This window comes from Candidatus Planktophila lacus, assembly GCF_002288325.1.
GTDB lineage: Bacteria > Actinomycetota > Actinomycetes > Nanopelagicales > Nanopelagicaceae > Planktophila > Planktophila lacus.
In genome coordinates, this window is sequence record NZ_CP016780.1 from 285,230 (window position 1) to 342,423 (window position 57,194).

Below are 57,194 nucleotides of genomic sequence, written 5' to 3' on the forward strand. Positions count from 1 at the left end.
CTTGGGTTCCTAGATTTCCTGAAGTTAAAGCCAATCTTGGGCTAAGTAATGGGCAATTCGGAACGCTGATTAGTACAGGCACTTTAGGCGCACTTGCCAGCCTTTTCTTAACCGGCCATATCGTGCACAAGTTTGGTACCAAGATTGTGATTCTGGCCAACACTTTCTTGATGTCTGCGGCGCTAATTTCAATTGTGCAGACTAAATCTCCAACGCTATTTTTGATCTTTAATGTGATTTTAGGCTGGGGTATTTCGGGATATCACATCGCCGTAAATGCTCAAGCCTTCAATTCCATTGAGCGCGTTAAGGGACTCACGATCGCTCGACTGCATGGCATGTGGGCCCTTGGAGCACTCACCACCGCTGTTCTATCTGGACTTATCGTTAGCTATGTTGGTTTAGCGCTTCATATTGGTGGAGTCGCTGTGATCATGGCGGTGTTGATTTTTATTTCGGTTAATAAGTTAAATCCCGTGTTAGTGAAACCAAATGAGGATAGTGAAGAACATTTACCTATTCGCACCTTGTTCACATCATTTAGAGTCGACTGGCTCGTTAGCGGTGGCCTGCTATGCGCAGTCTTCTTAGAGTTTGCCACTGGTGACTGGTCTGCAATTTTCACAAAAGAACGTATCGGCGTGAGCGCAGGGCTTGCAGCGCTGCCTTATATCTTCTTTATGATTGCGATGATCGCCGGACGACTCGGTGCAAATCGCCTAAGCCAGATATTTCATATCCATCACACCGTGAGATTTTTATCTTTCGCCGGTGGAACTGGTTTTATCGTCTTCTTAGCGCTTGCTGTAAATATTCCAAGTGAACATAAATACTGGGCGCTGCTGGCAACTTGTCTGGCTTTCACATTTGCTGGCGCCGGATCTTCGCTGCTTGCTCCAACTTTTTATACCGCTGGCAATCGACGCTCAGCGCTACCGAGCGCAGTAGTTGTTGGACAGATGGGCGTTGTAAACAATACGGCGGTTTTTATCCTCAAAGCCTGCGTGGCTTGGACAGCAGAGTTTTCAGGATCTCTGGCAATTGCTTTGGTAATCCCTGCGCTGATGTTGATTGCAACTGCCTTTTTCGCAAAAGTACTTAAAGTAGATTAAACGCGCTCGAGCCAGACTGTAGAAAGTGGCGGGACTCGGAAAGTCCGCTTTAAATCTGTATCTACATCAACGGCAAATGAGTCATTCGCGATTCCACTACCTCCAAAGGCAATGGCATCGGTATTTAGAATTTCACGCCACACACCGGCAGTTGGTAGCGGCAGTTGGTAGCTCTCATGCGGTACTGGTGAGAAGTTAGTTATACAAACAAGTGGCTTTCCATCATCAGACCAGCGGGTAAAGGCCAAGACATTGCTTGCACCATCATCGCCAACCAGCCAGGAGAAACCTTCCGGGCTTGTATCTTTCTGCCAAAGCGCAGGTTGTGATTTATAGATGGCATTTAACTCGGCAACAACTTTCTGCACCCCGTTATGTTCGGCAAATTCAGTTAAATACCACTGCAGACCAGCGCTCTCACTCCACTCGTCATTTTGTGCAAATTCAGATCCCATAAAGAGCAACTTCTTACCTGGGTGGGCCCACATAAATCCATAGAGAGCACGAAGCGTTGCTAGCTTCTGCCAGCGATCACCCGGAAACTTATTTACTAATTGGCCCTTACCGTGAACAACTTCATCGTGGGAAAGCGGAAGCATAAAGTTTTCAGACCACGCATAAAGAATTGAGAAAGTAATCTCGTTATGGTGATAGACGCGGTGAATTGGATCGTGCTGCAAATATTCCAAGGTGTCGTGCATCCAACCCATATTCCATTTAAAACCAAAGCCCAGACCGTTTGAAGAAGTCTCCTTGGTGACACCCGGCCACGCCGTTGATTCTTCAGCGATCATCATGATGCCGGGATGAGTTTTATATGCAGTCGATGTTGCTTCCTGCAAAAGCTGAACTGCTTCGAGGTTTTCGCGACCCCCAAATTTATTCGGCAGCCATTCGCCCTCTTTACGCGAGTAATCAAGGTAGAGCATTGAAGCAACGGCATCCACACGAAGGCCATCGATGTGGAACTCGGTAAGCCAATAAAGAGCGCTAGCAACTAAGAAATTACGCACTTCATTGCGACCGAAGTTGAAGATCAAGGTGCCCCAGTCAGGGTGTTCACCTAGACGCGGATCGGCATGCTCATAAAGTGCTGTGCCATCGAATTTCGCAAGCGCCCATTCATCTTTGGGGAAGTGCGCAGGAACCCAATCCAGGATTAGGCCAATACCCGCAGCATGAAGCGCATCTACTAAGAATTTAAATTCATCAGGGGATCCAAAGCGCGAAGTCGGTGCAAAGAAGGAAGTTACTTGGTAACCCCAAGAAGGTCCATATGGATGCTCGGTAACTGGCAAGAATTCCACGTGGGTAAAGCCTTGTTCTGTTACATAGCTAACGAGTTCGGTCGCTAGTTCGCGATAGGAAAGCCCTAACTTCCAAGAGCCTAAGTGGACTTCGTAGACTGCTACTGGGCTGCGCCAAGGTTCAAATTTAGAACGCTCAGCAATCCATTTTGAATCTTGCCATTGATAATTTGATTCGTTAACAATCGATGCGGTGTGTGGGGGAGTCTCAGTTTGGCGGGCAAGTGGATCAGCATGATCTACCCAGCGACCGTCGATGCCGCAGATGGCAAACTTGTATTTAACTCCTGCACCGATATCTGCAATAAAGATCTCCCAGATACCAGATGAACCTAAGCGAATCATGGGATGGGTGTTCTTATCCCAGTAATTTAAATCGCTAATCAAACTAACTGCGTGGGCATTTGGCGCCCAAACGGTAAAGGCGGTTCCAAGTAGTTCACCATTTTGATCGCGCCTTACATGCGCGCCAAGGACTTCCCATAACTTCTCATGGCGACCTTCTGCAAGTAGATGAAAATCTAGCTCGCCGAGTGTGGAGTTAGGATTTAAAAATGTGGCGGGCGCTATGTAGATCTCTTCCTTTGCGTCTTTACTCTTACCGAAGAGCTTCTGGAAGAAAGACATGATCTGAGGTTAGAGCCTTACCTGGCAAATGTGTGCAACTTTGCCAGTTGGTCTTGCTGGATCAAGGCGGATAAAGGTATCTGGGCTCCATGTAAAGCTCCGGTTATCCAGTAAATCTTTGACCTCGAATGAATGTGCCGCAATTCCGAGCGCCTTCATATCCCAATGAACTGTGGTCTCTTGGGCATATGTTGGATCAAGATTTACGACCACCAAAATCAAATCATCACCGGTGCGCTTGGAATAAGCGATGATCGAATCAGAATCGGTGTGATGAAAGCGCAGATTGCGAAGTTGCAGCAACGTCGGGTGCGCGCGACGGATCTGGTTTAACTGAGTAATAAAGGGTGCCAGGGTTATGCCTTTTTTAGCCGCTCCATCCCAGTCACGTACCTTAATCTCGTACTTCTCGGAATCTAAATACTCTTCGCCACCTTCTTTAAAGCGGCGGTGCTCATAGAGTTCATAGCCGGCATACATTCCCCAAGATGGCGTAAGCGTTGCCGCCAGCACTGCACGAAGTGCAAACATTGCAGGGTTTCCAGATTGCAAATGGAAAGGCAAGATATCTGGAGTGTTCACCCAGAAGTTTGGTCTAAAGAATGCGCTGGTCTCTTGCGAAACTTCACGTCCATATTCCATAAGTTCAGCCTTGCTAGTGCGCCATGTGAAATATGTATATGACTGATGGAAACCAGCTTTGCCAAGTGCGTGCATCATCGCTGGTTTGGTAAATGCTTCCGCGAGAAATACAACGTCTGGGCTTTCCTTGTAAATAACCGACATAACTTCTTGCCAGAAGTGAACCGGTTTGGTGTGGGGATTATCAACGCGGAAGATAGTTACACCTTTAGAAACCCATAAACGGATAATGCGCAGAACTTCAGCAAGAATTCCTGAGTAATCATTATCAAAGTTAATTGGATAGATATCTTGGTATTTCTTTGGGGGATTCTCGGCATAAGCGATCGTGCCGTCAGGGCGAGTTGTAAACCATTCAGGGTTTGATTTAACCCAAGGATGATCAGGTGATGCTTGTAGTGCTAGATCTAAAGCAATTTCCACGTTGTTCTTCTTGGCTATCGATACAAAGGTTTCAAAATCGGCCATAGTGCCAAGTGCTGGATTAATGGCATCGTGGCCACCTTCCACGTTTCCAATCGCCCAAGGCACACCTGGGTCGGTATCGCTGGGAGTTAAAGTGTTATTGCGCCCCTTGCGATGAGCGGTACCGATTGGATGAATCGGTGGCAGATAGAGAACATCAAAGCCCATTGCAGCAACGGCTGGAATTCGCTTGGCAGCAGTGGCAAAGTTTCCACTCGTTATTCGCCCGTGCGCATCAACAATCGCGCCTTCGCTGCGAGGAAAGAATTCATACCAAGCACCGACAAGTGCGCGATCACGATCTGCGCGAACTGGGATTAGCTCAGAACGGCTTACTAAACGGCGCAGTGGGTTTGCGGCAAAGTAGGCGCGAATTTCAGTGGTTGTTGCCTGAGAGAAACGATTGGCTGGTGCAAGTGAGGTATCGGTTAGCGCTTTGATTGCGGGAGAGAGCAACTTCTTTGCAGATGGATCTTCGTTTAGCTTCTCTTCGAATATTAACTTGCCGATGGTGCAGCAAAGTTCGGCATCGATATCGGCTGCGATCTTGATTTCAGAGTCATGTTCCCAAGTTGCGAAGGGATCATCAAAAGCTTCGATCGCATAATTGAATTCACCGCGCGCCGGAATTGTGATCGTTCCTTCAAAGCGATCGCCACCACGCCAGATTTCACGCATCGCATTGCGGGCAATCTCTTTACCTTTGTCATCAAATAACAGAGCATGCGCACCAAGTGCATCATGGCCTTCGCGAAAGATCGTTGCAGTAACTGCAATTACCTCACCCGCAACCGCCTTTACAGGAACTAACTCGCCTCCGAAATTAACCGCAGGAGAGATATCTGTAATGGGGATGCGAGTAATCAAGAGTTACCTCAGCCAGAGCCTTCGGTATTTCCCGGATCTGCAGCGTTGATGTCGTTGATCTGATACTTATTGATCGCTTCCTGAACCATGCTTGCCTTTACATCTCCGCTCTTAGCAAGAGCGGCAAGCGTTGCGATAACGATTGATTCGGCATCGACCTTGAAGTGGCGACGAAGTGCGCCGCGTGTATCGGATAGACCAAAGCCATCTGTGCCAAGTGAAGTGAAATCTTGGCTAACCCATGGTGCGATCTGATCTTGAACTGCGCGCATGTAATCACTAACTGCGATGACCGGACCTTCTGCGTTGGCAAGTTTCTTGGCAACGTATGCGGTGCGTTGATCAGATGGATTTAAGAAGTTGTGGCGATCTACCGCTAAACCATCGCGGCGTAGTTCGTTCCATGAAGTAACTGACCAAACTGAAGCAGATACGCCCCAATCAGATTCCAGAAGTTTCGCTGCCTTTAGCGCCCAGTTCATTCCAACGCCAGATGCCAAGATCTGCGCAACTTTCTTACGCTGCTTTGGACCTTGCTGGAAGAGATAAATTCCCTTGAGCAAACCTTCAGTATCAAGATTTTCAGGTTCGGCCGGTTGAACATATGGCTCGTTGTAAACAGTTAGGTAGTAGTAAACGTTCTCACTGTTTTCGCCGTACATACGACGAAGACCATCTTTAACAATATGTCCTAGTTCGTAAGCAAATGCTGGGTCGTATGCAACAACTGCTGGGTTGGTTGAAACAAGAAGTGGTGAGTGACCATCTTCGTGTTGCAGACCTTCACCGTTAAGAGTTGTGCGCCCCGCCGTTGCACCAACTACGAATCCACGTACCAACTGATCGGCAGCAGCCCAGAAAGCATCTCCGGTGCGTTGGAATCCGAACATTGAGTAGAAGATGTAGATCGGAATCATTGGCTCATCGTGCGTTGAGTAAGAAGATCCAACTGCAGTAAATGAAGCAACCGAACCAGCTTCGTTAATACCTTCGTGAAGGATTACACCAGCGGTTGATTCTTTATAGGAAAGCATTAGCTCGCGGTCGACCGCGGTGTACTGCTGACCATGTGGTGAGTAAATCTTTAGCGTTGGGAACAATGAATCCATACCGAAGGTACGAGCTTCATCAGGAATGATCGGTACTAAACGTGCACCAAGTCCTGGATCCTTAACGAGATCTTTCAACATACGAACAAATGCCATTGTGGTTGCAACTTCTTGCTGACCAGAACCGCGCTTAACAGATTCGTAAGCTTCATCGGCAGGTTGTGCCAATGGGCGTGAAACGCTGCGGCGGCGTGGAATTGATCCACCAAGTGCGGCGCGACGTTCTTCCAGGTACTTAGCTTCTGCAGAATCTGCAGCTGGCTTGTAATAAGGAGGTGTGTACTTATCCAACTTCTCATCAGCGATTGGAATACCCAAGCGATCGCGGAATTCGACGATATCTTCAAGTGACATCTTCTTCATCTGGTGCGTTGAGTTACGCGCTTCGAAGTGCGAGCCAAGTGTCCAACCCTTAACGGTCTTCGCCAAGATGACTGTTGGGCGACCATTTGGTTGCGATGCAGCTGCGTAAGCGGCATAAAGCTTGCGGTAATCATGTCCACCGCGCTTTAGGTTCCAGATCTGATCATCCGACCAGTTTGCAACCATGGCTGCAGTTCGTGGATCGCGACCAAAGAACTTCTCGCGAACATAAGCGCCGCTTTCGCCCTTAAATGTTTGGTAATCACCATCGAGAGTGGTGTTCATAATGTTTACAAGTGCGCCTTCGCGATCTTGGGCAAGCAGTGGATCCCACTCGCGGCCCCAGACAACCTTGATTACATTCCAGCCGGCTCCACCGAAGATTGATTCAAGCTCTTGAATAATCTTGCCGTTACCGCGCACAGGTCCATCAAGGCGCTGCAAGTTACAGTTAACAACGAAAGTTAAGTTATCGAGATTTTCACGTGATGCGAGTCCGATCGCGCCCAAGGTATCGACTTCATCGACTTCACCATCGCCAAGGAATGCCCAAACGCTTTGCTGGCTCGTATCTTTAATCCCGCGGTTATGTAGGTAACGGTTAAAGCGCGCTTGGTAAATTGCATTGATCGGACCGATACCCATAGACACAGTCGGGAACTGCCAGAACTCAGGCATCAAACGTGGGTGCGGATAAGAAGATAGCCCGCCGCCTTGATGTGAAAGTTCCTGACGGAAACCATCTAATTGGTGTTCGCTTAAGCGACCTTCCATAAATGCGCGTGCATACATTCCGGGTGATGCGTGGCCCTGGAAGAAGATCTGATCTCCGCCGCCTGGGTGATCTTGTCCGCGGAAGAAGTGGTTAAAACCAACTTCGTAAAGTGCGGCAGATGATGCGTAAGTAGAAATGTGTCCACCGACTCCGATGCCGGGGCGTTGTGCGCGGTGAACCAACATCGCAGCGTTCCAGCGGATATATGCGCGGATGCGACGTTCAATTGCTTCATCGCCCGGAAATGCTGGTTCGTTTTCTGGAGTAATAGTGTTGATGTAATCGGTATTGCGAAGAGCGGCAACGCCAATATTTTTTTCATGTGCGCGCTGCAGCAACTTCAAGATTAGGTAACGCGCGCGGACCGGTCCTGCGCCATTGAGTGCGGCATCGAAGGAGGCTTGCCATTCGGCGGTCTCACTTGGATCGATATCTACTAGCTGGTCGATGATCTGGTCTGGGACGCCGAAGTTCTCGCTCATGGGCTTATTCTCGCGCTTACGCGGTAGTAGAGCAAAATCCGACCACTTTCTGTCTCAGAAAGGCGCGCAGAAATGGGCCACCCGAAACTCTTGTCAAAGCGCTCGCAATTCGGTGGACTTATCCCGTGGCAAAGGGGATGGGATTTGCTCAAGGAGAGATAGTCCTTGAAGTCGGCTATGACTCTGATTGCGATGACGCACTTCGCAAAGAGATCGCGGCCACAGTTGGAACCAAGTTTCTAGAAGGATCTGCAACTGAAGTTGTCGATGCAGTACTTCTCTGGTGGCGCGATGGCGATGGCGATCTCGTTGATGAATTAATGGATGCCCTCACATATTTAAGTGAGACCGGACCGATCTGGGTATTAACTCCAAAAGTTGGTCGCGATGGACATGTTGAACCAAGTGACATTCAGGATGCGGCACCAATTGCGGGGATGAGCCAAACATCAACCCTTGTCGTAGCAAATGATTGGACGGCAACACGTCTAGTGGCGCGTAAGGCTGGCAAACGATAAGTTTGGCGCATGAGCCAAACACTTACTGGAATTTCTGTTGGATCGGTTGCACCTGACTTTGAATTAAAAGATCAGCACGGCGCCAAAGTTTCTCTCTCATCATTTAAGGGAAATAAGAACGTTGTTCTTCTCTTTATACCGTTCTCATTTACCGGCACATGCACCGGCGAGCTCTGCGCGATCCGCGATGACTTAGCCGCATTCCAAAACGACAACGTTCAGGTAATTGCTGTCTCATGCGATTCGCCTTACACACAAAAAGTTTTTGCAGAACAAGAGGGTTACAAGTTCCCAGTGCTTGCGGATTTCTGGCCACATGGCGCAGCAGCAAAAGCTTTCGGGGTATTTAACGAAGATATTGGTTGCGCAATGCGCGGCACATTTATCATCGATAAAGCAGGCGTTGTTCGCTGGTCAGTCGTAAATGGCCTCGGCGATGCGCGTAATAACGGGGATTACAAGGCCGCAATCGCTGCCCTGTAGTTGAGGTAGTATTTGCCTCGCAACAATCGGGTGCTTAGCTCAGTGGTAGAGCGTCTCGTTTACACCGAGAATGTCGGGGGTTCGAAACCCTCAGCGCCCACGCAGGTAATCAAACCTTCTTAATTAGCGTTGGAATAATTCTCTCGTAAGACTTAATCGGATTGGCCTGCAAAAGAACAAAAATTGCAAAACCGATAAGCGCAACCCAAGAATTAATGAGCGCTAGTGGTACTAAGACGATGCCCCATAGAGCTCCTATACCCCACAGAATTGGTAGGACCTTTCGGAGTTTCTTCGCTGGATAGGGACAATCTTCGGTGAAATTAATTTTGAATTTAAATCCTATAAATGGAAAAGCGATTACATTCGTCCAGAATTGACCAAATAGGCAAACGCCAAAGTAAAACACTCCCCATTTTTGATTTGGAGTATTTAAATTTTCAGCAAGCAGCGCTACGCCAAATGGAATTAAGGCCACCCATGCCATTGTGATTCCATGGTTCCAAACAATGTGAGCATTTGTTCCTTCTACGTATTGGCCCAATGCGTGATAGCCGTACCACATGGAGAAAAGAACCAGGAATCCAAGGGCGTAGGACAGAAATGTTGGCCAATGATCTAAGAGCGCGGCGTTGAGGTCATCGCTATGGCTAACCTCTGAAACAACTCCAACCACGTCTAAACCTAGAAGTGTAAGAGCAATTGAAAAAACACCATCGCTAAGGGAATCAATTAATTTGTGGCTTATATGCTTAATTTGCGCGGCCATCCGAATCTCCATTCGCCTTTAAATTTGAGTTTAAGGTAATGGAAAGTCCAAAAGGAACCGGAAAACACGCCCAATGAACGAATGAACTTTATTTAAACGCACATTACGAAGAGATTAGTTTCCTAGATACGCGCTCTTCATGGCAGCTAAATCAATCTTCTTCATCTCCAGCATCGCTTTAGTGGCGCGCTGAGAACCTTCAGCATCTGGCCCACCCAAGTAGTTCATCATCTCAGGTGAAGTTACCTGCCAAGAGATTCCAAATTTATCTTTAAGCCAACCACATTGGCTTTCTTGCCCGCCATCTGCCGTAAGTAGATCCCAGAACTTATCTATCTCTGCTTGATCGGCGCATGGAATCTGAAATGAAATTGCCTCTGAATGTGGGAACTGCGGACCCCCATTTAGTCCGATGAAGTTCTGCCCAAAAATCTTAAAGTTAACGACTATCTCTTCGCCTTGTTGATTGCCAGGAGTATCAGTTGGAGCGATCCAGTTATCGGAAACTGAGCTATTTGGGAAAATTGATGAGTAAAAGTTTGCGGCTTCGCGCGCGCGGCCGTTAAACCAGAGGCAGGTAGTCATTTCCATTTGGAAAAGGTAAGGCAACTACTTGGCTTGAGTCAATTTCGCTTTGATTAACTTCTTCAATAGAGTTTTAGTAAGTGGCTTATCAACCGGAACATGAATTGCGCTAATTGTCTTTGAAAAGCCAGCTAATTCGACCGGGAACAACTTCAAAATTGAACCGCTAAAAGGGTAGTAACCAACATGCTTCTTATTGGCCAGCAATCCGGCAACAATCGTTTCATCCACTTTGAATGCCGGCATTCCATAGCTCACTACTTCTTGCGCATCTGGAACTATTTCCAAAATTCGCTTGCGCATCTCAAGCATTGTTTCTTTATGTGGCGACGGGGCCGATTGATAATGTGCGCGAACTGCGACAGGTAACTGTTTTTCCACGGAGAAATAGTACAACTGGCCCTAATCAAGTAAGGTTCTCCATAGAATTCAATATCCGGTGCGCGACGAAGAAGTGCAGTTATAAGGAGTGAGTTGTGAAGGCTAGCGTTAGCGATCAGCGCTCCATTCTCGACATTCAGAACTTCGATTTCACTACAACTTCCCTAAACGCCAAAGCCGCTGGCCTTCCAGAGATACCGGCGATTAATTCACTCACAATCAAGCAGAACAATGCTCGCGATCTACGTATCGCCGCTGAAACAGAGTTAAACGATGTAAAGCGCGAGTTAAACCGGGCCGAAACAGATGTTGAACAAGTTGTCTCACGAATCAATCGCGATGAAGCCCGCCTTGCTTCTGGCACAGGGGCTGCCAAGGAGTTAGAACAACTCCAACACGAACTTGTTTCCCTCGCTGCGCGCCGTGCTGAACTCGAAGAAGTTGAGCTTGAGATCATGATGCGCGTTGATGGAATTAAAGAGCGCATCGCAGAACTTGGCGCCGAAGAAAGTGCTCATGCAGCAGAGATTGCCAACCTAGAAATTTCGAAAGAAAACGCGCTAACAATTATCTTTGCAGATCTCAAAGCAGCGGCTGGTGATCGCGCGAAGACTGCAGCTAGCGTAAACCCCGAACTAATGGCGCTATACGAGAAAATTCGTACCAGCAATAATGGAACAGGGGCAGCAGCGTTGGTTGGAAACCAATGCAAGGGTTGTCACTTAACTTTAAACACCATCGAACTACAGCGCATTGCCGGTTTGCCGGAAGACGAACTCGTGCGTTGCGAAGAATGTCGGTGCATTTTGGTGCGTGGTCTATAAATGGCGCGCAAATTCAAATTAACTGCTGATGGCGGTTCTCGCGGAAATCCAGGCCCAGCTGGTTACGGCGCAGTGGTTACTGAAAACGGAAAGATCGTTGCCGAACTCTTTGATGTAATCGGAATTGCAACGAATAACGTCGCTGAATACAGCGGACTTCTCGCCGGTTTAAGCCACATCAATAAACTCGATCCCGCAGCAACTGTAGAAGTTGCCATGGATTCAAAGTTAGTTGTTGAGCAAATGTCGGGTCGTTGGCAGATCAAACATGCGGATATGCGCGATTTGGCAAAGCAGTGCCGTGCAGCCCATGATCCTTCGCTCGTTAAATACTCTTGGATTCCACGCGATGAAAATTCACATGCCGATCGCTTAGCCAATAAGGCCTTAGATGGTGGCTCAGCACATAAGACTGAACCACAAGTGCAACAGAACTACTTATCTGAGCGACTTCGCAGTAGCGAAGTTCCAACCATGCTCTACATGGTTCGCCACGGTGAAACGATTCTGACACCACTGCGAAAGTTTTCGGGAACTGGGCCAATCAATCCAGAGTTAACGGAGAAAGGTTTATCTCAGGCTGCCGCTGTCGCCAAAGAGATCGCCAAATTAAAGCCAGAAGTTTTAATTGCTTCTCCTCTAATGCGCACCACCCAAACAGCGCAAGCAATTGCAGATGCCACAGGACTTGAAATCAACTTTGACGAAATTTGGTTTGAACTTTCATTCGGCGATTGGGATGGCCTCTCCTTCGAAGAGGTAAAAGAGAAGTTCCCTGATGAATATCAAGCCTGGTTAAATTCATCTTCCTACGCACCTGCGGGTGGCGAGTCTTACGATCAGGCAGGTATTCGCGTTGAAGAAGCGCTCGAAAAGGTTGCAGCTGTTTATCCTGGTCAGCGAGTCGTCGTAGTAACTCACAATGGAGTCATTAAATTAGCGGCACAGATCGCAACCGGGGCACCCACCGAAGCGGTCTTCCATATAGATGCAGCACCTTGTTCAATATCGTCAATATCTATTTGGCCATCAGATGGACTGCGCGCCCTGCGTAGCCTTAACGAGACAGGACACTTCCGCCCATGATTAGTTCAACCGAGTGGCTATTAACTATCGGTGGTCTTGCCGCAGTAATCATCTTTGATTTAGCCCTGGCTGTTGCTCATCGCAACAAAGAGACCAGTACAAAAGAGGCGCTCGGTTGGACGCTCTTTTATGTGGCGGCGGCTATAACTTTTGGTTTGCTAATGCCACGTTGGACATCAGATCAGCTGCGGACTGAATTCTTTGCAGGTTGGCTGACTGAATACGCACTCTCTGTCGACAACATCTTTGTATTTATTATTTTGATTTCAACGCTCAAGGTAAAGAAAGAATCCCAGCAACTTGTTCTTCTATTCGGAATCCTTATCGCCATCGTTCTACGCGTGATTTTGATCTTTGCTGGAGTCGCACTTGTAACTCGCTTTACCTCAGCCTTCTATGTCTTTGGTGCATTCTTGATTTTCACAGCTTGGAAGCTAATCAATGAAAAAGAAGAGGTAGAAAAAGATGAAGGTAAGTTAATTACCTTCCTTCGTAACCGTGGCCTAAGCACCTTCGCCATTGCGCTAATCGCTCTGGGCGTTACCGATCTCGTATTTGCCCTTGATTCAATCCCGGCAATCCTTGGGCTAACAACTAGTACCTACGTTGTAATTACTGCAAATATCTTTGCGCTAATGGGTCTTCGTCAGCTCTACTTCTTGCTTCAAGGTGCAATGGATCGACTGGTTCACCTTGGCCGCGGACTCTCATTTATCTTGGCATTTATCGGCGTAAAGATGATCTTGCACGCATTACACGAAAATGGCGTGCATGTTGTTGATATTTCGCTAGAGGTTAGTTTGACGGTAATTGTTTCCACTTTGGCGATTACTGCCCTAACAAGCCTTTATGCCACGCGTGATTCGACTAAAGAAGATAAAGGCATTTCGTAACACCCACTAGTTCGCGTATCCTTATTTACGAAGAGTCGCCCGGATCACCGCGTTGCGCAAGCACCGAGGAAAGTCCGGACTTCGCAGAGCAAGGTGGTGGGTAACGCCCACCCGGAGAAATCCGCGGGATTAGTGCCACAGAAAATAGACCGCACATGTAAATGTGTAAGGGTGAAACGGTGGTGTAAGAGACCACCAGTATTTGTAGTGATGCAGATAGCTTGGTAAACCCCACCTGAAGCAAGACCACGCAGATGGCGTTTGAGAACTGCTCGTTCGAGCCATCGGGTAGGTTGCTTGAATCTGTAAGTAATTACAGATCTAGATGGATGGTGATCCGTTCGCAAGAACGACAGGATCCGGCTTATAGGGCGACTCTTCTTTTCATCATAGTTACTGCGAGTAACTAAATACTTGTGTCATAATCTTCTTGCACTACGGGTTTGGTAGTAATCGGGGCTTGGTTAATTTCCAAGTCCCTTTTGCTTTTCAAGTTAGTTTTTATCCACATTTAGCCCGATTTAGAAATTTCGTGAGCCAGTAATTGCATAACTTCGCTTCCGTGTTGGGGGCGTGTTGTAATTGGCAGCAATCGTGTTTACCAAACCCGAAGTGCGGGTTCAAATCCCGTCGCCTCCACCACAGTCTTAGCTGTCTCAGCTCGATCTATTGGTAATGATCAAAAGAGTTGCAGCAGATATGCATGGGAGGGCCTCGAGAGATCGAGGCCCTTTCCAATTGTTCCGGCTTATAAGGCGGATCTACATTAAGTCTCGATAAAATCACTTAGAATCAAGTTATGAGTGATCAACTACCCCCGTGTCCTGAATGTAAATCTGAATTCTCATACGAAATGGGCGAGCTACTCATCTGCCCCGAATGTGCTCACGAGTGGAACCCAACTGAAGTTGAAATTGAGACTGTTCGCGTAATTAAAGACGCTTCGGGAAACGTCCTTGTCGATGGTGATGATGTAACCATCGTGAAGGATATGAAGGTCAAGGGAAGCTCGAATACTCTGAAAGTTGGAACGAAAGTACGAGGGATTCGACTCGTCGATGGGCCTGGTGATCACGACATAGAGGCGAAGGTAGATGGTTTCGGACCAATGAATTTGAAATCTAGCATTGTGAGAAAGGCTTAAATTTTGGCTGAAGATAATCGAGGCATTCCGGCTTATAGGTCGACTCTTCATTTTAAATTAGGATTTTATAATGTCTAAGCAGCTAATGATTCTGATCTCTGGGCCATACATGTCAGGAACTAATGGCGATGAAGCGGCAATCGCTAAGAATCTCAAGGCGATGGAAGATTACGCGCTCCCAATTTTTGCCAAGGGACATCTTGCCGTCGTGGGTGAATGGCTTGCCTGGCCGGTGATTAGACAAGCGGGCGGTGATTCTCATTCATCAGATCAATTCTCCGAATACCAATACCCGGTTGCTCATAGGCTTTTAGAAAAGTGTGATGCAGTGCTGCGCATCCCCGGTGAATCTCGGGGCGCTGATCTTGAGATGGCAAAGGCAAAAGAATTAGGAAAACTCATATTTATGAGCCTTGAAGAAATCCCTGATCTGGCTTCCTGATTTAAAATAGATTTTTCAATACAATTACGATATGAAATCAATGACATGCAATCAGCTTGGTGGCGCCTGCGAGCAGGTTTTTTCTGGTGAGACTTTTGATGAACTAGCAGCTCAAAGCCAACAGCATGGCAAGGAAATGTTCGGTGCAAACGATGGGCCACATATGGCTGCAATGGGCAAGATGATGGAGCTCATGAAGACAGGTGGAATGGATTCATGGATGGCCGAACGTAAAGCTGAGTTCGAAGCACTTTAACCGTGGCCGTATTTCGACAAAAGAACGGCCTGTAATTAATTGACTCACAAGATCTACGAGATGCCAGTGGCGTCGGTTTATGTTCACTATGTAAACAAGGTAGTCCGAAAAGATCGGACTGAGGATGAGCTAATTGAGGTTATCAAGTGGCTGACGGGGTTCGACAAAAGAACTCTGAGAAAGCATCTTAAGGATGAAATCACATTTAGAGAGTTCTTCAAAGCGGCCAAGATTAATCCGAAAGCCAAACTGATCACAGGAAGTATTTGTGGCGTAAAGATTGCTGAAATTGAAGACCCACTGATGAAGAAGATTCGCTACATGGATAAGTTGGTCGATGAACTAGCCAAGGGCCGACCAATGGAGAAGGTTCTTCGCCAAGATTTATAGCCGAGTGTTTAATTTGCGCAGCGTAAAATCTCAACATAGACTTTCGCAAAGTTAAGGGGAGTACCTCGCTAACGCACCTTCGTCAATACGGATAGAAATTATCCCGGGGTTGCGACCACTTTGTGGTGAGGGAGACCTTGGCAACACTGGCCCCTTTAACGAATAGGTTTGATAATCATGAATGTAACCCTTTTAACTTGGACTGTAGTTATTGGCGTGATCACCGCGCTGATCGTTATTGATCTACTCACCGTAAGCCGTAAACCCCACGATGTAATGTTTAAAGAAGCGGCCATTTGGTCAATCTTCTACATCGGCGTCGCCATTGCTTTTGGAGTCTGGGTCTGGCAAAGCGCGGGTTCGCAATTTGGAACCGAATACTTCGCCGCTTATCTCGTGGAGAAATCTTTATCTGTTGACAACTTATTTGTATTCATAATCATCTTGGCTCAATTCAAGGTGCCATCAATATTCCACCAAAGAGTGTTGATGTTTGGCGTCATTCTTGCGCTCGTTCTCCGCGCAATCTTTATCGCAGTTGGTGCAGCAGCGCTAGCCGCCTTTAGCTTCACATTCGTGATCTTCGGTGCAATTCTTATCTGGACCGGCGTTGGCTTATTCAAGCACTGGGATGAAGACCCTTCACCTGAAGATAACGCGATGGTGCGCACCATCAGAAAACGTATTGCTATGACTGATGAATACGATGGTTCGAAGATCTTTACACGGCAAAATGGCAAGCGCATCGCCACACCTATGTTCTTGGTGATGATCGCTATCGCATCAACCGATCTACTTTTTGCGCTGGATTCAATCCCAGCGACTTTCGGTGTTACACAAGAGCCATTCTTGGTCTTTGCAGCCAATGCATTCGCGCTTTTGGGCTTACGCGCCTTGTACTTCTTGCTCAAGGGGCTGCTAGATAAGTTGGTTTACCTATCTCTTGGTCTGTCAGTAATTCTGATGTTTATCGGAATTAAGTTGATCCTGACTTACTTGCACGAAACCTGGACTGAGATTCCTAAGATCCCAACAGTTGGCAGTTTGGCTGTGATCGGATTGATTCTGCTGGTTTCAACGGTGGCGAGCTTTATAAAGGTAAAGCGAGATCCAAAGGCGCAGGCTCATGCTGGTCGCGTTACCTCTGGAAAGCATCCTGAGGCTAATAGCCAAGACTAATTTCGAATGAGTGAATTTATTGAGCCATTATGGCGTCGTGAACGTATTGCGCTAACCCGCGCACGCGGCCGTCGTAATACTCTTTGAATCGCCTATCCTCGATATACATAACAGCCAGATTCTTTTGCATTTCAGGAGAGCAGTCGTAGAACCACTTAGAAATCGCATCCCTATGGGCGATAACTGCAGCTTGTGTTTTTTCGGAATGAATATCTAGCCCATTGCCAAAGGCATATACAAAGAGTTCGGTGGCAGCCTCTTGGTCTACCTTGGCTTTTCTAAAATCTTCTTTGGAGTATTTCGAAGTCTTTGCTTGTGACTGCTCATATGCGGCGGTATTTCCCCAGCGCGCTTGAACCTCATCGTCGTATTTGGACATGCTTAATTCTAACCTCAACTCGTTTTTCGTAGCCATTCACTTGGGGTGTATGTAAACTCGCGCCATGAAATTTATCATTTTTGTAATTGATGATTTAACTAATTCTGGAACTCCGGCTGAGATGGTCGAAATCAATGCGTTCAACGACAGTCTGCGCGCCAATGGTCAATGGATTTTTGCTGGGGGATTAAGCGCACCTTCAAATGCGAGCGTGATTGATAATCGAGGAGATGCAGGAATCGAAACTGGCAAGCCGTTATTTGATGCAAAGGAAAACTTCAGCGGATTCTGGTTGATTGAGGCAGCAAGTGCTGAAGTTGCAAAAGAGCTAGCACTTGCGGGTTCTAAAGCATGTAATCGCAAAGTCGAACTTCGCCCACTTCTTTAATGCAACGAACACTCATGAACTTGATTAGAAAAATTCTTCCAATACTTGGATTGGTAATTGGAGCGCTAGCGCTAGTTTCTGGCGAAGCCGATGATTCACCTGGACTACAGGGTCTGGGTTTGGCGCTGATACTTTGGATTAACTATCGATTTTGGAAGAAACGCCAGCAATCAAAGGGGTGAAAACACCCATTCTCGTATCAGTTGCTGAGACTCAAGGATCTGGCCTGGTAGAAGTTTTGATAGAGTCCAAATCATTAAGCGTTAGTTAGAGGAGTGCAAAATGTCTGAAAATTCAGGTAAGTGTCCAGTTGTTCACGGTTCGAATACTGAAGTTGGCGCATCTAATGTCAACTGGTGGCCAAAGAATTTAAATCTAGATATTTTGCATCAGCACGATACAAAATCTAATCCGCTCGGTGAAGATTTTGATTATCACGAAGAGCTAAAGACGCTCGACTTTGCAGCGCTCAAAAAAGATCTTCACGCGTTAATGACAGATAGCCAACCTTGGTGGCCTGCGGACTGGGGACATTACGGCGGCTTAATGATTCGTATGTCATGGCATGCCGCCGGTACTTACCGCACGACCGATGGTCGTGGTGGTGGCGGAACTGGAAACCTTCGCTTTGCACCACTTAACTCTTTTCCAGATAACGTAAACCTCGACAAAGCTCGTCGTATTCTCTGGCCGATTAAGCAGAAGTACGGAAACAAAGTTAGCTGGGCAGATCTATTGGTTCTCGCCGGAACAATTGCTTACGAGTCAATGGGTCTAAAGACATTTGGTTTCGGTTTTGGACGTACTGATATTTGGCACCCTGAGAAAGATATTTACTGGGGTCCTGAGACCGAATTCTTGGCGCCAAGTGATGCGCGCTATAAGGATGTTAAAGATGCCAGCACAATGGAAAATCCATTAGCAGCAGTTCAAATGGGTTTGATCTACGTAAACCCTGAAGGCGTAAACGGAAAGTCTGATCCATTGCTGACTGCTCAACATGTTCGCGAAACATTTGCGCGTATGGCGATGAATGATGAAGAAACAGTTGCGCTAACAGCAGGAGGTCACACCGTAGGAAAAGCACATGGAAACGGTGATGCTTCACGACTCGGACCAAGCCCAGAAGGTGCAGACATCTCTGAAGCAGGTCTTGGCTGGATGAACCACACAACTCGCAGCATTGGCCGCGACACTGTTTCAAGTGGAATTGAAGGAGCTTGGACTACGCACCCAACTAAATGGGATGGCGGATACTTCGAACTTCTCTTTAAGTACGACTGGGAGTTAAAGAAATCTCCAGCGGGAGCAACGCAATGGGAGCCAATCAATATTGCCGAGGAAGATAAGCCGGTAGATGTTGAAGATCCATCAATTCGCTATAACCCAATGATGACTGATGCCGATATGGCGATGATCAAGGATCCGATTTATCTTGAGATCTCAAAGCGTTTCCACGCAGATCCTGCCTACTTCAGCGAAGTCTTTGCGCGCGCTTGGTTTAAGTTAACCCACCGCGATCTTGGCCCAAAGGTGAATTACTTTGGACCAGATGTTCCAAAGGAAGATTTAATTTGGCAGGATCCAATTGCTCCTGGCTCAACTTCTTACGATGTTGCAGCAGTTAAAGCAAAGATTGCAGCGACAGGAATTTCCGTTTCTGATCTTGTTGCAACCGCCTGGGATAGCGCTCGCACATTCCGAGGTTCAGATAAGCGCGGAGGCGCAAATGGATCTCGTATCCGCCTTGCACCGCAGAAAGATTGGCAAGGCAACGAGCCAGCGCGCTTAGCGAAGGTACTCGCAGCACTTGAGCCAATTGCAAAGGATTCTGGTGCGAGCATCGCCGATGTAATTGTCTTGGCCGGAAACGTCGGAATCGAAACCGCAGCAAAGGCTGCTGGCTTTGATATCACCGTTCCATTTGCAGCAGGTCGTGGAGATGCAACAGCAGAACAGACAGATGGTCATTCATTTGCACCACTTGAACCAATTCATGATGGATTCCGTAACTGGTTGAAGCAGGAATACTCAGCTAAGCCTGAAGAACTACTTCTTGATCGCGCTCAACTGATGGGGCTAACTGCGCCAGAGATGACTGTATTAATGGGTGGCATGCGTGCGCTTGGAACAAACTACGGCGGCACAAAGCATGGTGTGTTCACAGAAAAAGTTGGAACACTTAACACCGACTTCTTCAGCGTGCTAACCAGCATGACCTACATCTGGGAGCCAGCAGGCGAAAACGTTTATAACTTACGCAACAGAACAACTGGCGAAGTTAAATTCACTGCTACTCGCGCTGATTTGGTCTTCGGATCTAACTCAATCTTGCGTGCATATGCTGAGGTTTACGCCCAGAGCGATGGCCAGGCAAAGTTCGTTAAGGACTTTGTAAACGCCTGGACAAAGGTGATGAACGCCGACCGCTTCGACCTAAAGAGATAATTTACTTATCTGGATTAGGAACAGTTACATCTCGAACAAATGCTTCGAGATCGTTAACTGATTGTAAGAAGCCGCGCAAAGTGCGAAGAGTTGCACCGAAGTTGGTGAACTCATCGACCTTAAGTCCGCCGACGTCATACATTTTGTTGAACTCTGGCAGCATCTGAAGCGTCTTTAGAATCGTTGGGTCAACTGGCTCTTCGATGCTATTTAGATTCGGAACAAGCCCTGCCTTGTTGATCTTTACCTGCCAAGCATATGGAGGTGAGATAACAGAGTCTCCACCAAGAATTTGGCTCCAATGCATGTGATTGCGAAATGCTGCAGATAACAAACGAGTGCGATAGCCACGCTCTTTGTAAACCTGGTGTGCATGCTTAAATACGGCAACGCCAGCCCATTCCATAACGCCTGGATCGATCATCGCGCCAGATTTTTCTGCTGAAACCTTTACCCAGTCATCAACGCGACCAACCATGATCGTGCAGACCGGACCCATCTGTGAGATATCTAAACCTTCTGCTTCACGGCGCTTAAGACCGCGCTCAATCGCTTCGGCTACTGCAATAGTTTGTGCAACCGAGAATGAAACAGTCGCATTCAAACTCACGCCTTGGTAGGTAGCTTCTTCAAATGCGCTAATCGCCTCTGAAGTAACAGGAATCTTCACAATAATATTCTTGGCTAACTTTGAAAACACAACTGCTTGTTCAGTTAGAGCCTTGGCATCACGGAAGTTACGTGGATCTGTTTGAATAGATAGACGACCATTGCGACCATTCTGCTTCTCAAACTCTGGCTCAAATATCTTTGCTGCATTAATTGAAAGCTCTTCAACCATCGCCCAGCCGATTTGATCATCAGTTGCAGTTGGGTGGTTCTTTGCATACTCCTTAATGCGCCCAACCCAATATTCCTTATCGGCCTTAATCGCACTTAGCGCGATTACCGGGTTACATGTCGCCCCAACAATTCCCCAAGTCAGCGCATCCATTAACTCTTTTGGATCGGCTGAGTCGTTCCAAAGAACTGTTTTGGAGTTCTCTTTCATATAAAGGAAAGGTGATTGAGTCATATTTCTATCTTAGTAGATTCCGCCTTTATGCCATAAAGTTTCAACTATGAACTTTGAAATGCGCCCTTACAAGCCAGAAGAATTTGAGCGCGCCTGCCAAGTTCGCGGCCTTGAAACCAGCGAAGCGCAACAGAGATTTAAAGCGCGCTTTGATTCCTCAGGTAGCTGGCTTGATCACTATCTGCATTTTGCCCTAGTGCGAGATGGGAAGTTGATTGGCGATATTCAGCTACGCCATTGCGATAAAACTATGCCAGATGGATCTGGGCATATTGGGCTTGATATTGCAGAAGATGAACGCGGCAAAGGTGCAGGCACTGCAGCGCTTGATTTGGCGTGGGAATGGGCGATTGCCCATGGTTTTCATCGCTTAGAAGGCTCAACTTCTGAAGGAAATGTAGCGATGCAGAAAGCCTTTGAAAAAGCCGGCTGGGAATATGAAGGTCGACTTAAGAAACTTTTTATTCACGATGGCATTACAGAGGATTACTTGTCTTTTGCAAAAACTATTTAGTTAGTAACCATTTTCTGCGTTCACTTTCTGAAAATTTCTCAATCGAATAACGCAGCGCGGTTCTGGGCATTTCGGTGCAATGTTCTTGCAAGAAAGCCCTGAGCAAACCAGGATCTCGTTTACCCATCTCACGTAAAAGCCAACCGACCGCCTTGTGCATTAAATCGTGTTTATCTCCAAGGTGGCGCTCTGCCATCTCGTAAGTTGGTTCAAGATCGCCAGCGCGCAGAAAGGCGAAGGTGAAAACGACGGATACGCGACGCTCCCAGAGAGATTTACTCTTGGATAACTTGTTTAGGACCACCATCGGATCTTCTATCTGGAGTAAATACTCGCCAAAAGTCGGCGCAGTCACATCAACTAAGTCCCAGTTATTGACGTTGCCAGATTTCAACTCTTTTAGATAGAAGTTGAAGAGCTTTTTCCTCTCATTTACTTCCTTGCTCTTCTTAAATTGATTTGTAAGGACAATTAGTCCACAGAGACGAACCTCGTGTATATCTGAATTGGTAAGTTTTGCGATCTCAGTAAGAGGCAACTCTTTGAATCGTGCAGCGACTTTGCGGGTCTGCGGTACAACAACGCCAATAAAGATATCGCCTTCGGCGTAGTCTCCTGGACCGGTTTTAAAGAATCGTTGCAGCTCGGCGGCTTTTCCAACAGATGACAGGGCTTTGAGATCTGCAATGACCTGTTTTGCGCTCATATCTAGATTCTATTCGCTATTCTTTTAGTTAAGAACTTTTGGCTTTACTAATTCGGTTATGGGGTAGCGATGTTTGAGGCGATTTTTCTCGGCGCGCTCCAAGGTCTAACCGAATTTCTCCCGATTTCATCCAGTGCGCATATTCGTATCGCCGGAGAGTTATTTGGAACGAACTCCGATCCTGGCGCAACATTTACCGCGATAACTCAAATCGGCACCGAACTTGCCGTACTAATCTATTTCCGTCGAGATATTGTTCGGATAATCAGCGCATGGTTTGGCCAAGTTTCTCGCAAACAGCTACAAGCTGCTGAAAAAGCTGATGCGCGATTAGGTTGGTTGATCATTCTCGGCACTTTGCCGATAGTTGCATTGGGCTATTTCGGTCAAGAGATCATCCGAAATGATTTCCGCTCACTCTGGCTAATCGCTACGACCTTGATTGTTTTCGGAATAATTCTGGGGATCGCAGATAAATATGGAAAGACAGAGCGCCAACTCCATCAGTTAACTCCTGTGCATGGCGTTCTATATGGATTTGCGCAATCACTTGCACTTATCCCAGGTGTATCCCGCTCCGGTGCAACTATCGCAATGGGTCGATTTATGGGCTACAGCCGTGAAGCAGCGCTGCGTTATTCATTCTTGCTTGCACTACCAGCAGTCTTTGGCAGTGGCCTTTACGAGTTAAACGGTGCGCTTGGTGAGAGTGCATCTGAGCGAGTCTTTTCACTTCCAGAAACTTTTGTGGCGACTGCAATTGCATTTGTAACTGGCTACGCAGTGATCGCTTGGTTGTTAAAATATGTGACAACTAAGAGTTTTGCCCCTTTCATTCTCTACCGAATCGCTCTGGGTTCATTATTAATTCTCCTTCTCTCACTAGGGGTTATCTCATGAGCGCTAATTGGTCGGGCACTGTAAATTTTCGAGATGCGCAGCGGGTAGCACCAACGTCAGTTGAGGAGCTACAGGAGTTTGTCTCCAATTCTGCACGAGTTCGTGCACGTGGCAGCGCGCATTGCTTCAATGACATTGCAGATACTTCTGCAACGGCGATCACCTTTGAGAACATGCCTTCAGATATTGATATCAATAAAGAGAAGAAAACTGTCCGAGTTCCAGCAGGAATGAAATACGGAGAGCTAGCAGTTGCTCTACACGATCGAGGCTGGGCGATACATAACATGGCTTCGCTTCCTCATATATCTGTTGCTGGTGCTGTTGCGACAGCAACCCACGGATCTGGCGTTGGAAACGGTAATCTTGCGACAGCGGTTGAAAGCCTAGAACTAGTTTTACCTGATGGATCGCTCAAGCGAATTTCTAAAGGCGATGCAAGTTTTGAAGGTTCTGTAGTCGGCCTAGGTTTAACTGGCGTTGTAGTTAATTTAGATCTGGCAATTGAGCCGACATTTAATATTGCACAAACTGTTTATCGCGGAATGTCTCGCGAAAGTTATGCCGCAAACTTAGATGAAATCATGAGCCTTGCCTACAGCGTTAGTTACTTCACCACCTGGGCTGCTGCAGGCGGGGGAGAAGTCTGGGCAAAGTTTAAAGCTGGAACTACTGCACCAACAGACTTGTTTGAGGCGTATCCAGCAACATCAAACCGACATCCACTGCCAGGGCTTGATCCAGAACCGTGCACCGAACAGATGGCTGTAAGTGGACCATGGCATTTGCGTTTGCCGCATTTCAAGATGGAGTTCACCCCAAGTGCTGGTGATGAAATTCAGAGCGAGTTCTTCGTTGCACGTAAAGATGCACCTGCGGCGATCGCTGCACTTGAGAAAATTGCGCCACAGATAAATGAGATTCTCTGGGTAACCGAGATCCGCGCCATTGCCGCAGATGATCTCTGGATGAGCCCGCACTACCAGCGCGACTCAATTGGAATTCATTTTACGTGGAAGAAAGTTGATGCGGTCTATGAAATGGTTAAAGTTGTCGAAGCAACGCTTGCGCCATTTGGCTATCGCCCACACCTAGGTAAGGTCTTTTCGGCTAGCCCTGATTACTTTAAATCGGTTATGCCGAAGTTCGATGATTTCAAGAAGCTCGTAACGGAAATAGATCCAACTAATAAATTTGGTAACGAGTTCACTAATCGGCTGATCGGCCGTTAAATCTCGAGTTTGTAACCTAAGCCTCGGATTGTATGAATAATCTTGGGATTTGCTGGATCTTCCTCGATTTTCGCGCGCAAGCGCTTGATGTGTACATCCAAAGTTTTGGTATCGCCGAAGTAATCATTACCCCAGACGCGATCAATCAACTGGCTACGAGTCAGAACTCGGCCGCTATTGCGCATTAGAAACTCAAGAAGCTCAAACTCTTTGAGTGGGAATGTGACCGCGACTGAATTAACTGTTACTTGGTGCTTATCCAAATCCATGCGCACTGAACCAGCAGTTAAGAGTGCACCTTCTTCGATTCCAGCGCTCTCTCCAGAGTTACGGCGCATTACCGCTTTCATTCGCGCCAGCAATTCTCGCGAAGAGTATGGCTTTGTTACGTAATCATCGGCGCCTAGTTCCAGCCCGACGACCTTATCGATCTCAGAATCTTTGGCGGTCAACATAATTATCGGTACTTGTGAAGTTGAGCGAATTACGCGACAGACTTCAGTACCAGAAACCTCAGGAATCATCAGATCTAAAAGAATCAGATCTGGATTAAAGGTTTGGAAGCGCTCAATTGCTTCGGCGCCATTTACCGCTACTTCGACTTCATAGCTCTCTTTTTTAAGAAGATACGCCAGAGCATCGGAGAAGGAGATTTCATCTTCAACAATCAGAACTTTTGTCATGCTTCATCCTCTTTAATTGATTGAATTGGAAGCCGGATTGAGAATGTGCTTCCCACATTCTCTGAACTCCAGACTGAAATTTCTCCGCCGTGCTTTGAAATGATGTGTTTAACAATTGATAACCCCAAACCGGTTCCACCGGTCTCGCGTGATCGAGCAGGATCTACACGATAGAAACGTTCAAAAATTCTTTCAATTTCAGCATCGGCGATACCGATTCCTTGATCTGCCACTGAAACGGTCACAATATTCTGATCAATACTTGTACTTACAGAAACTTGAGTATCTGGTGGTGAGTAATTAACCGCATTCTCAATCAGATTATGAACCGCCATAGTTAGCTGCTCGCGGTCTCCCAAAACACGACAATCAGCACCTTCAGCAAACGTTAGAGCGATTTTTCTAGAATCCGCGGTAGTTCGGCATTGGTCTAGCGCTTCTTTCAATAAGTCATTAACCGAAAGCGACTGTGCTTCTTGCAGTGGATCAGAATCTTGAACGCGGGAGAGTTGAATAATCTCTTGCACCAAATCAGTTAAACGTTTTGCTTCAATTTGCATTCGGCTAGCAAACTTTGTTACCGCTTCTGAGTCATCCTTGGCGCCGAGCACCGCCTCACTAAGTAAAGAGAGTGCGCCAATTGGCGTCTTTAGTTCATGTGAAATGTTTGCTACAAAATCTCTACGAACTTCATGTACACGTTGTGCTTCACTCTCATCGCGAAGCAGGACGAGAACTAAGTTGTCTTCGGAAAGTGGAATCACGTTTACTGTGATCTCGCGCTTTCCTTCACCAATTGGCCCGCGTGCAATTTCAACGGTGCCGGTTTGCTTTAAATTTGTGCGACGAACAACTCGAACCGAAGCAAGTAGCTCTTCGCTCTGAATCCGACCATCTTTTAAAACGCCTAAATTCTCAGCTTCGGAATTGGCGTAGATAGCGATCTCACCCGGGGCGAGAATCAGGCTCGCGCCATCGAGTTGGCCTAGGGTTCTAAGCAATAACTCAGGCAGTTCACGCTCATCACGTTCGGCCAAACTCTTCTCGCGGCGCCACATGTCTAAACTCTATAGCCCCAGCGCATCTGATTCTAAGCAGTTCACCTTGCGTTAACCATCTCTTGGGCAGCCGTTAATCCGCTCCACCTAGCGTGCGCCTATGCCTTTAATTAGATCAGTATTCCAAGACGAACTAGATGGCGTCTCCCAAACTCTCTTCGAACTAAGCGTCATGGTTTCGGACTCAATGGCTAAAGCAACTCGCGCCATCATGGAGAAGAATTTGCAGCTTGCCGAAGAAGTTATTTCTTACGATGAGAATATTGACACCGTCCAACACGATTTAGATGCACGCATTATCGACATCATTGCGCGCCAACAACCAGTGGCATCAGATCTTCGTGCACTTGTTACCGCACTTCGCATGTCAGCAGACCTTGAACGTATGGGAGATCTTGCACACCACGTTGCCAAGGTAGTCCGTCTGCGCCACCCAGCCCCTGCCGTGCCTGATGCAGTTGTTAATTTGATTGAAGCTATGGGCGTTGCCGCCGAGAAGATTGCAACAAAGACCGGAGTTGTTATTTCAACTCGCGACACTGTGATGGCTGCCCAGGTTGAAAAAGATGATGACGAAATGGATTTGCTCCATCGTCAATTGATTTCAGCGCTAATCGCTCCAACTTGGGAACACGGAGTTGAAACTGCGATTGATTTAACTTTGCTTGGCCGTTACTACGAAAGATATGCAGACCATGCAGTATCTGTATCACGCCGCGTAATCTTTTTGGTAACCGGAAAGTTTGCATAAAGTGTCTCAAACGGTCACTATTCCAAGTCCGCGACAACTTTCAACCGAACCACGGCGTTCGGATAAAGTCTTTCGCGGAGTTGTTACCAGCGGAGGACTTTCTTCGCTAGTAATTTTGGGCTTGATCGCGCTCTTCTTGTTCTATCGCGGCTATGAAGTCTTGCGCGAAGAAGGCTTGAGTTTTATAACAAGTGCAGATTGGTCCATCACACTCGATGAGTCGGCCAACGTTTTAGAAAGTAATTTTGGTCTTTCGGCAATGCTCGTTGGAACCATTCTCTGTGCGTTGGTTGCCGTTGTAATCGCAGTACCAATTTCCGTTTTTTCAGCCCTATTCTTGAATTTCTACGCGCCACAGTGGATGAAGAAAATTTTAGTTGCGGTCATCGACATGATGGCTGCCTTTCCTTCAATTCTCTTCGGTATCTGGGGCTTTTTGGTTTTGATGCCTAGCGTTGAATACTGGGGCAAGTTGATCAATAAGTACTTAGGTTGGATTCCAATCTTTCAGGTCGAACCTTACTTTTTTACGCGCTCACCTTTCGTTGCGGGCGTCGTTCTTGCAATCATGATCATCCCGATCATCACATCTGTTTCACGCGAAATTTTTGCCCAAGCACCACTTGATCGAATCCAAGCAGCCTTTGCCCTTGGTGCAACTCGTTGGACCATGATTAAGGCAGTTGTAATTCCGCATGGTCGAAGCGGTGTAGTTGGTGGAGCGATGCTCGGTCTTGGGCGCGCCATGGGTGAGACCGTCGCCGTGTACACAGTGCTAAATATTGTCTTCCAGATTAACTGGCACGTATTGCTCGGTGCAGGTGGAAACGTTGCATCGTTAATTATTCTAAAGTTTGGCGAAGCTAGCGAGTATGAAATTAAGGCTCTGATGGCTGCAGGTCTAGTGCTCTTCTTCCTTACTCTCTCAGTTAACGCGATAGCGAATGTAATTGTTAAGCGAACAGGAAAGTCTGGACGATGAGCGCCGTAGCTACTCCGCAGAAGCCTTGGGCAAAGAAGCCGGCCGATCGTATTCGCGAGATCTCATTTCTTCTCGGATCGCTAGCTTTCTCATATGGATTTGTTGCTGCAACAGAGATGAAAGGCAAGTTAGCCTATGGATTTATCTTCTTCGTGGCCTATGCAGTGCTTTCATCAACTTACTCATTTATAACAAGAGGCGCACCAGCTGCCAAAGATGCTTTCGTTAAATCACTTGTTGCATTGGGCGCTGTCTTAACAATTATTCCAATAGGTAGCATTCTCTTTACAGTGCTTCAAAAGGGTTTGCCAGGCCTTCACCTTGGGATTCTTAGCAATGACATGTCGATGGCAACTTCGACTGATCCAATCCCAACAGGTGGCGTCTTGCACGCAATCACCGGAACTTTAACTTTGGTCGTACTTGCCTTGATCATGAGCGTTCCACTTGGAATTTTGACAGCGCTTTATCTAACTGAAATCAAAGGTAAATTTGCTGGGCCAATTAGATTCTTGGTTCAAGCAATGTCGGGTGTCCCTTCAATTGTCGCCGGTCTCTTTATTCTCTCGGCCGTTCTCTATCCAATAACAAAAGGCTTTTCTGCTTTGATGGGTGCCCTAGCGCTGACCATCTTGATGATTCCAACGATTGCTCGAACATCAGAAGAAGTTTTATTGCTTATTCCAAATGATCTCCGTGAAGCCGGGACAGCTTTAGGCGGAACTCAATGGCGCACAGTTGCAATGATCGTTCTTCCCGCAGCGCGAAGTGGCTTGATGACTGCAGTGATTTTGGGCGTCGCTCGCATCGCTGGCGAAACCGCGCCGCTCTTGTTGTTAACAGGCGGCGGAGACAAGGTAAATCCAAATCCATTTAACGGCTCAGTTGGATCTCTTCCTTATTACATCTGGAAAGCCTTCAACGCAGGTTCACCTGAGGCGATCACACGCGCTTGGGCGGGTCTCTTAGTTTTGATGGTCCTAGTTCTACTTCTCTTCACTTTGGCTCGTGCACTAACTTCACGAAAGGTTTCCTAATGATCCAGACTCCGGAAAGCGAGAAAGAAATGTCAACTCCTGCGCAACCTAGTTCGCTAGCAAGTGTGGCCAATGCAAAGGCGCCACGAACTCAAGCCAGCACTGCACAAGGAACTGGTCTAGAAACTCGCGGCATTCACGCCTGGTTTGGAAAGAACCATGTTCTCTCAGATATTAATTTAGATTTCACAGCAGGATCAGTAACAGCGCTGATCGGACCATCTGGTTGCGGTAAATCAACATTTATCCGCACGATCAACCGTATGCATGAGTTTATTCCTGGTGCAGCAATGGCCGGTGAAGTACGACTCGATGGCAAAGATATTTATGCACCAGGAGTTGATGTTACGAAGATTCGTCTTCAGATCGGCATGGTTTTCCAGAAGCCAAACCCATTCCCATCAATGACTATCGGTGAGAACGTTCTTTCTGGACTAAAGCTGGCGCAACTTAAGGTAGATAACAAAGATGAACTTCTTGAATCTTGCCTAGTTCGTGCTGGACTTTGGAATGAAGTTAAAGATCGCCTTGATGCACATGGTGGATCGCTCTCTGGTGGTCAGCAGCAGCGCCTCTGCATCGCCCGTGCACTCGCTGTAAGCCCACAGGTACTTCTGATGGATGAGCCTTGTTCAGCGCTTGATCCAGGATCAACCTTGCGTATTGAAGAAACTATCCGCGAACTCTCAGATTCAATGACAATCGTGATCGTGACTCACAATATGCAGCAAGCAGCCCGCGTATCTGACTACACCGCATTCTTCTTATCTGATGGCGGTCCTGGCGAAATGATCGAAGTTGCCCGCACCAGCGAGATCTTCTCTCAGCCAAAGGACCAGCGCACCGAAAATTACGTCACCGGCCGCTTCGGATAGTCGTAACCTGCTGTTCACCTAAAGGTTGACCAACGTTTGCCTCAAAGAACCAAGTAGTTAACCCGGGATACATAGTTTTCTCCTTGTTCGTCACCTATTTCAAACAAGGGGAAAATTAATGAAAGTTTCAATGCTCGCAAAATCTGCAGCAGTAGCACTTGCCTTTGGGTTGGTAACTTCAACTCCAGCTCACGCAGTTGATCTATCAGGTTCAGGCGCATCATTTCCTGCGCTCCTAATCGAAGCTTGCAAGGCTCCATTTGCAACATCTTCAGGACATTCATTTACATATGCATCATCTGGTTCAGGTACTGGCCGCTCAAATTCAGATAAGTCAATTGGAGATTTCTGGTTCTCAGATGCAGCACATACAGCAGCAACAAAGCGTGCGAGCATTATTCACGCACCAGTCGTTGCGGCACCTATTGGAATTCTTCACAACCTTCCATCACGTAATACTCTTTCACTTTCTGCTTCAACTATCGCGGGAATTTTTGCCGGCACAATCACACGTTGGAACGATCCAGCGATTGTTAGAGATAACAACCGCGCATACGACAAGATTATTTACAAGACTAAGAATGGCGCAGTAGTTAAGGATGCAAAGGGTGACCCAATCGTTGCCAAGAAGATCGCAACTACAACTCGCTACACACTTCCAGATAAGCCAATCAAGGTTGTTTTTCGCTCAGACTCATCAGGTACAACAGAGAACTTCACTAACTACCTAAATAAGTCAGCCCCAGCAGTTTGGACTAAGGCAAAGGCTTCAGTATTCACAACTTCATTCCCAGGCAATATCAACTCACCTGAGAACTTGGGACGCATCGTTGGAGCTTCATCCTCAACTGGTGTTTCACAGCTTGCTGGTAAGACACCTTACTCAATCACTTTTGCTGAGGTTAACTACGCTGTTGCAAATAGACTCAAGGTTGCACACGTAATTAACAATGCAGGAAACGCTGTTGAGCCAACATCGGTAACAACATCTGCATTCTTGTCACAAGCATCAATTGATGGAAACGGAATCATGTCATTTGATTACGCAACAAAAGAAGCTGGTGCTTACACACTAGGTATCGTCTCTTACATGTTGGTTGACACTGCTTACACAGATAAGACAAAGGCGGCTGCTGTTAAGTCACTTGCATCATTTATCTTGAGTCCAGCATGCGCAAAGGACAAGGGCGAAGCTCTTGGCTTCAGCGTTCTAGATGGAGCTTTCCTTAAGAAGGCTCAAGAGCTAGTAGCTAAGATCGGTTAATTTTTAACCTATCCACGAGGGGAGAACGGCCAGGGAAACCTGGCCGTTTTTCTTTTCCCCTAAACTCAACTCATGCTTATCCGCCTAGCAACTCCCGAAGATACTTCTGATATTCATCGCTTGATATACGAATTAGCGGTCTATGAAGAAGCACCGGATGAAATGGTTGCAACCATCGAACAGATTGAGAGCTCGTTATTTAACAGCCACCCAGTTGCCTTCTGTCATGTTGCTGAAGTTGATGGAAAAATTGTTGGCATTGCGCTCTGGTTTTTAAATTACTCAACCTGGCTTGGCAAACCTGGCATCTATCTTGAGGACCTTTTTGTGCAGCCGGAATATCGCGGCCACGGAATCGGTAAAGGATTTATGAAGACCTTGGCTCAGCTCTGCGTTGAACGCGGATACGAGCGTTTCCAGTGGTGGGTTTTGGATTGGAATATGCCATCAATTGATTTCTATAAATCACTTGGGGCCGTGGCGATGGATGACTGGACTGTCTTTAGACTTTATGGAGATGCCTTAAAGAAATTTGCTAGCCAGTCGTAATTACTTCTTTACGACTCTGTAACTCTTGAGCGTTGGATCAGTGGCGTAGGCAATGCGAACACCCGCTTTTTGAGAGGCGCTTAACCCGTTAACAATCTGCTCTGTTAGAACTTCACCTGGAGCAACGACTGCAACCCCAGGTGGATATGGAGCGATGAGATCTGCTGAGATGCGTCCAATCGCATCGCTTGAGTCAACCATTTCGGTCCTTGCAAAGTAGGCATCACGCATCGAAGTTGCAATCTGCGGAACCACTGACCAACTAAGCGCGGTTGCGCTCTGGCGTGGTGCGCTCTGTAACTTCTTAAGAATTGGGACCAGCGTCATGGCAAGTGCCTGGAAATCTTCTTTGGTATCGGCCAAGGTGGCTAAGAAAACTATGGTGTCGTTATCTGCCATCTCAACGCGAATACCTTGTGCAATTAAGGCGCGCTCAATTTCAACGCCTGCCGCGCCAAGTTGCTGAACGCGCAGCACGATCTTTACCGGATCAAATCGTCCAGCAGGAAAGTCGCTTGGATTTAAGAAGATTGGTAGGTCAAAGTTTGCCTGCACTGCCAATTTAAATTGCGCCACATTTTCAATTAGCGCACCCAGTAATTCAGGACCACGGGTTTGAAGCAGCGCCCGCACCGCATCAATTGAAGCCAGGGGAGCGCCAGCTGGAGACGTCGTGTGCGTAGTTTCAAAGCTCTGCTCAAGTCTTTCGGCGCTAATGAATTTAGTTTTGGCAAGCAGTAGCGCAGAAGCGCTATATCCAGGAAGCGCCTTATGAACGCTGGTAATCAGCGCATCTGCGCCTTGCGCGATTACATGTTGTGGCAGGTCGGGATGAAATCCAAAATGTCCGCCCCAAGCAGCATCAACGATTACCGGAATAGATTTTTCATGCGCCGCAGCAATCAAAGGTTTTAAGTCAGAGAGCGTTCCGAGATAACCGGGTTCCGTTAATAAAATTGCGATTGGGTTTTCTTTTAAAGCGCGTTGTAATTCGGTTACGGCAATTCCAATCGGCACACCTGTTGCACCATCAAGTTCGGGGTTCATCCAAATTGGTTCTAACCCTGCAAGTACTAGCGCGCTTAGAACTGAGCGATGTGCGGTACGCGATACCGCAACTTTATCTCCAGGTTTTCCAAGCGCCAGGATGACTGCTTGATTGGCATGGGTTGAACCACCTGTTGAAAAACGTGCAAAATCTGCGCCCCAGAATTGCGCTGCAATCTTTTCCGACTTTGCCAAAATCTGATTAGTTAATTTGATTTCATCTAAGCCACCGTAGAGAGGGATATCAGAATCAACTACGGCGCCTAATCCAGCATCGATCTGTGAAGCTCTTTGTTTATGTCCAGGGATTGTGAAGGGAGTGTGATCTGCCTCAAAGTAAGTCAGGTATGCATCAAGCAGCGGGGCGCTGCGACGTAGTTCATTTCTCTTCTCCACTCTCTGAGCCTAACTCGTTGCGCCGCAGAAGTTAAAAAGAGGCTCTACAATTTATCCATGACCGCAAAGGACCCTCTCCCGCAATCACGACACTTGGCCACCGCTATTCCAGGGCCAAAGTCGCAGGAGTTAATTGCTCGTCGTAAAGAGGCAGTTTCAGCAGGTTTAGGTATGGCAATTCCCGCTTTTATCGAACGTGGTGAAGGTGCAATCCTGCAAGATGTAGATGGCAATCGCATTATCGATCTCGGTGCAGGAATAGGCGTAGTAAATGTTGGAAATGCCGCACCTCGCGTTGTAGAACGTGTTGTTGACGCTGTGCAGGCGTTCACACATACAAACTTCACTACCGCTCCATATATGGGATACGTAGAAGTCTGCGAAGCGCTTAATCTTTTAACGCCAGGCACCCATAAAAAGAAATCTATTTTGCAAAACTCTGGCGCCGAAGCAGTTGAGAATGCGATCAAGATTGCGCGCCATTCAACAAAGCGCCCAGCGATTATCGTCTTTGAGCATGCTTATCACGGTCGCACCAACTTGACTATGGCCCTTACCGCCAAGAATGTTCCTTACAAAGAAGGTTTTGGGCCATTTGCTAACGAGATTTATCGCATGCCGATGCCTTACTCATTCCACTATGAAGGCAATCTCGCAACGATGGCGCAAGATTACTTAGACATTGTTACTTCAAAGATTGAAAAAGAAGTTGGCGCACATAATGTTGCAGCGATAATTATCGAACCAATCATGGGTGAAGGCGGATTCATCGTTCCACCTAAGGGTTTCTTGCCAGGTCTTTCAAAATTCGCAACCGAACATGGCATCGTCTTTATCGCTGATGAAGTGCAGACAGGTTTTGCGCGCACCGGCAATATGTTTGCCTGCGAAGATGAAGGCGTTGTACCTGACATGATCGTTACCGCAAAGGGAATCGCAGGTGGTTTGCCACTTGCCGCTGTTACTGCGCGCGCGGAAATTATGGATTCATCACATGTTGGTGGACTTGGCGGAACCTACGGTGGAAACCCAATCGCATGCGCTGCCGCCATTGGTGCTATCGAAACTATTGAAGAAGAAAAACTCGTCGAACGCGCCCGCCACATCGGAAAGATTCTTAACGAATCACTAACTGCGCTAGCCAAGAAATATCCAATCATCGGCGAAGTTCGCGGTCGTGGTGCAATGCAGGCGATCGAACTCGTTGAGGCCGGAACAAAGAACCCAAACCCTGCTGCCATGGCTGCGGTAATCAAGTATTGCCAGAGCAAAGGCGTTCTAATTCTTACTGCCGGAACTTATGCCAACGTCATTCGCTTCTTGCCACCGATCGTCATCAGCGATGAATTGCTTAAGGATGCGCTCGACGTTCTGGAAGAAGCTTTCGCCACCCTCTAAATTCACCCGCTTGCCTCACCCTATTAGGGTGATTTCTACTAGCCATTTCGCCCCTTCATGCCTCACCCTTAGGCGTGGCTCCACATCGCGTTAACTTGGGTCAACCCGCTGGGGTGATCCCTGGGGTGGGGCTCTCTCGCACCTTGCCTCCAGTATTGCCCCCAAACTTTCTATCTAGAAAAGAAATACTTGCTGAAGTTGCAATAGATCGTGCTGGCCTGACTTTGATTTCGGCGCCATCCGGATTCGGAAAATCATCGCTCGTAGCCGAGTATTTAACCAGCGTTAGCCACCCAGTTATTTGGTACACCGCAAGCGAACGTGATGGAAGTGCAGATTTTTACGCGCACCTACTGCAAGCAATAAGAAATGTTTTACCTGATTTCGCTCCTTGGTTCACGGGCCCTGAAGATATTTCTTCTCCTGATTTGCTTGGGAGAATCTTCGGCGAACTTGGAATTACAGGAAAACACTTTGTAATCGTTTTTGATAGCAACAGAATGGCAATCGCAGATGATGAGGCCTTATCAAATCGAGTGATAGATCTTCTTCCACAAAATGTACATACAATTGTAATTCGACGGAATAGCCCAGCTGCCAACTATTCGAGTTTAACAAATATGCCAAATTTTAGGGCTTACGGATTAAATGATTTGAAGTTAAGAGACGAAGAAGTCGAACAGATAGCTAGATTTTATGGAATTTCCTCTGATGACGAAGAATCCTTCAAGATTCTCAATTCTGCTCGAGGTTGGCCGGCTGCGGTAAATCTCATTGCCTCAAATATAAGTAGAGGCGTAAAGATAAAGTCAGTGGAAGAAATTGGAAGCTATTCTGCGGAACCACTAAACTTAATTGTTGCCGAGTTATTACGATCACTTGATCCTACAGACCGCGAGATGCTTGAAACTCTCTCCATTTTCGAAGAGTTTTCTGTAGAAGCAGCAGAAATTGCGCTTCAAGATAAATTCTCACTGGCTAAATTAAATTCCTTTGCAACCGAGGCGCTATTTCTAATTCATACCTCTGATTCTGTTTACAAGTTTGCTCTAAATCCGTTAATACGGACATCGCTACTTTTACAGTCAAAATCAAATAGCCAGGGTAGAAAAAATTTGCATTCGAGGTTGAGCAAGCACTTCCAAGATAAACAGGAGCATATAAAGTCTTTGCATCATGCCAAGGAATCTGGTGATGCATCGCAGTACCGTTCGCTCTTTCGCGAAAGTATGCGAAATCTAATTGCTACCGGACGAGGTAAAGAGTTGATTCAGATGTCCTCGATAGTCGGTGATACTTCACCTGTAGGGCTACTTAAGCGCCAGACCGTACAGCTAATCGGCTATGCAGCAGATTTTCAATATGAAAACGCACAGAGCCTCATGGGTGAAATGCGTTTTGCCGCTCGCGACTCCGAAATGGAGCCCTTCATAGACAAGTTTATTGCTGCTGTAAATATCTACATTGATTTCGCGCTTGGTCTGACAGAAGAGCTAGAGATTGATTATGGGAGAGTTCGCCGTGAAGATGATTCACCGCTAGATCTTGGTCTAGCCGATAAAATTTCAATTCTCCGCATAATGTCTGCCAAGGCAGTTATTTATGACAACTCAACTGAACTAGAGTCAATTCAAAAAGAAGCATATGAAATAGCTGGTAATGATAATTCGAATTTAGTTTTGTATTTGTTAAATGCTATTGAAGCATCAACCTTACTTAGTCGTGGAGAGTTTAAAGACGCTCTTCTAATTGCAAACAATGTGATTGCGCAAGCATCGCGATATGGATACTCAGGAATTTTCGGCCCACTTGATGCGATGTATGTTCGGGCACGTTGTTTATTAGAATTTTCACAAGTCACCGAATGCATGACACTTTTTGAACAGATGAGAAACTTGGCTAATTCATGGTCACAACCGGTCTGGTGTTTCATAGCGGAGAGTTTCATAGCTCGAGATTTGGCGCTTAAAGGTAAGAGTCAGGCAGCGCTGGAAATAGTTCGTAGAGGTCGAGACCGCGCTGCTGCAATGCACCTTCGAAATGGTCTTATTACATATTGCGACTTGACTGAAATGTTTATCAAATACACGATGAAAGACTGGGAACGTGTTGGTGTACTTCTGGGCCGCTTGCCCGACTTCCTAGTAGTACAGCGAATAAGACCAATCCACGCCCAGCAAACTGGAAGGAAATCTCCGGCCTTTGTAGTCTCTGAGCTTCCTAATCTGACTGCGAAAGATCAAATCTACAAATTGCTTTCAGAGACTGAGGAGAATATTGATAAAGAAAAGATTGCTGTTGAGTCGATGAAAAAGGCGCTTGAAATAGGCGCACGCGTTGGTGCTAAAGAGACTTTTTTGCGCCAGGATGTCGATATTCTGAATTTGATTATAAAGATTGCCACCGAGAAACCCACCGTTTATCTGGAAGAGCTTGCCTCATTGATTACATGGCGCCTAAAGGAGAGGTCGGAAAAAACTGCAAGCCTTAACGCCGCTCTAACCAAACGCGAATTAGAAATCTTGCGCCACTTGGCAACGGGGGCGCCGATAAGCGCGATTGCAACCAATCTCCATGTCTCGCTCAACACAATGAAGACCCACCTAAAAAATGTTTATCGCAAAATTGGTGCATCAGGTCGGGATGAGGCTGTTGCTAAGGCGAAGAGCCTTTATATTCTCTAGATGGACCTCACCTATACTTATTGAGTGGATTTAGAACTTTTAGTTAATCTCCTTGACCTAGCTGGCACCTTTGCCTTTGCTTTAGTTGGTGCGCGTATCGCCGCTGATAAAGGTTTGGATTACGGCGGCATCGCATTTATCGCAGCCATTGCCTCGCTTTCTGGCGGAACATTCCGCAACCTGCTTCTGGGGGAGCGCCCACCTTGGGTTTTACACACTTGGTTATTTGCAGGCGTTGTAATTGCAGTGTTAATTACTTTGGCAATTCAGAGAACAAGTCCAGTCGGTCGATTGGTACTTACTCTCGACACTATTGGCTTAGCGGTTTGTTCGGTATCAGGTGCGCAATTTGCACTGACACATGGAGCACCATTTGTGGCTGCAGTATTTCTTGGCCTTATCGGAGCAGTAACTGGTGGGTTGCTGCGAGATGTACTTTGCCAAGTTGAGCCAGTTTTGCTGCACCGTGAAACCATAGGAACATCTTGTTTAGCGGGATCACTTGTCTATGTCACAGGCGACTACTTTGAATTGAACTCTGGTTTTGTCGCGCTATCAGCAGGTCTAGTCGTCATCATTGTTCGCGAACTTTCTATCCGCTTTGACTGGCATCTGCCAAAGGTGGGCGCGCGTTAAGTGCATCTGAAGCAACCCGTTATCTCGACTGCAAGACTTGAGCTTCACCATATTGCAGCTGATCGACTGATTGATCTCTTTGAAAAGCGTGACGATACTTTTGCGCTTCGTGGCGAGACTTTCACCAATCCGCTTCGTAATTTGATTGATTTTCAAGGACCACTTGCCTGGCGTGTGCCGCAAGTAAAGGCAGATCCGGCAACCAATAAATGGTTTGTTCGTTGGATTGTTCTAAAGGAAAATCGCGAAATTATCGGTAGCACCAGTTTTCATGGCGCTCCAGATGAGCAGGGAATGATGGAGATCGGCCTTGGAATAGAGAGCCAATACCAGAACCAGGGTTACGCGAAAGAAGCGTTGCTCGGCATGTGGCGCTGGGTCTTAACTTTTCCCGAAGTGAAGACGCTGCGATACACGGTAAGTCCTGAAAATCTTCCCTCAATAGCAGTCATCAAATACTTCGGTTTTGACTTTAAGGGACAGCAGATTGATGAAGAAGATGGTCCGGAAGATATTTACGAGATGGATCGCGAAACTTTCCTAAAAAAGTGGGGCGCTAACTAATCGCGAGATTGACCAGATCTATGGGTGTAACGCCCTAAGAATTCTTTCTTCATATCTATAAAGTTTCCATCAATGAGCGCCTGACGCATCTGATCTACTAAGCGAACCACAAAACGTTCATTGTGGATCGTTGCCAGAGTTGCGGCAACCATCTCTTTACCGCGGAATAAGTGGCACAGGTAAGCGCGTGTGAAATTAGTGCAGGTGTAACAATCGCATTCGTCATCAATAGGGTTGAAGTCGCGCACATATGGTGCGTTAGAGAGGTTAAATCGCCCCTGCATTGTGTAGACGGCGCTAGAGCGCGCGATACGTGATGCAAGTACGCAGTCAAATGTATCTACGCCATTTTCAACACCGACAAATAAATCTTCAGGTGCGCCTATGCCGAGTAAGTGTTTCGGCTTATCTTCAGGCAAGGTGCTATTTACCCAACCAACGATTGTGCCAAGGGATGATTTATCGAGAGCTCCACCAATACCGAATCCATCGAATTCGATTCCGGAAGATGACATTGTGCCTAAATCATTCGCTGCTTTCTTGCGGAGATCTTCATATTGCGCACCTTGAATAACGCCAAAGAGCGCCTGGTATGGCTTATCGCTACGGACATCAGTTAAACGCTTATGTTCATCTAAGCAGCGGATCGCCCAGTCGTAGGTGCGCTCCATCGCCAGCTCTTGATAAGGACGAGTGTTATGTAGCGTTGTGCATTCATCGAAAGCGAAGATTATGTCGGCACCAATTTTATGTTGGATCTGCATCGATATTTCCGCGGTAAAGCGATGCATCGAACCATCGAGGTGCGATTTAAATGTAACTCCATCATCATCTACATGGGCTAAACGCTCTTTATTTCCAGCGATAACTTGATCTGATCGGAAAGTCTTGGCATCCATCGCCAAGACTTTTTTAAATCCAACCCCCAGTGAGAGAACTTGAAAACCGCCGCTATCGGTAAAGGTTGGCCCTGGCCAACTCATAAATTGGGCTAAGCCACCTGCCTCATCTAAAACATCAGGGCCGGGCTGTAAATAGAGGTGATAAGCATTGGCCAATAAAGCTTGTGCGCCAAGATCTTGCATCGCTGCAGGTAGAACTGCTTTAACTGTCGCCTTTGTGCCAACTGGAATAAATGCTGGAGTTTGAATATCGCCATGTGGAGTAGAAAGTGTGCCAACGCGCGCCAGAGAATTTTCTGCGCTCTTCTTTATCTCAAATGAGAAGTTTTTTGCTGCTGGAGTCGACACAAGCGTTATTGTCTCAGATATAGACTGCCCTGATGTTCGCAGGAAAAGCGCCCTTTCAAGAGTTCACTTCTCTTTTAAATCCGCATTCGCGACGCATTGTTGCGGGAATCGCTCTCAGCGCCATTGGTCGCGGAATGACGCTCTCGTTGTTAATGGTCTATCTCCACGATATCCGCGGATTTTCTATCGCATTTGGTGGAGTCGTAATGGCATGGGGCGCGCTCTTTGGGATTATCTGCACCCCACCACTTGGATCGCTGGTGGATCGCATCGGACCAAAGATCGTGATGCTTGCCGGCCTTGTTATATCTGGTCTTTCAGCCCTTGCCTTCGCATTTGTTACAACTCAAGCACATGCGTTAATTGCAATAACTCTCTTCGCATTTGGTGGTCAATGTGTTTGGCCTTCGCAGATGGTGATTTTGACGCGGGTTACACCGATAAAAGATCGCACCAAGATCTTCGGCTTTAACTTTATGTTGATGAACCTTGGTCTCGGTGTCGGTGGATTTATATCGGCTCTGATTATTCGTGAAGATTCAATTCTTTCTTATCAAATTATGTACTTTATTGATTCACTAACTTACTTTGTCTTTATCTTCTTTATTTGGGGACTTAACACCCCTCATGCAGGCAAGTATGTTGCGAAAGAGCATGAGCCCGAGAAGGGGAGCTATCGAGAGCTATTTGCGATTAAAGAGTTGTCGATCCTGACTATCGCAGGAATTATTCTCTTAACTTTTGGATATGGACCGCTGCAATCAGGGCTTCCAATTTATGCCACGCAATATCTTGATTTAGCACCTAACTGGCTGGGGATTATCTTTGGGGTAAATACCTTTGCCATCGTGGCTTTCCAACCGTTAGTTTTAAAGCTAATCGCGAATTATTCTAAGTACAGCGCGCTGATTGCGGTGGCAATTATTTGGGCGCTTTCTTGGCTGGCCGTTGGTATCTCGCCATACCTTTCAATGTTTATGGCCGGTATCGCACTTTGTGTTAGCCAATTAATCTTCGCCTTTGGTGAGATGGTCCATGCACCAACTAGCCCGGCGTTGACGCAAGAACTTGCTCCCGAACATATCCGCGGTCGCGCAAGTGCGCTAACTAGTTTGCAGTGGGGAATTTCTGGAATTGCAGGTCCCGCCGTTGCCGGGTTAATGATCGGTGCAAATCTAGAACAGCTCTGGGTCTTAACAATGGCTATAGGCGTTCTAGCGCCAATACCTTTATTTACTTACTTAAAGCGCACCACAAATAAGGCAAAGAAATAGCCCGCCCACGCAGATTGCGTGAACGGGCTACTTATTTAATTATTTAAGCGAGTTTTCCAGCCACTTCTATCAAAGTAGTTACTCCATTTGAAAGAGTTACTGAGATTTCTTCTCCACCCTTACCTGGGCAAGAAAGTCCCCAAGAGAACTTGGCAGATGCACCTGGAGCAAGCGGAGTAATTGGTGCGCCCTCCATCTGGTTATCGCCATCAAAGATATCGACGCATTCGCCAGTGGTTGTTGAACCCTTAACGATTAGCGTTGCTAAATCTAAATCTGCAGCAGAGCCATTTTCAACGGTTACATTGAAGCGTTCATTGATCTGACCTGGGAGCATTCCTGATGCAAATTTTCCTGGTGTGAAGCTAGCAGGTGAGGAAAGTGTGTAACTGACCTTATCTGGCGTCACAACTGGCGCATCAAAACCACCAGATGCCTGTGGCGCTTCCTCAACTTCGGTTACGAGTGATTGGTCATCAACTTGAGCAACCTCATCGCCGCCACATGCAGTGAGCGTTAATGCGAGGGCAAAGGCGATTCCGGCTGGTACAAATTTAGATCCAGCGCGGGAAGATTTAACGGTAAACATTGAGGCCTCCAAGAGAAATTTCAGTATGCAGGTGACTATTTACTAGCCATAAGTATAGAGTAGCCCGCATGTCTCTCAACTCAGCCGCAAACTCAGAAGTTGACGCACCAGTTAGTGCTAGCCCTGTAATTGCCGGCCGTAGCCCACGCCAAATTGCCTGGAGCCGCTTTAAGCGAAATAAAGTAGGCATGGCAGCAGCTGGAATCAGTATCTTGCTATTGAGTATGTCGCTCTTTGCTCCGATTGTTTGCCGCATTTTGGGAATTAATCCAAACGACCTGAATCTCGATGGTTTAGATAGCAGTGGGGTTCCCAGGGGTGATCTTGCTGGCTTCAGTAGAGAACATCCGCTCGGAGTGATTCCAGGCACCGGCCGCGACTTGCTGGCACAACTTTTATACGGATCACGAATTTCGTTCATGATCGCAATCCTCACAACCACAACAGCGCTAACTATCGGTTTCTTTGTGGGAATCGTTGGTGGTTATTTCCGCGGCCGCGTTGATGGATACCTTGGTCGCTTCACCGATTTTCTTCTCGCATTCCCAGCCTTCTTTATGATCGTTGCACTTAGCGAACCGATGGTTGATCGCATTGAAAAAACTGGAATCGTTGAAGGAAATGGCGCTCGCGTTCTCTTCTTAATTATTTTCCTATCGTTCTTTGGATGGCCAGGATTTTCTCGACTAATCCGTTCGCAAGTACTTTCACTTCGCGAACGCGAATTCGTGACTGCCGCACAAGCGATGGGTGCAACTCGTCGTCGCATTATTTTGAAAGAACTCGTTCCAAACCTTTGGGCGCCAGTAATCGTGGTTGTCTCACTATCGCTTCCTGGTTATTTGGCATCTGAGGCAGTCTTCTCATTCTTAGGCCTTGGCGTTCAACCACCGGCATCTACTTGGGGCATCCTTCTTTCCAATGCCACTCGCTTCGTAACCGTTATGCCGAGCTTCTTCCTAATTACCGCAGCCTCCCTAGTCATCGTGGTTCTGGCCTTTAACTTGGTCGGCGATGCGCTGCGCGATGCGCTTGACCCAAGAGCCGACAAGTAACGCCTCGATAACGATTCATCTGCGGGGCTTAAATCACCCCTGCTCCTACCGCCGAGTATTCACTTTTCGGACATTTTCTGCTTAACTCAACCCACTCGTAGTGCGGGTTTGCCCGCCACTACATCCCAATCGAAAGGATTACGGAATGAGCCCTCGTTATGCTCTTCGTCGTGCCGTAGTTGTTGCATCTGCAAGCGCTTTGCTTCTCGGAACCGTTGTGGTTGCTGGAACAAACGCTGCATCTGCTGCAACAACACCAAAGACAGGTGGAATTCTCACTTTTCTTGAGCACGAACCACGTCTTGATCACATGGATCCAAGCCGTATCTACACCGGACGCGACCTCGCGTTTATGAATTCATTCCACACTCGTACTTTGGTTGCATACAACCCAGTCCCAGGTGCTGCAGGAGCAAACCTTGTTCCAGATCTAGCAACTAACACTGGTGTTCCAAGCAACGCTGCTAAGACATGGAAGTTCACACTTCGTCCAGGCACAAAGTTCGAAGATGGAGTTCCAATTACTTGTGAGCACGTCCAATACGGTACATCTCGTGTATTCGCACAAGATGTAATCAACAACGGACCTACTTACTTGCTTTCATGGCTTGATATTCCAAAAGATAAAGATGGAAATTCAATCTACGTTGGCCCATACAAGAGCACCAAGGCAGCACAAGCTGCATTTAATAAGGCAGTCTCTTGCTCTAAGGACAACCGCACAATTACTTTCCAACTGAACAAGTCAATTGCTGACTTCAACTACTTGGCTACATATGGTGTTATCTCACCTATCCAAAAGAAGAAGGACACAGGCGATAAGTACGACCTAAACCCACAGGCAACAGGTCCATACAAGATCGTAGAAAACAGTGCTAACCAGCTTCGTATGGTCCGTAACTCAAACTGGTCAAAAGCATCTGACCCAGTGCGTACTCCATACCCAGATGAAGTAATCATCCAGTTCGGTCTTGATGAAGAAGTAATCGACCAGATCATGTTGGAGGACACAATTCCTTCAGCTATGAACTTTGGTGGACCACTTCCAACAAACAAGGACAAGTTCTTCACCGACGCGAAGTTCAAGAACCGTCGTATGAACAACTCAGATCCATACGCCATCTACATCGCATTTAACGTGAAGGCAATGCCTTGCTTGGAAATCCGCCAGGCAATGTATTACTCACGTGATGCAAAGGCGCTTCTTGACTACGCAGGCGGCCCAACTTACGCAGGTTCATACGCAACCGGTGTAATCAGCCCACTCGTAGCAGCTGACTACGCACCTACCAAGGTCGTTGGTCCAGGAAGCCCTGATTTCAAGCCTGAAGGAAACGTTGCTAAGGCGAAGGAATTGATGGAAATCGCAAAGACCAAGTGTCCTGCTGATTACAAGAAGGCAACTGAAGATGGAATCACATTGGACGTTCGTCAATCTGTAACTCTTAACGACACTATTCCAATCAACGAGGCTGCTTACGGTCGCGCTGGAATCAAGGTTAAGTGGAACATCATCAGCTCTGGTTACTACTCAACAGTTATGAACCCTGACAAGCAGAAAGATATGTCTGCTTCTGGTTGGGGTGCTGACTGGGCAAATGCTTCAACAGTTATTCCAGAACTATTTGCATCATTCGGTGGATTTAACCTTTCACAGAACAGTGCAGATCCTGCTTACAAGGCCTTTGAAGATAAGGTCAACATTGCGATGAAGACAACTGATCGCAAGAAGCAAGCAGCGATGTGGAAAGAACTAGATGCATATGCAATGAAGCAGATGTGGGTATTGCCAACAACATTTGGTAAGGCTCAAGAAATTTGGGGCTCACAGCTTGCAAACGTCTTCTTCTGGGTACCTCAGGGTAACCCTGCATACGGAAAGATCTGGATTAACAACTAATCCAAATCTTTACCTGCAAGCGCTTTAAGTAGCGCAAATAGCAGTAGAGACAGGTACTTCCGGCGCTAAGCAATTGGCGTCGGAAGTACCTTCTTACTGGTAGGTTCAACTTTCTTTGAAGACCAACTAAGAATATAAATAGTAAAAAACGTAAGAGAGGATTGAATAGATGCTGAAATTCATCGGGCGCCGCGCAATATTTGCAGCCTTCACAATCCTGATCGTCTCTGCAGTTGTCTTTGGAATCTTCTCTCTGCTCCCATTTGATCCAGCCGCCCTTACTTGTGGTCAGCGCTGTACAGATCAGATTGTTGAAGCAAATCGAATTCGCCTAGGTTTTGATAAACCAATTTATGAGCAGTACTGGCTCTTCCTCTCTGGAATTTTTGCTGGCCGTACCTACGGCGCCGGCAGCGCAGCCTTCACTTGTCCTGCACCGTCTTTTGGATACTCATTTAATGAAAATGCTTGTGTTACAAATTTATTGGTTGACGCCCTTCCTATCACTATCAGCCTTGCTATCGGAGCGCTTTTACTCTGGCTTACTGTGGGAATTGGCTTAGGTATTGTCGCCGCTAAATTTAAAAACCGCTGGCCAGATACCGGTTCTTCAGTCTTCGTGCTACTGGCAACTTCGCTTCCAACATTTGTTACTGGCCTAGCACTGCTTATCTGGGTAACCATTAAATGGAAGTTAGTGCCGCTATCACTACAGGGCTACACCTCACTATTTGATAACCCATTTAAATTTGTCGAATATTTCATCTTGCCTTGGATCACCTTGGCGATTGCTTATGCGGCGATCTACACCCGTTTTACTCGTGCCGCACTTCTTGAAACCCTCGGCGAGGATTACATCCGCACCGCGCGCGCAAAAGGAGTTGCCGAACGTGTCGTTTTCTTCAAACACACATTACGTGCCGTGCTTGCTCCGTTAATTACTTTAGCTGGACTGGACTTTGCTGGACTTATAGGCGGAGCAATCATTACCGAAACGATCTTTAACCTGCCAGGACTTGGCCGCCTAACCCTGCGCTCGGTTTACGAATTCGATCTATCTGTAGTTCTTGCAACGACCATCTTGGCGGCAACTGTCGTAATCGTGATGAACTTAATCGTAGATATGTTCTATGCGGTACTTGACCCACGGGTGCGAATTACATGACCGAACTACTTCGAATTCAAGACTTACACGTCTCCTTTAAAACCGATGACGGCATGGTCCGCGCCGTAGATGGCGTATCGCTAACTCTTAACGCCGGTGAAACCGTTGCCATCGTGGGCGAGTCAGGTTCCGGTAAAACCGTTACCAGCCTTTCTGTAATGGGCCTTCACAAAAAGGGATCGGCTCAGATCTCGGGATCAATTTCTCTCAACGATGCCGGCACCTTCAAAGATGTTGTCTCGCTAAACGATGATGCGATCCGCGATATCCGTGGGCGCGCAGTTGCGATGATCTTCCAGGATCCCATGTCCTCACTGCATCCTTTTTACAAAATCGGTAGCCAGCTTGCTGAGGCTTACTTGGTTCACAATCCAGGTAAGAAGAAAGAGGCGATGGCCCGCGCAATCGAGATGCTTGATCTAGTTGGCATTCCAGAGCCAGCAAAGCGCGCCGTGGAGTTTCCGCATCAATTTTCGGGCGGTATGCGCCAGCGCGTAATGATCGCCATGGCTTTGATGAACTCACCACAAATCTTGATCGCAGATGAACCAACAACTGCGCTAGATGTAACTGTGCAAGCCCAGATCTTGGCGCTACTTTCAAAGCTTAAGAAAGAATTTAATATGGGTATCTTGTTGATTACCCACGATCTTGGCGTAGTTGCACAAGTGGCCGATCGCGTAAATGTTATGTATGCCGGGCGCATCGTTGAAGAAGGGCCAGTTGATGACCTCTTCTACTCACCTCTTGCTCCTTACACACTCGGACTTCTTAAATCAGTGCCACGTGTTTCATCAAAGAACGAACGCCTCAAGGCGATTCCAGGACAGCCTCCTTCACTAATTAACTTGCCGGTTGGTTGCCCATTTGCACCACGTTGTGAGTACAAGCAACATTCATCAGAATCTGGTTGCAACACAACAAAGCCAGATCTAATCGGCACCTCAGCAACCCATCGCTCTCGCTGCCATATCCCTGAATCTCTGCGTAATGATTTATTTGCTAAAGAGTTAAAGGAGTTACAGTCATGAGCGATGTAATTCTTAAGGTAGATAATCTTGTTAAGCACTTCCCAACCGGCAAAGGCAAGCGCGGTGAAAAGGAAGTTGTAAAGGCTGTCGATGGAATCTCCTTCGAGCTAAAAGCTGGCGAGACTCTTGGCCTAGTAGGCGAATCCGGTTGCGGTAAAACAACTGCCGGTCGCACAATCTTGAAGCTAAATGAGCCAACCTCGGGCAAGTTGATCTTCGAAGATCAAGACATCACCGATTACAGCGCAACTAAGATGCGCGCAATCCGCGCCCAGATGCAGATCATCTTTCAAGATCCATACTCTGCGCTAAATCCACGTCAGACAATCGGCAAGATTATTTCTGCACCATTTGAAATCCAAGGAATCACTCCACCAGAAGGCGTTAAGACTGCCGTGCAAAACCTAATGGCGCGCGTTGGTCTAAACCCAGAGCACTACAACCGCTACCCACACGAGTTCTCAGGCGGACAGCGCCAGCGCATTGGTATTGCACGCGCAATCGCGTTAAAGCCACGTTTTATCGTTGCCGACGAACCAGTTTCAGCCCTCGATGTTTCGATTCAGGCACAAGTAATTAACTTGCTGGAAGATCTGCAAGAAGAAGAGAAGATCAGCATGGTCTTTATCGCCCACGATTTATCTGTGGTGCAACATATTTCAGACCGCGTAGCAGTTATGTACCTTGGCAAGATGATGGAGATCGCAGCAACTGCTGATCTATATGCCAAGCCGCGCCATCCTTACACAACAGCGCTCTTATCTGCGGTGCCGCTGCCAGATCCACGATCTGAACGCACTCGCGAACGTATTATCTTGACCGGAGATCTACCTAGCCCAATTAATCCACCATCAGGTTGCGTCTTTAATACCCGTTGCTGGAAGGCGCAAGATAAGTGCCGCACCGAAGTGCCACAGTTGGTACAGCTCGGGGCTTCACAAGTGGCCTGCCACTTCCCTGAAAACTAGTTCTTAACTAGTTCTTAAATCTAGCTACCAGATCTCGACTCTCTCGCTTTCAGCCAGCCATAACTTGTCGCCTTCGGTTACTTCAAAGGCCTCATAGAAATCACTGAGATTGGCAACGATCGCGTTGCAACGGAACTCATATGGAGAATGCGGATCAGTTGCGATGCGCCGGCGAAGTTCTTCGGCACGAACCTTGCCGCGCCATGCTTGCGCCCACGATAAGAAGAAACGTTGTTCACCCGTTAAACCATCGATTACAGGCGCTGGAGCGCCCTTTAGAGCCAATTTATAAGCCTTAAAGCCGATTGCAAGGCCGCCAAGGTCTCCAATGTTTTCTCCGACCGTTAGAGCGCCATTTACATGGATATCTGGGGTCTCTTCTGGATAAAGGGCATCAAATTGTTTGATCAACATATTTGCGCGCTTTTCAAATTCGGTGCGATCGGATTGGGTCCACCAATCGATCATGTTGCCATCGCCATCGAATTTAGAACCTTGGTCATCAAAGCCGTGGCCGATTTCATGGCCGATAACCGCACCGATTCCGCCGTAATTGGCTGCGATATCTGCCTCTAGATCAAAGAACGGTGGCTGCAAGATTGCCGCCGGAAAGACGATCTCGTTCTGGATCGGGTGGTAATAAGCGTTAACGGTCTGCGGGGTCATCAGCCATTCGGTCTTATCAACTGGCTTACCGATCTTGGCTAATTCGATATCGCGTGAGAACTTGGTGATGCGGCCAATGTTTACGAAGAGGCCGTCTCGGGTAATGGTTAGCGCTGAATAATCGCGCCACTTGTCGGGAAAGCCGATCTTTGGCGTGAACTTTCCTAACTTATCTAAAGCCTTGGCTTTGGTTTCTGGGCTCATCCAAGAAAGTTCGTTAATGCTGATTCGGTAGGCCTCGATCAAGTTATCAACTAGTTCGAGCATTGCGGTTTTAGCTGCCTCTGGGAAATGGCGCTGTACATAGATGCGGCCGATGGCCTCGCCAAGTGCGCCTTCTACAAAGGAGATAGCGCGCTTCCAGCGAACCCGGATTTCGGGGGTGCCAGATAAAGTCTTGGCATAGAAATCAAAGTTCTGATTTACAAATTCATCAGGCAGGTAAGCCGCAGCACCTGAAATCAACTGCCACTTCATCCACGCCTTCCATGGGGAGGGATCGAAATTTTCTAGGATGCCAGATAAGCCGGCAAAGAATGGTGGCTGTTGCACAACTAGCTCGTCGAAGGCCGCCTTTGGAATCTGGCTGTACTCAAGCCAGGTCGCCCAATCAAAGTGTGGGGCAAGGGCGCAGAGCTCTTTAAAGGTCATCTTGTTATATGTCAGTTCGACATCGCGATCTTTAACCTGATCAAAATGGTGTGATGCAATTTGGGCTTCTAGGGCGTAGATCTTTTCTGCTAAATCCGCGCCGTTATCAATCTTGGCAAGTGCGAACATCTTGGCAACATGGACTTTAAAGGCTTTACGAATTTCTTCATATTGTTCCTCGCGGTAGTAAGCCTCATCCGGCAAAGACAATCCGCCTTGCCCCAAATAGATAATGTTCATTTCGGAGTTCATGGCATCGCCGTAAATTCCAAGACCGAATGCGCCACCTAGCCCGCGCATTTCTAGATCGGCCATCGTCTTAATAAATTGATCACGAGTTTCGATGCGATCGATTGCGGTGAGATCTTCAAGCAGGGGAGTAATGCCGGCTTTGGTGATCGCATCAGTGTCGAGGAAGCAGTCATATAAATCGCGAATCTTCTGGGCATCGCCTTCGCCTTTGGCGGTCTCGATGATTTCGCGGACCTGGGCTTCAGCCTCTAAATAAAGTTGGTAGGTAATGCCATCGGAGGAGCGATCTTGTGGGATCTCGTGGTCCTTGAGCCAGCGGCCATTGAAGTAGCGGTAGAGATCATCTTGGGGGCGAAAAGTTTTATCGATATGTGAAGGATCGATCCCACTGCGTTGCTGCTTAGTCATGACTTCCTTTGTTCTCGTAACCGTCAAATAAGTAGTTGAAAGTTCAACTTTGCGGAAATTAACGTATGATTGCCCAATGGCACGGCAAAACGCTACCTCACCTCGCTGGCTCAATGCTGCTGAAATGAAGGCTTGGCGCCGCTATATCGTGGCTAGCCGGCGATTGCTCGAAGCCCTGGATTTAGACCTAGCCCACCATGAACTTTCTATGGCCGATTACGAGATTTTGGCTCAATTAAGTGATGCCCCAGAACGCCGGATGCGTATGTCAGAGCTAGCCGATGTGGCGATGTTGTCGCGCTCGCGCCTTTCGCATCGCATGAAGGTAATGGAGAAGGCCGGCTGGGTAAAGCGTGAGGCTTGCCCTATAGATAAGCGCGGATATTTTGCGGTGATGACCGCTAAGGGTTGGAAGGCGATCGTTGCTGCCGCCCCGGACCATGTAGATAGTGTGCGCTCACGTTTTGTTGATCATCTATCGAAGGGCGATCAAGCAGCGCTTGCAGAAATTTTTGAGCGAGTTTCAGAATCGTTAAGAAAAGAATTGAAAGATAAATAAAAAACCCGCCACATAAAGTGGCGGGTTTTTTATTAAGTAATGAATTACTTAGCTGCTGCCTTCTTGCGGCGGCGCTTCTTTGGAGCAGCTGCTGGAGCTGCTGCCTTCTTCTTGCGACGCTTTGGAGCTGCCTTCTTAGCTGCTGCCTTCTTGCGACGCTTTGGAGCTGCCTTCTTAGCTGCTGCCTTCTTGCGACGCTTTGGAGCTGCCTTCTTAGCTGCTGCCTTCTTGCGACGCTTTGGAGCTGCCTTCTTAGCTGCTGCCTTCTTGCGACGCTTTGGAGCTGCCTTCTTAGCTGCTGCCTTCTTGCGACGCTTTGGAGCTGCCTTCTTAGCTGCTGCCTTCTTGCGACGCTTTGGAGCTGCCTTCTTAGCTGCTGCCTTCTTGCGACGCTTTGGAGCTGCCTTCTTAGCTGCTGCCTTCTTGCGACGCTTTGGAGCTGCCTTCTTTGCTACTGCTGCCTTCTTGCGGCGCTTCTTTGGAGCTGCTGCTGGAGCTGCTGCCTTCTTGCGACGCTTCTTTGGTGCTGCTTTCTTAGCTGCGGCCACGTACTTCTCCTATCGGAATGGTTCGGATCCGTCACCCAAACCTGTTCGTGGATAAGTGTGACGGAAATGTAAAAATATTGCTAGTACATAGCGCGAAAAAACGGAGTGCGTGTCGCAATTTATTTTTTTATTTTTTTGTGCATTTAAGAAAAAAATCGCCAAATGATTTACCTAAATCGCCACCGATTTTTGCGATTTTCTCCGCACTTTTGCGAAAATTGGGAAAAATTACTCCGTTTTTTCGTCTTCCGCGCGAATTCTGCGCATTTCAACGGCATATTCGTTCGTTTCAGAGTCATATTTTCGCAATTTCGGCAGGCAAAGGGCCAAAATTGCGACCGAAACTATGCAGAGAACCCCTCCAAAAGTTACTGAGAAGTTCAATGTGGTAACCGCCGCCATCGATGCCGCACGCATCTGGCCGGCTAGTGGGCCAATTGAATATGAAAGTAGTTCGATCCCTGCAAGGCGTCCGCGGTATCCATCTGGAATTGTTTGGTTCCAAATTACTCCACGGAAAAGCGCACTGACCATATCGGCGGCCCCGGCCATGGCAAGAAATAGCAGAACCAGAATCAAGGAATTGGATAACCCGGCAAATGCAATCGCTGCGCCCCAACCGATAGCCGCCCAAATAACCGCCCGTCCATGAAAACGATAGGTGCGCGTCCAACCACTTGTCAGAGTTACTGCAACCGAGCCAACAGTTCCGGCGGCATAGAGCAGACCGAGCGCCCAAGGTGCGCCAAGTTGGTCTGCCCAAAATGGAAAGAGCGCAATTGGCATCGCAAAGAACATCGCAGCTAAATCAACTAGGTAAGTTCCCATTAAATCTTGGCGGCTAAATGCATATCGCACACCCTCGATTAAGCCTGCCAGAGATGGTTTTTGGGCCTCTGGATTAGCGGGTACGTTTTTAACGCGGGCCAAGAATGCGAGTGAGATAAAGAAGGTTGCGACATCTGCGATGTAACCAACTGAAACGGAGAAGGTTGCAATTAAAACTCCACCAATTGTTGGACCGATGATCACACCGAGCTGCCATCGCAGTGACATCAACGCACTTGCCGCCGGAAGATCGGCATGGCCAACTAGCCGCGGCAAGATGGCATCGGCGCTAGGTCGTTGCAGACCATTGACGGCGGCAAATAAACCGATGACGACATAGATCAAAATTAGATTGGGGTTGGGAGAGATGGCGTTGACCAACAAGATTGCGACCAGTACCAAGGATGCAAACTCGGTCGCCCAGATCATCTTCTTGCGATCGACGTAATCGGCTAAGACCCCGCCATAGAGCCCAAAGAGAATCAGCGGCACGATCTCGACCACCCCTGAGATACCAACTGCGATGTAAGAGTTGGTCATCTCTTTGATCTGAAACGGGACGGCGACGTAAGTAATCATCGACCCGAGGTAGGTAATCAGGCCAGAGGCCCACAAATTTCGAAAATCTGGGTATTTTTTGAGCGGAGTTAGATCAATCGCAAATTTTGAACGCTTATCTTCTTCCACGTGGGCTAGTTAAAGGTATTTTCGGCGCAAGGGAAAGTTCCCCCACGCACATCCGCCGCAAATTCTTGCGCCGCAGCCGAAATTTCAGAACGCAAGTTTCGATATGCCTTAGCCAACTTTGGTGGATTGGCAGTTAGCCCAACTAAATCTGTCCAGACCAAAACTTGGGCATCGCAATTAACGCCGGCGCCGATTCCGATAGTTGGAATCGCAAGGGCCGCAGTTATCTTTGCGGCGAGTTCTGCCGGCACTAGTTCCAAGACAATTGCGAAGGCGCCTGCCTTTTCCAGAGCGAGCGCAGCCTGCAAAATCACTTCGCCATCTTCACGACCCTGAACGCGATAGCCCCCAAGTTGATGAAGTGATTGCGGGGTAAGGCCCAGGTGGCCCATAACCGGAATGCCGGCAGCGGTTAACTTTTCAACAGTTGCTAAATGCGCACCTTCTAGTTTTACCGCCATCGCACCGGCCTCTTTAAAGAAGCGGATCGAAGTAGCAAGTGCTTGTTCAGGAGATGACTCGTAAGAACCGAAGGGAAGGTCCGCGACGACAAGTGCGCGCTTTGATCCGCGCACCACGGCGCGGGTTAGCGGAATCATTTCATCGACGGTGACTGGGATGGTGTTCTCTTCGCCCAGAAAATTATTGCCAGCGCTATCGCCAACCAGCAGAACAGGAATGCCTGCGCTATCGAAGATCTCTGCCGTCATCTGCTCGTAAGAAGTGAGCATCGCCCACTTTTCGCCATCGGTCTTGGCCTTCTTTAAATCGAGAATCGTGACGCGACGATGTGCCGCGCCACCATAAAGGGTCGTTGTACTCATCTGTTCCTCCAGCCTCGAAGCTTCGCGAGAAGTCTCCGGGTCTTAACTATTGAGGGTTCTGGGACTAAGGGTATTCCATTACTCTTGAAGAATGAAGTTGCGAGTAGCCCTCGCCCAGGTCAACCCAACAGTTGGTGATCTGGTTGCCAACGCTGCCTTGGTGCGCACCAACTTCAAGACCGCCCAAGATGCCGGCGCGCATATCGTCGTATTTCCTGAGATGGTTTTGACGGGATACCCAGTTGAAGATCTCGCCTTACGTCCTTCTTTTCAACTAGCCAGCCAAAGCGCCTTAACTGAATTAGCCGGTCAATTAACCGGTGGATGTGTGGCAATAGTCGGGTATTTAGATCAAGTAAATGGCGCCCCACAAAATATGGTTGCCGTCATCAGCGATGGCAAGGTCGCAGCGCGTTATGCCAAGTGCCACCTACCTAACTACGGCGTATTCGATGAATTCCGCAACTTTGTTCCGGGCGATCAAACTTTGGTCTTGCGCATCCATGGCGCAGATATCGGAATTGCAATCTGTGAAGACCTATGGATCGATGGCGGAATTACCGCACAACTTGCTGATCGCAAACCAGGGTTAGTTATTGTTCCAAATGGTTCTCCATATGAACGCGCAAAAGATGACACGCGCTTAGCTCTGGTAACCAAGCGCGCTCGCCAAGCCAAGGCTCCATTGGTCTATGTAAATATGACCGGTGGCCAAGATGATCTGGTCTTTGATGGCGACAGCATTGTGGTTGGCGCAGATGGTGCGGTCATTGCCCGAGCACCACAATTTGAAGATGGCATCGCGGTAGTTGATATAGATGTTGCAACCAAAACTAGTTCGCCAGATGTGATTATTTCTGAAGATGAAGTCAGCGTTGATCGCGCCCTGATTCCTGGTGTGGCTGTTCGCCTTGATGATCGCGAAGAAATTTGGAACGCGATTGTTGTTGGCTTGCGTGACTATGTAGAAAAGAACGGTTTCCGTAGCGTTGTCGTTGGTTTATCGGGCGGTATTGATTCGGCGCTAGTTGCAGCCTTGGCTGTCGATGCACTTGGTGCCAAGCGAGTAAATGGCGTTGCGATGCCAAGTAAATACTCATCCGAACATTCAATCTCTGATGCCCAAGCTTTCGCCGATGCCACCGGTATTCACTTCCGCACCGTGCCAATTGCGCCGATGGTTGATGCCTATATGAATAACCTGGTTTTAAAGGGCGTTGCTGAAGAAAATCTGCAGGCCCGTGTTCGCGGAACAACGCTGATGGGGATCTCAAATCAAGAAGGTCATTTAGTTTTAGCAACCGGCAATAAATCAGAGCTCGCCGTTGGTTACTCAACGCTTTATGGTGATGCCGTGGGCGGCTTTGCCCCAATTAAAGATATTTACAAGACCGATGTCTGGGCGTTATCTCGTTGGCGCAATGAAATCGCGCGCGCCCGCGGTGAGGCCGAGCCAATTCCGGTTAACTCAATTGAAAAAGAGCCAAGTGCAGAGCTTCGCCCTGGCCAAAAAGATACTGACTCACTTCCTGATTACTTATTGCTAGATCGCGTCTTAACGGCATACGTAGATGATGATCAAGGCTCAGCGGCGTTGATTGCGGCAGGCTTTGATGAGGCTTTGGTTCGTCGCGTAATTGCGATGGTCGATAAGGCCGAATACAAGCGCCGCCAATATCCACCTGGGCCAAAGGTTTCTAAGCGAGCGTTTGGAAAGGATCGCAGACTTCCAATGACTTCGCGCTGGGCTGAATAAGGGCCACGTAACACAGCCGTAACTTTGACTTGGCAAGATCTGGGGTATGACTTCCCACGATTCACATCCTGATTCACAGATGAGCAAGCAACAAGAGTTCGTGCTTCGCACTATCGAAGAACGCAATATTCGTTTTATCCGTTTGTGGTTTACCGATGTCTTGGGATATTTAAAGTCTGTTGCAATTGCACCTGCTGAGTTAGTTAACGCCTTCGAAGAAGGAATCGGTTTCGATGGTTCAGCGATTGAAGGCTTTGCCCGTGTTACCGAATCAGATATGTTGGCAAAACCTGATCCTGCAACATTTTCGATCTTGCCATGGCGCACTGAAGCCCCAGGTGCAGCACGTATGTTCTGTGATATCACCATGCCCGATGGTTCACCTTCACATGCTGATCCACGCAACGTACTTCGTCGCACTTTAAACAAGGCAGCCCAAATGGGTTACACCTGTTACACACATCCCGAAATTGAATTCTTCCTGTTTAAAAATTCACCAGTAAAAGGCGAACAACCAGTACCGGTTGATCAAGGTGGATATTTCGATCACACACCAGCTGTTGTGGGACATGACTTCCGTCGCCAAGCGATCACTATGTTGGAGGCGATGGGAATCTCTGTCGAATTTAGCCACCATGAAGGCGCGCCAGGCCAACAGGAGATCGATCTACGTTATGCCGATGCTTTAAGCACCGCGGATAACATCATGACTTTCCGCCACGTGATTAAAGAAGTTGCACTTGAACAAGGTTTCTACGCATCTTTTATGCCTAAGCCATTTACCGAGCATCCAGGCAGCGGAATGCACACCCACGTCTCGCTCTTTGAAGGCGAGAAGAATGCTTTCTACGATGCATCAGCCGAATTTAATTTATCTAAAGTTGCCCGCTCATTTATCGCCGGCATCTTGAAGCATTCATCTGAAATCACTGCAGTAACAAATCAATGGGTGAACTCATATAAGCGCCTGCAAGGTGGGGGAGAAGCGCCTTCACTGATTTCTTGGGGACATAACGATCGCAGCTCGCTAGTGCGTATCCCGATGTATAAACCAAATAAAGAGAATTCAACTCGTATCGAATTTCGTTCTCCTGATTCTGCATGCAATCCATATCTGGCATACGCGGTGATGTTGGCTGCTGGCTTAAAGGGAATAGAAGAGAAGTACGAGCTGGTCGATAACGCCAACCCCGAATCACTGCCGGCTAACTTAAATGAAGCAATTGGGGTTATGGAGAAGAGCGCACTGGTTCGTGAGACTTTGGGCGAGCATGTCTTTGAATATGTACTGCGCAATAAGCGCGCCGAATGGCAGGACTATCGCCGCCAGGTCAGCGCTTACGAGTTAGACCGTTATTTACCTGTCCTTTAACGCCTAATTAGCCCTAAGGGCTGTTACTTTATTGGCATGGCTAAAGAGATAACAGATAACGGTTTACGTCGCATCAATTTATTTGCTGGCGTTCTTCACCTCGCGCAGATGGTGGCAGTACTTGCTCTCGCATCAGATTTCACGCTTCCAATCACTGCGCGATACATGTCTGGTCCACCTGGAAGCACCTACGGAGACCTAATCGTCTTATGGGATGCACCACTTGCAATTGGTGTTGCAGTGTTCTTGGGATTGTCTGCTCTCGCCCACTTTATTGTCATTAGCCCGAAGTTCTTTCCGCGGTATATAGCAGGACTTGCAGCGCACCGAAACTTCTTCCGTTGGGTTGAATATTCAATTAGCTCTTCAGTAATGATCGTTCTGATCGCACAAGTAACTGGAATTTCAGAGGTAACAGCGCTTATCTCTATCTTCGGTGTTAACGCTTCGATGATTCTCTTTGGTTGGTTGCAAGAGAAATATGAAGAGCCTGGCAGCGGTGGATGGGTTCCATTTATCTTCGGTTGCATCACCGGCATCGTTCCTTGGCTAGCACTCGTCTTCTATGTCTTTGCTATCGGTGGGGCTGGCGAGAATAAGGCGCCAACCTTCGTCTACTTCATCGTCTTCACCATCTTCGTTCTATTCAACTCCTTCGCACTTGTTCAATTTGTTCAATATAAGAAGATCGGCAAATGGTCGGATTATCTTCGCGGAGAGCGCACCTACATCACGCTTTCACTAGTTGCTAAATCACTCCTTGCGTGGCAGATCTTCGCCAATACACTTATCCCCGTATAGAGATTTAATTAAAATTTTATTGGAGGATACGTGTCACTACGTTGGGGTTATCTAGGAGCAGGTGGAATTGCTGACATCATCGCGACAGATTTTGGCCATGCTGGTTTAAAGATCCAAGCAGTTGCAACGCGCGATATGGCGCGCACCAACGCCTTCGCCGATAAGTTCAATATCCCAAACCGCCATCCAGATTACGCATCTCTGGTTGCAGATCCTGAAGTCGATGTTATTTATATTTCTACCGTTCAGACCTTGCACCGCGATCATGCGCTCTTAGCAATCGAAGCCGGCAAGCATGTCTTGCTAGAAAAACCTTTCACCATGAACGCTGCAGATGCTCATGAA

The 57,194-nt window shown here is 47.5% G+C and carries 56 protein-coding genes, 2 tRNA genes and 1 other RNA gene (2 of these 59 running past the window's edge); 41 read left to right on the plus strand and 18 right to left on the minus strand.

The window, feature by feature from the left end; genetic code table 11:
* A protein-coding gene (locus A1sIIB106_RS01425; protein WP_095677108.1) for an MFS transporter crosses the window boundary here: on the plus strand, positions 1–1,112 show its 3' portion. 76 nt of this gene lie to the left of the window's left edge; 1,112 of the gene's 1,188 nt are visible here — the last part of the coding sequence; the start codon falls outside the window, past its left edge; the stop codon is at positions 1,110–1,112.
* Here A1sIIB106_RS01425 and glgB read toward each other — a convergent pair.
* Genes glgB through aceE form a run of 3 tightly spaced genes read right to left on the minus strand, consistent with a single transcriptional unit; the run spans position 1,109 to position 7,749 of the window.
* Positions 1,109–3,046 carry a 1,4-alpha-glucan branching protein GlgB gene (gene glgB / locus A1sIIB106_RS01430; protein ID WP_095677109.1) on the minus strand — a complete coding sequence of 646 codons (1,938 nt, stop codon included), beginning with the start codon at positions 3,044–3,046 and terminating at the stop codon, positions 1,109–1,111. The two genes, A1sIIB106_RS01425 and glgB, sit on opposite strands and share 4 nt — an antisense overlap.
* Before the next feature lie 9 nt (positions 3,047–3,055).
* A complete protein-coding gene (locus A1sIIB106_RS01435; protein WP_095677110.1) occupies positions 3,056–5,020 on the minus strand; it encodes an alpha-1,4-glucan--maltose-1-phosphate maltosyltransferase in 1,965 nt (654 codons plus the stop codon).
* 8 nt (positions 5,021–5,028) lie between these two features.
* Positions 5,029–7,749: a pyruvate dehydrogenase (acetyl-transferring), homodimeric type gene (gene aceE / locus A1sIIB106_RS01440; protein WP_095677111.1), complete on the minus strand. Its 2,721-nt coding sequence runs from the start codon at positions 7,747–7,749 to the stop codon at positions 5,029–5,031.
* Positions 7,750–7,886: 137 nt separating this feature from the next.
* Here aceE and A1sIIB106_RS01445 point away from each other — a divergent pair, with 137 nt between their 5' ends.
* The 3 genes from A1sIIB106_RS01445 (at position 7,887) to A1sIIB106_RS01455 (ending at position 8,850) form a co-directional block, all read left to right on the plus strand.
* Positions 7,887–8,267, plus strand: a complete 381-nt coding sequence (locus tag A1sIIB106_RS01445) for a DUF3052 domain-containing protein (RefSeq protein WP_095677112.1) — start codon at positions 7,887–7,889, stop codon at positions 8,265–8,267.
* 9 nt (positions 8,268–8,276) lie between these two features.
* Positions 8,277–8,750 carry a peroxiredoxin gene (locus tag A1sIIB106_RS01450; RefSeq protein ID WP_095677113.1) on the plus strand — a complete coding sequence of 158 codons (474 nt, stop codon included), beginning with the start codon at positions 8,277–8,279 and terminating at the stop codon, positions 8,748–8,750.
* Positions 8,751–8,778: 28 nt separating this feature from the next.
* Positions 8,779–8,850, plus strand: a tRNA-Val gene (locus A1sIIB106_RS01455).
* Positions 8,851–8,859: 9 nt separating this feature from the next.
* Here the strand turns inward: A1sIIB106_RS01455 and A1sIIB106_RS01460 are convergent.
* The 3 genes from A1sIIB106_RS01460 to A1sIIB106_RS01470 form a co-directional block, all read right to left on the minus strand.
* Positions 8,860–9,519, minus strand: coding sequence for a TMEM175 family protein (locus tag A1sIIB106_RS01460; protein ID WP_095677114.1), 660 nt, complete (start codon positions 9,517–9,519; stop codon positions 8,860–8,862).
* 114 nt (positions 9,520–9,633) lie between these two features.
* A complete protein-coding gene (locus tag A1sIIB106_RS01465; RefSeq protein WP_095677832.1) occupies positions 9,634–10,110 on the minus strand; it encodes a VOC family protein in 477 nt (158 codons plus the stop codon).
* An 18-nt stretch (positions 10,111–10,128) separates the two neighbouring features.
* A complete protein-coding gene (locus A1sIIB106_RS01470) occupies positions 10,129–10,485 on the minus strand; it encodes an iron chaperone (protein ID WP_095677115.1) in 357 nt (118 codons plus the stop codon).
* A gap of 95 nt (positions 10,486–10,580) precedes the next feature.
* Between A1sIIB106_RS01470 and A1sIIB106_RS01475 the strand changes: the two genes are divergently transcribed.
* The 10 genes from A1sIIB106_RS01475 to A1sIIB106_RS01520 all read left to right on the plus strand — a co-directional run bounded on the left by A1sIIB106_RS01475 (position 10,581) and on the right by A1sIIB106_RS01520 (position 16,699).
* Positions 10,581–11,309 (plus strand): zinc ribbon domain-containing protein, encoded by a 729-nt coding sequence (locus tag A1sIIB106_RS01475; RefSeq protein WP_095677116.1) that lies wholly within the window; start codon positions 10,581–10,583, stop codon positions 11,307–11,309.
* Positions 11,310–12,395, plus strand: coding sequence for a bifunctional RNase H/acid phosphatase (locus A1sIIB106_RS01480; RefSeq protein WP_095677117.1), 1,086 nt, complete (start codon positions 11,310–11,312; stop codon positions 12,393–12,395).
* A complete protein-coding gene (locus A1sIIB106_RS01485; protein WP_190277185.1) occupies positions 12,392–13,288 on the plus strand; it encodes a TerC family protein in 897 nt (298 codons plus the stop codon). The genes A1sIIB106_RS01480 and A1sIIB106_RS01485 overlap by 4 nt, the downstream gene beginning before the upstream one ends.
* Positions 13,289–13,319: 31 nt before the next feature.
* An RNA gene (gene rnpB, locus A1sIIB106_RS01490) (RNase P RNA component class A) lies at positions 13,320–13,671 on the plus strand.
* Between the two features lie 184 nt (positions 13,672–13,855).
* Positions 13,856–13,930 (plus strand) — tRNA-Gly (locus A1sIIB106_RS01495).
* Between the two features lie 157 nt (positions 13,931–14,087).
* Complete coding sequence (locus A1sIIB106_RS01500; protein WP_095677118.1) at positions 14,088–14,432, plus strand: zinc ribbon domain-containing protein YjdM; 345 nt, start codon at positions 14,088–14,090, stop codon at positions 14,430–14,432.
* 70 nt (positions 14,433–14,502) lie between these two features.
* Positions 14,503–14,874, plus strand: coding sequence for a hypothetical protein (locus A1sIIB106_RS01505; protein ID WP_223298698.1), 372 nt, complete (start codon positions 14,503–14,505; stop codon positions 14,872–14,874).
* A gap of 31 nt (positions 14,875–14,905) precedes the next feature.
* Complete coding sequence (locus tag A1sIIB106_RS01510) at positions 14,906–15,130, plus strand: DUF1059 domain-containing protein (protein ID WP_095677119.1); 225 nt, start codon at positions 14,906–14,908, stop codon at positions 15,128–15,130.
* 60 nt (positions 15,131–15,190) lie between these two features.
* A complete protein-coding gene (locus A1sIIB106_RS01515) occupies positions 15,191–15,520 on the plus strand; it encodes a DUF2200 domain-containing protein (RefSeq protein ID WP_420021913.1) in 330 nt (109 codons plus the stop codon).
* 177 nt (positions 15,521–15,697) lie between these two features.
* A complete protein-coding gene (locus tag A1sIIB106_RS01520; RefSeq protein WP_190277187.1) occupies positions 15,698–16,699 on the plus strand; it encodes a TerC family protein in 1,002 nt (333 codons plus the stop codon).
* A 16-nt stretch (positions 16,700–16,715) separates the two neighbouring features.
* Here A1sIIB106_RS01520 and A1sIIB106_RS01525 read toward each other — a convergent pair whose 3' ends face one another.
* The gene (locus A1sIIB106_RS01525) at positions 16,716–17,078 is read right to left on the minus strand and encodes a TipAS antibiotic-recognition domain-containing protein (protein WP_190277189.1); all 363 of its coding nucleotides are present in this window, start codon (positions 17,076–17,078) and stop codon (positions 16,716–16,718) included.
* A gap of 64 nt (positions 17,079–17,142) precedes the next feature.
* Between A1sIIB106_RS01525 and A1sIIB106_RS01530 the strand changes: the two genes are divergently transcribed.
* The 3 genes from A1sIIB106_RS01530 (at position 17,143) to katG (ending at position 19,914) form a co-directional block, all read left to right on the plus strand.
* The gene (locus A1sIIB106_RS01530; RefSeq protein WP_095677122.1) at positions 17,143–17,466 is read left to right on the plus strand and encodes a YciI family protein; all 324 of its coding nucleotides are present in this window, start codon (positions 17,143–17,145) and stop codon (positions 17,464–17,466) included.
* Between the two features lie 14 nt (positions 17,467–17,480).
* The gene (locus A1sIIB106_RS07130; protein WP_190277190.1) at positions 17,481–17,648 is read left to right on the plus strand and encodes a hypothetical protein; all 168 of its coding nucleotides are present in this window, start codon (positions 17,481–17,483) and stop codon (positions 17,646–17,648) included.
* Positions 17,649–17,748: 100 nt separating this feature from the next.
* Positions 17,749–19,914 (plus strand): catalase/peroxidase HPI, encoded by a 2,166-nt coding sequence (gene katG, locus A1sIIB106_RS01535; protein ID WP_095677123.1) that lies wholly within the window; start codon positions 17,749–17,751, stop codon positions 19,912–19,914.
* A gap of 1 nt (position 19,915) precedes the next feature.
* On the opposite strand, the gene A1sIIB106_RS01540 is transcribed toward katG, so the two are convergent.
* Positions 19,916–20,989: a transaldolase family protein gene (locus A1sIIB106_RS01540; RefSeq protein WP_095677124.1), complete on the minus strand. Its 1,074-nt coding sequence runs from the start codon at positions 20,987–20,989 to the stop codon at positions 19,916–19,918.
* 46 nt (positions 20,990–21,035) lie between these two features.
* Here A1sIIB106_RS01540 and A1sIIB106_RS01545 point away from each other — a divergent pair, with 46 nt between their 5' ends.
* A complete protein-coding gene (locus A1sIIB106_RS01545) occupies positions 21,036–21,503 on the plus strand; it encodes a GNAT family N-acetyltransferase (protein WP_095677125.1) in 468 nt (155 codons plus the stop codon).
* Here A1sIIB106_RS01545 and A1sIIB106_RS01550 read toward each other — a convergent pair.
* Positions 21,496–22,209: a DNA alkylation repair protein gene (locus A1sIIB106_RS01550; RefSeq protein ID WP_095677126.1), complete on the minus strand. Its 714-nt coding sequence runs from the start codon at positions 22,207–22,209 to the stop codon at positions 21,496–21,498. The two genes, A1sIIB106_RS01545 and A1sIIB106_RS01550, sit on opposite strands and share 8 nt — an antisense overlap.
* Before the next feature lie 69 nt (positions 22,210–22,278).
* Here A1sIIB106_RS01550 and A1sIIB106_RS01555 point away from each other — a divergent pair, with 69 nt between their 5' ends.
* The gene (locus A1sIIB106_RS01555; RefSeq protein WP_095677127.1) at positions 22,279–23,109 is read left to right on the plus strand and encodes an undecaprenyl-diphosphate phosphatase; all 831 of its coding nucleotides are present in this window, start codon (positions 22,279–22,281) and stop codon (positions 23,107–23,109) included.
* Entirely contained in the window at positions 23,106–24,341 is a 1,236-nt protein-coding gene (locus A1sIIB106_RS01560) for an FAD-binding protein (RefSeq protein ID WP_095677128.1), read from the plus strand. The genes A1sIIB106_RS01555 and A1sIIB106_RS01560 overlap by 4 nt, the downstream gene beginning before the upstream one ends.
* On the opposite strand, the gene A1sIIB106_RS01565 is transcribed toward A1sIIB106_RS01560, so the two are convergent.
* On the minus strand, positions 24,338–25,024 hold the full coding sequence (locus tag A1sIIB106_RS01565; RefSeq protein WP_095670769.1) for a response regulator transcription factor: 687 nt from the start codon (positions 25,022–25,024) through the stop codon (positions 24,338–24,340). The two genes, A1sIIB106_RS01560 and A1sIIB106_RS01565, sit on opposite strands and share 4 nt — an antisense overlap.
* The gene (locus A1sIIB106_RS01570) at positions 25,021–26,082 is read right to left on the minus strand and encodes a sensor histidine kinase (RefSeq protein ID WP_095677129.1); all 1,062 of its coding nucleotides are present in this window, start codon (positions 26,080–26,082) and stop codon (positions 25,021–25,023) included. The genes A1sIIB106_RS01565 and A1sIIB106_RS01570 overlap by 4 nt, the downstream gene beginning before the upstream one ends.
* Positions 26,083–26,182: 100 nt before the next feature.
* On the opposite strand from A1sIIB106_RS01570, the gene phoU reads away from it, so the two are divergent.
* From phoU to A1sIIB106_RS01600, 6 genes are all read left to right on the plus strand, one after another.
* Positions 26,183–26,833 carry a phosphate signaling complex protein PhoU gene (gene phoU / locus A1sIIB106_RS01575; RefSeq protein WP_190277192.1) on the plus strand — a complete coding sequence of 217 codons (651 nt, stop codon included), beginning with the start codon at positions 26,183–26,185 and terminating at the stop codon, positions 26,831–26,833.
* A 1-nt stretch (position 26,834) separates the two neighbouring features.
* Positions 26,835–27,815 (plus strand): phosphate ABC transporter permease subunit PstC, encoded by a 981-nt coding sequence (gene pstC / locus A1sIIB106_RS01580; protein WP_223299502.1) that lies wholly within the window; start codon positions 26,835–26,837, stop codon positions 27,813–27,815.
* Positions 27,812–28,852, plus strand: a complete 1,041-nt coding sequence (gene pstA / locus A1sIIB106_RS01585; protein ID WP_095677131.1) for a phosphate ABC transporter permease PstA — start codon at positions 27,812–27,814, stop codon at positions 28,850–28,852. The genes pstC and pstA overlap by 4 nt, the downstream gene beginning before the upstream one ends.
* Complete coding sequence (gene pstB, locus A1sIIB106_RS01590) at positions 28,852–29,727, plus strand: phosphate ABC transporter ATP-binding protein PstB (RefSeq protein WP_095677132.1); 876 nt, start codon at positions 28,852–28,854, stop codon at positions 29,725–29,727. Before pstA ends, pstB begins: the two co-directional genes overlap by 1 nt.
* Before the next feature lie 118 nt (positions 29,728–29,845).
* The gene (locus A1sIIB106_RS01595) at positions 29,846–30,991 is read left to right on the plus strand and encodes a substrate-binding domain-containing protein (RefSeq protein ID WP_095677133.1); all 1,146 of its coding nucleotides are present in this window, start codon (positions 29,846–29,848) and stop codon (positions 30,989–30,991) included.
* Between the two features lie 72 nt (positions 30,992–31,063).
* Positions 31,064–31,540, plus strand: a complete 477-nt coding sequence (locus A1sIIB106_RS01600; protein WP_095677134.1) for a GNAT family N-acetyltransferase — start codon at positions 31,064–31,066, stop codon at positions 31,538–31,540.
* Here the strand turns inward: A1sIIB106_RS01600 and A1sIIB106_RS01605 are convergent, their stop codons facing one another.
* Complete coding sequence (locus tag A1sIIB106_RS01605) at positions 31,541–32,983, minus strand: aminotransferase class I/II-fold pyridoxal phosphate-dependent enzyme (RefSeq protein WP_095677135.1); 1,443 nt, start codon at positions 32,981–32,983, stop codon at positions 31,541–31,543.
* A gap of 57 nt (positions 32,984–33,040) precedes the next feature.
* On the opposite strand from A1sIIB106_RS01605, the gene gabT reads away from it, so the two are divergent.
* The 4 genes from gabT to A1sIIB106_RS01625 all read left to right on the plus strand — a co-directional run bounded on the left by gabT (position 33,041) and on the right by A1sIIB106_RS01625 (position 38,265).
* Positions 33,041–34,381, plus strand: a complete 1,341-nt coding sequence (gabT, locus tag A1sIIB106_RS01610; RefSeq protein ID WP_095677136.1) for a 4-aminobutyrate--2-oxoglutarate transaminase — start codon at positions 33,041–33,043, stop codon at positions 34,379–34,381.
* 74 nt (positions 34,382–34,455) lie between these two features.
* Positions 34,456–37,065, plus strand: a complete 2,610-nt coding sequence (locus A1sIIB106_RS01615) for a helix-turn-helix transcriptional regulator (protein ID WP_190277194.1) — start codon at positions 34,456–34,458, stop codon at positions 37,063–37,065.
* 24 nt (positions 37,066–37,089) lie between these two features.
* Positions 37,090–37,701, plus strand: coding sequence for a trimeric intracellular cation channel family protein (locus tag A1sIIB106_RS01620; protein WP_095677138.1), 612 nt, complete (start codon positions 37,090–37,092; stop codon positions 37,699–37,701).
* Entirely contained in the window at positions 37,702–38,265 is a 564-nt protein-coding gene (locus tag A1sIIB106_RS01625) for a GNAT family N-acetyltransferase (protein ID WP_095677139.1), read from the plus strand.
* Here A1sIIB106_RS01625 and tgt read toward each other — a convergent pair.
* Positions 38,262–39,515 carry a tRNA guanosine(34) transglycosylase Tgt gene (tgt, locus tag A1sIIB106_RS01630; RefSeq protein ID WP_190277196.1) on the minus strand — a complete coding sequence of 418 codons (1,254 nt, stop codon included), beginning with the start codon at positions 39,513–39,515 and terminating at the stop codon, positions 38,262–38,264. The two genes, A1sIIB106_RS01625 and tgt, sit on opposite strands and share 4 nt — an antisense overlap.
* 32 nt (positions 39,516–39,547) lie before the next feature.
* Between tgt and A1sIIB106_RS01635 the strand changes: the two genes are divergently transcribed.
* Positions 39,548–40,789 carry an MFS transporter gene (locus tag A1sIIB106_RS01635; protein WP_095677140.1) on the plus strand — a complete coding sequence of 414 codons (1,242 nt, stop codon included), beginning with the start codon at positions 39,548–39,550 and terminating at the stop codon, positions 40,787–40,789.
* Positions 40,790–40,832: 43 nt separating this feature from the next.
* Here A1sIIB106_RS01635 and A1sIIB106_RS01640 read toward each other — a convergent pair whose 3' ends face one another.
* A complete protein-coding gene (locus A1sIIB106_RS01640; protein WP_095677141.1) occupies positions 40,833–41,378 on the minus strand; it encodes a hypothetical protein in 546 nt (181 codons plus the stop codon).
* A gap of 68 nt (positions 41,379–41,446) precedes the next feature.
* Between A1sIIB106_RS01640 and A1sIIB106_RS01645 the strand changes: the two genes are divergently transcribed.
* From A1sIIB106_RS01645 to A1sIIB106_RS01665, 5 genes are all read left to right on the plus strand, one after another.
* Entirely contained in the window at positions 41,447–42,433 is a 987-nt protein-coding gene (locus A1sIIB106_RS01645; protein ID WP_095677142.1) for an ABC transporter permease, read from the plus strand.
* 145 nt (positions 42,434–42,578) lie between these two features.
* Complete coding sequence (locus tag A1sIIB106_RS01650) at positions 42,579–44,333, plus strand: ABC transporter substrate-binding protein (protein WP_095677143.1); 1,755 nt, start codon at positions 42,579–42,581, stop codon at positions 44,331–44,333.
* A gap of 169 nt (positions 44,334–44,502) precedes the next feature.
* Positions 44,503–45,498 (plus strand): ABC transporter permease, encoded by a 996-nt coding sequence (locus tag A1sIIB106_RS01655; protein WP_095677144.1) that lies wholly within the window; start codon positions 44,503–44,505, stop codon positions 45,496–45,498.
* On the plus strand, positions 45,495–46,529 hold the full coding sequence (locus A1sIIB106_RS01660; protein ID WP_095677145.1) for an ABC transporter ATP-binding protein: 1,035 nt from the start codon (positions 45,495–45,497) through the stop codon (positions 46,527–46,529). The genes A1sIIB106_RS01655 and A1sIIB106_RS01660 overlap by 4 nt, the downstream gene beginning before the upstream one ends.
* Positions 46,526–47,497, plus strand: a complete 972-nt coding sequence (locus tag A1sIIB106_RS01665) for an ABC transporter ATP-binding protein (RefSeq protein WP_095677146.1) — start codon at positions 46,526–46,528, stop codon at positions 47,495–47,497. Before A1sIIB106_RS01660 ends, A1sIIB106_RS01665 begins: the two co-directional genes overlap by 4 nt.
* A gap of 24 nt (positions 47,498–47,521) precedes the next feature.
* Here the strand turns inward: A1sIIB106_RS01665 and A1sIIB106_RS01670 are convergent, their stop codons facing one another.
* Positions 47,522–49,474 carry a M13 family metallopeptidase gene (locus A1sIIB106_RS01670; RefSeq protein ID WP_095677147.1) on the minus strand — a complete coding sequence of 651 codons (1,953 nt, stop codon included), beginning with the start codon at positions 49,472–49,474 and terminating at the stop codon, positions 47,522–47,524.
* 76 nt (positions 49,475–49,550) lie between these two features.
* Between A1sIIB106_RS01670 and A1sIIB106_RS01675 the strand changes: the two genes are divergently transcribed.
* Positions 49,551–50,033, plus strand: coding sequence for a MarR family winged helix-turn-helix transcriptional regulator (locus A1sIIB106_RS01675; protein ID WP_095677148.1), 483 nt, complete (start codon positions 49,551–49,553; stop codon positions 50,031–50,033).
* A 44-nt stretch (positions 50,034–50,077) separates the two neighbouring features.
* Here A1sIIB106_RS01675 and A1sIIB106_RS01680 read toward each other — a convergent pair whose 3' ends face one another.
* The 3 genes from A1sIIB106_RS01680 to panB all read right to left on the minus strand — a co-directional run bounded on the left by A1sIIB106_RS01680 (position 50,078) and on the right by panB (position 52,920).
* On the minus strand, positions 50,078–50,581 hold the full coding sequence (locus tag A1sIIB106_RS01680; protein WP_095677149.1) for a hypothetical protein: 504 nt from the start codon (positions 50,579–50,581) through the stop codon (positions 50,078–50,080).
* Positions 50,582–50,809: 228 nt separating this feature from the next.
* Positions 50,810–52,096 carry an MFS transporter gene (locus tag A1sIIB106_RS01685; RefSeq protein WP_095677150.1) on the minus strand — a complete coding sequence of 429 codons (1,287 nt, stop codon included), beginning with the start codon at positions 52,094–52,096 and terminating at the stop codon, positions 50,810–50,812.
* Positions 52,097–52,101: 5 nt separating this feature from the next.
* Positions 52,102–52,920, minus strand: coding sequence for a 3-methyl-2-oxobutanoate hydroxymethyltransferase (gene panB, locus A1sIIB106_RS01690; protein ID WP_095677151.1), 819 nt, complete (start codon positions 52,918–52,920; stop codon positions 52,102–52,104).
* 91 nt (positions 52,921–53,011) lie between these two features.
* Here panB and A1sIIB106_RS01695 point away from each other — a divergent pair, with 91 nt between their 5' ends.
* The 4 genes from A1sIIB106_RS01695 to A1sIIB106_RS01710 all read left to right on the plus strand — a co-directional run.
* Positions 53,012–54,676, plus strand: a complete 1,665-nt coding sequence (locus A1sIIB106_RS01695; protein ID WP_095677152.1) for an NAD+ synthase — start codon at positions 53,012–53,014, stop codon at positions 54,674–54,676.
* A gap of 79 nt (positions 54,677–54,755) precedes the next feature.
* Positions 54,756–56,048, plus strand: coding sequence for a glutamine synthetase family protein (locus tag A1sIIB106_RS01700; RefSeq protein ID WP_095671794.1), 1,293 nt, complete (start codon positions 54,756–54,758; stop codon positions 56,046–56,048).
* Positions 56,049–56,084: 36 nt separating this feature from the next.
* Complete coding sequence (gene heR / locus A1sIIB106_RS01705) at positions 56,085–56,849, plus strand: heliorhodopsin HeR (RefSeq protein ID WP_095670794.1); 765 nt, start codon at positions 56,085–56,087, stop codon at positions 56,847–56,849.
* A 30-nt stretch (positions 56,850–56,879) separates the two neighbouring features.
* Positions 56,880–57,194, plus strand: the 5' portion of a protein-coding gene (locus A1sIIB106_RS01710; protein WP_190276907.1) for a Gfo/Idh/MocA family protein. 639 nt of this gene lie beyond the right edge of the window; 315 of the gene's 954 nt are visible here — the first part of the coding sequence; its start codon is at positions 56,880–56,882; its stop codon lies off the right edge, out of view.

Coding starts and splice junctions, on each gene's coding strand:
- glgB (WP_095677109.1), bottom strand. CDS start 3,046: ATGTCTTTCTTCCAGAAGCTCTTCGGTAAGAGTAAAGACGCAAAGGAA.
- aceE (WP_095677111.1), bottom strand. CDS start 7,749: ATGAGCGAGAACTTCGGCGTCCCAGACCAGATCATCGACCAGCTAGTA.
- A1sIIB106_RS01445 (WP_095677112.1), top strand. CDS start 7,887: ATGGGATTTGCTCAAGGAGAGATAGTCCTTGAAGTCGGCTATGACTCT.
- A1sIIB106_RS01450 (WP_095677113.1), top strand. CDS start 8,277: ATGAGCCAAACACTTACTGGAATTTCTGTTGGATCGGTTGCACCTGAC.
- A1sIIB106_RS01460 (WP_095677114.1), bottom strand. CDS start 9,519: ATGGCCGCGCAAATTAAGCATATAAGCCACAAATTAATTGATTCCCTT.
- A1sIIB106_RS01465 (WP_095677832.1), bottom strand. CDS start 10,110: ATGGAAATGACTACCTGCCTCTGGTTTAACGGCCGCGCGCGCGAAGCC.
- A1sIIB106_RS01480 (WP_095677117.1), top strand. CDS start 11,310: ATGGCGCGCAAATTCAAATTAACTGCTGATGGCGGTTCTCGCGGAAAT.
- A1sIIB106_RS01485 (WP_190277185.1), top strand. CDS start 12,392: ATGATTAGTTCAACCGAGTGGCTATTAACTATCGGTGGTCTTGCCGCA.
- A1sIIB106_RS01500 (WP_095677118.1), top strand. CDS start 14,088: ATGAGTGATCAACTACCCCCGTGTCCTGAATGTAAATCTGAATTCTCA.
- A1sIIB106_RS01505 (WP_223298698.1), top strand. CDS start 14,503: ATGTCTAAGCAGCTAATGATTCTGATCTCTGGGCCATACATGTCAGGA.
- A1sIIB106_RS01510 (WP_095677119.1), top strand. CDS start 14,906: ATGAAATCAATGACATGCAATCAGCTTGGTGGCGCCTGCGAGCAGGTT.
- A1sIIB106_RS01515 (WP_420021913.1), top strand. CDS start 15,191: ATGCCAGTGGCGTCGGTTTATGTTCACTATGTAAACAAGGTAGTCCGA.
- A1sIIB106_RS01520 (WP_190277187.1), top strand. CDS start 15,698: ATGAATGTAACCCTTTTAACTTGGACTGTAGTTATTGGCGTGATCACC.
- A1sIIB106_RS01525 (WP_190277189.1), bottom strand. CDS start 17,078: ATGTCCAAATACGACGATGAGGTTCAAGCGCGCTGGGGAAATACCGCC.
- A1sIIB106_RS01530 (WP_095677122.1), top strand. CDS start 17,143: ATGAAATTTATCATTTTTGTAATTGATGATTTAACTAATTCTGGAACT.
- A1sIIB106_RS07130 (WP_190277190.1), top strand. CDS start 17,481: ATGAACTTGATTAGAAAAATTCTTCCAATACTTGGATTGGTAATTGGA.
- katG (WP_095677123.1), top strand. CDS start 17,749: ATGTCTGAAAATTCAGGTAAGTGTCCAGTTGTTCACGGTTCGAATACT.
- A1sIIB106_RS01540 (WP_095677124.1), bottom strand. CDS start 20,989: ATGACTCAATCACCTTTCCTTTATATGAAAGAGAACTCCAAAACAGTT.
- A1sIIB106_RS01545 (WP_095677125.1), top strand. CDS start 21,036: ATGAACTTTGAAATGCGCCCTTACAAGCCAGAAGAATTTGAGCGCGCC.
- A1sIIB106_RS01550 (WP_095677126.1), bottom strand. CDS start 22,209: ATGAGCGCAAAACAGGTCATTGCAGATCTCAAAGCCCTGTCATCTGTT.
- A1sIIB106_RS01555 (WP_095677127.1), top strand. CDS start 22,279: ATGTTTGAGGCGATTTTTCTCGGCGCGCTCCAAGGTCTAACCGAATTT.
- A1sIIB106_RS01560 (WP_095677128.1), top strand. CDS start 23,106: ATGAGCGCTAATTGGTCGGGCACTGTAAATTTTCGAGATGCGCAGCGG.
- A1sIIB106_RS01565 (WP_095670769.1), bottom strand. CDS start 25,024: ATGACAAAAGTTCTGATTGTTGAAGATGAAATCTCCTTCTCCGATGCT.
- A1sIIB106_RS01570 (WP_095677129.1), bottom strand. CDS start 26,082: ATGTGGCGCCGCGAGAAGAGTTTGGCCGAACGTGATGAGCGTGAACTG.
- phoU (WP_190277192.1), top strand. CDS start 26,183: ATGCCTTTAATTAGATCAGTATTCCAAGACGAACTAGATGGCGTCTCC.
- pstA (WP_095677131.1), top strand. CDS start 27,812: ATGAGCGCCGTAGCTACTCCGCAGAAGCCTTGGGCAAAGAAGCCGGCC.
- pstB (WP_095677132.1), top strand. CDS start 28,852: ATGATCCAGACTCCGGAAAGCGAGAAAGAAATGTCAACTCCTGCGCAA.
- A1sIIB106_RS01595 (WP_095677133.1), top strand. CDS start 29,846: ATGAAAGTTTCAATGCTCGCAAAATCTGCAGCAGTAGCACTTGCCTTT.
- A1sIIB106_RS01600 (WP_095677134.1), top strand. CDS start 31,064: ATGCTTATCCGCCTAGCAACTCCCGAAGATACTTCTGATATTCATCGC.
- gabT (WP_095677136.1), top strand. CDS start 33,041: ATGACCGCAAAGGACCCTCTCCCGCAATCACGACACTTGGCCACCGCT.
- A1sIIB106_RS01635 (WP_095677140.1), top strand. CDS start 39,548: ATGTTCGCAGGAAAAGCGCCCTTTCAAGAGTTCACTTCTCTTTTAAAT.
- A1sIIB106_RS01640 (WP_095677141.1), bottom strand. CDS start 41,378: ATGTTTACCGTTAAATCTTCCCGCGCTGGATCTAAATTTGTACCAGCC.
- A1sIIB106_RS01645 (WP_095677142.1), top strand. CDS start 41,447: ATGTCTCTCAACTCAGCCGCAAACTCAGAAGTTGACGCACCAGTTAGT.
- A1sIIB106_RS01650 (WP_095677143.1), top strand. CDS start 42,579: ATGAGCCCTCGTTATGCTCTTCGTCGTGCCGTAGTTGTTGCATCTGCA.
- A1sIIB106_RS01655 (WP_095677144.1), top strand. CDS start 44,503: ATGCTGAAATTCATCGGGCGCCGCGCAATATTTGCAGCCTTCACAATC.
- A1sIIB106_RS01660 (WP_095677145.1), top strand. CDS start 45,495: ATGACCGAACTACTTCGAATTCAAGACTTACACGTCTCCTTTAAAACC.
- A1sIIB106_RS01665 (WP_095677146.1), top strand. CDS start 46,526: ATGAGCGATGTAATTCTTAAGGTAGATAATCTTGTTAAGCACTTCCCA.
- A1sIIB106_RS01670 (WP_095677147.1), bottom strand. CDS start 49,474: ATGACTAAGCAGCAACGCAGTGGGATCGATCCTTCACATATCGATAAA.
- A1sIIB106_RS01675 (WP_095677148.1), top strand. CDS start 49,551: ATGGCACGGCAAAACGCTACCTCACCTCGCTGGCTCAATGCTGCTGAA.
- panB (WP_095677151.1), bottom strand. CDS start 52,920: ATGAGTACAACGACCCTTTATGGTGGCGCGGCACATCGTCGCGTCACG.
- A1sIIB106_RS01695 (WP_095677152.1), top strand. CDS start 53,012: ATGAAGTTGCGAGTAGCCCTCGCCCAGGTCAACCCAACAGTTGGTGAT.
- A1sIIB106_RS01700 (WP_095671794.1), top strand. CDS start 54,756: ATGAGCAAGCAACAAGAGTTCGTGCTTCGCACTATCGAAGAACGCAAT.
- heR (WP_095670794.1), top strand. CDS start 56,085: ATGGCTAAAGAGATAACAGATAACGGTTTACGTCGCATCAATTTATTT.